This is a genomic window from Acidicapsa ligni, assembly GCF_025685655.1.
GTDB lineage: Bacteria > Acidobacteriota > Terriglobia > Terriglobales > Acidobacteriaceae > Acidicapsa > Acidicapsa ligni.
Window position 1 is genome coordinate 173,015 of the sequence record NZ_JAGSYG010000004.1, and the last position, 57,671, is coordinate 230,685.

Here is a 57,671-nt window from a genome sequence, read left to right on the forward strand (position 1 = left end):
ATCAGTCTTGCGCTCAAGAGCGGTACGCAGAAGTTTCATGGAACCCTGTGGGAACTGAATCGCAACGATATTTTCGATGCGAATAACTTCTTCAACAAGTATCAAAAGGCGAGCCCGGAAGATTATTCCCCGGTGCCTAAGCTGCGCGAAAACATCTACGGTGGTAACGTAGGCGGGCCGATTTTTATCCCGCATGTGTATAACACGCAACGACAGAAGACATTCTTTTTCTGGAACGAAGAATGGCGCAAGATCATCCAGGGCAGCCAACCTACGACGGCCAATACGATTCCGGATGCGGATCGCCCGGTTGCAGGCCAGAACCTAACGTATGTTGCACCAAAATTCGCACCGACTCAGACCATCTTTGCGCCAGCGGTCAGCGATCCAGCTTACACGGCCAAGGAAATTGCTTTGGGACTAACTCCCGGGCAGCCGATGACAACAATTCCGTATCAGCTTCTTGATCCGAATGCGATCCTCTACTTCGGTGCGTCCGATCCGGTCGTTCCCAAGGAAGGCAACACGAAGGGTCAGTCTGTCTCTTCCACCACGAACCCAATCGACGTTCGCGAAGATGTGGTTCGTATCGATCACTCGGTCAACGACAAGTGGAAGATTCTCGGCCACTATATCCATGACAGTGTTACGCAGGGATATCCAGATGCGACCCTGGGCTGGAACTATGAGTCGTATAACACTGTGACAAGTACGTTGAGCAATCCGTCGAACAGTGCAGCAATCAAGATGACCGCTACGGTTACACCGAACCTGCTGGTGGAAGCCTCGATCAACTACGACGGAAATACGATCAACATCACCAATGCACCCAACGCGCTGCAACCGGCTGGATGGAATGTCAACAAACTCTTCGCCAATGGTTCGAAGAATCTTCCCGGCGCACAGTGGGACGGCGTATACGGTACAGGCGAGCAGATGGGTTATGCTCCCTGGCACAATGCGGCGGCAGACTATGACCCCAAGGTGGATATTTCTTACACGAAGGGCAGACATGCACTCAAGTTTGGCTATGGCTACAACCGCTACACCAAGGGCCAACAGTTGCAGATTGATCCTGGTGGCGATTATCAGTTCTCTCACATTCAGAGCGGCGATGCTTTCATCTCGCAGATCCTCGGTCTGGCTTCTCAATATACTGAGGCTCAGGGAATTCCAGCACGTCACTGGGTGAACGAGACGAACTCCGTGTACGCCAGTGATAACTGGAAGGTCAGTTCGCGGCTGCAGGTACAAATCGGTTTCCGTTATGATGCTCTGCCACATGCATGGGAACGTGCGAGACAGGTGTCGAACTTTGACCCCAACACTTATCTCCCCGGCCAGGCAGCGGTATTTAACCCAGACAATTCCATCTCGGCGACGAGCCCGGGCGTATACATTCCAGCGGGAGGCACACAAGCCTTCTATCTGAATGGTATGCAGTTGACTGGACAACAAGGTTTTCCGCGAGGTCTGGTTAACAACGATTACGCGACATTCCAGCCACGTGTTGGATTCTCATACGACATGACGGGAGCCGGAAGAACGGTTCTGCGTGGCGGCTTTGGTACCTTCTACGAACGTCTGCAGGGTAACGACGTCTATGGCGCCGCGACCAATGTTCCGTTCGCTTACAACCCAACTGTCGGTCAGGTTTATTACTCTGATCCACACACGAGCTGGGCTACAGGAAATTCTCTGAGCAGCACAGACCTGCCGGTCCTGGCATCTGGTATTACCAGCCTGGCCTTGACCTATAAGGCTCCTGCAGTAGCTCAATTCAGCCTGGGTATTCAGCATCAGCTGGCTCCCTCGGTTATCTGGGTTAACCAATACGTCGGCAACCTGGCATGGCATCAGAACATTGACCGTAACATCAACACGTTCCCGCTTACGACGCCAAACAATATTCGCCTGGCATCTGTAAATGGCAGCCTTACGAATCCTGGACTAGCCAACGCCTATCGTACTTACACTGGGTACGGTGGTATTAGCCAGGAAGAAAACACTACGAACGCCAACTATCACAGCTTCCAGTCTGGTCTTCGCCTGCAAAATAAATGGGGCCTGAGTGGTGAGCTTGACTACACGTATTCTCACCAGATTGATCTTGCCAGCACCGATCTGCAGACGGCGAACAATCCCTGGAACCTGAAGTATGACAAGTCGTCAGACGCGGGAACCTCGGGCGGTTATGATCGTCGTCACATGTTCTCCGCCAACTACATTTACAAGCTTCCGTTCTTTGGAAAGAGCACGGGATTGTTGCGTACGACGCTGGGTGGATGGGAAGTTGCAGGCACGATCATTGCTGAATCCGGTGTGCCGTTTATACCGGCTACAAGCGCAACGGATACTGTTGGTCTTGGCGGTGGTTACACGGCTCGGCCAAACATTATCGGCAAGATGCATTACACAAAGAAGGTCACGCAGTGGTTCGATCCTTCGGTGTTCCAGGACGCGACGCCCGGATATGCGGGCGGACCGAATCTGGGCTTTGGTAATGCGGGCAGAGATGCGATTGTGGGACCACGACGCGTCAACTTCAACACGTCCCTTTACAAGAACTTCCCTGTGGGTGAGTGGTCGCACATTCAGCTTCGCGCTGAGTCGTTCAACACCTTTAACCACACGGAGTTTAACAACCTCAATCCGCAGCTCGGCAACGGACAGTTTGGTCAGTTGACGGGTACGTGGGATCCGCGTGTCCTGCAATTCACAGGCAAGTTCATTTTCTAACCAACCACAACCAACACTTGGGGACGCTGCAGAAGTTGTATCTGCAGCGTCCCTTCTTTTTGGAAGGCGGTATGCTGGTGGACGGGAGTTGTGGGCTGGCAATGCGGAGGCATCGGTGAAGATTGCAGGTTGGATTTGTGCCGGGTTGCTGTTGTTTGGAGCGAGCTGGTGCCGGGCGCAGCAATTGGCTGGTGTGCAATCGGCTGGTGCGCATGCGGCTAATCGCGATGCGCAGTTGGCACTGGCGCTGGAGCGGGAAGGCAAGCTATCCGAGGCAGTGGTTGCGTGGAAGAAGGTGGTTGCTGCGGAGCCGCATAATGCATCGGCGTTTGCTCAACTGGGTTTGCTGGAGGCGCGACGGGAACGCTATACGGAAGCTGTTACTTACTACAGGAAGGCGCGGGCATTGCAGCCGGGATTGCCTAATCTTGGTTTGAATCTGGGGCTGGCGTTATTCAAGTCGGAGAACTTTCATGATGCGGCGGAGGTCTTTGAAGGGGAACTGAAGAAGCAGCCGAATGGAGAGAGTACGCAGCGGTTGACGATTCTTGCGGGTATGTCGGAGTATGCGCAGCGGAACTATGCTGTGGCGGCTGGTTATCTGAAAGACGCATCGGCGCGGGATGCGCAGAATCTATCTTTGCGGTTGACGCTGGCGCATTGCTATCTGTGGACGAAGCAGTTTGATGCGACGCTGGCGGTGTATAAGGAGATTCTGGCTCTCGATCCTAACTCGGCCGAGGCGGACATGCTCGCGGGCGAGGCGATGGATGGCATGCACGAAACGGATGGCGCTGTGCAGCAGTTTCGTGCGGCGGTGAAGGCTAATCCGAAGGAGCCTAATGTGCATTTTGGGCTGGGTTATCTGCTGTGGACGCAGAAGAATTTTCCCGATGCGATTGCGGAGTTCAATGCGGAGCTTGTGAACGATCCTCAGAGCAGTGCGTCGATGATTTATCTGGGCGATACGTATGTGCGGCTGAACCAGTTTGATGAGGCAAAACGAGTGTTAGAGAAGGCGGCTACTCTGCCGGGTTCCGATCCTCTGTTGCATCTTGACCTGGGTATTGTTTATACGGAAACAGGCGACAAAGATGCTGCCGCAAAAGAACTGAGTCAGGCTGTAGTGATGGAGCCGGACAATGTGACTGCGCATTTTCGGTTGGCCAAGTTATATCAATCGATGGGGAAGAAAGAGGAGGCCAAAGTAGAGTTTGCAAAGGCCAGCTCGCTGAACAAGAAAGAGGATGCGGGTTTATATCAGCGGATCAGCAATGCCGCTGCCGGACCGGCGCGGGACTCGAAGAGCACTACGCAGGATTCGCCGGAAAAGCCTTAGGAGCCTTAGTTTCATTAGAGATGATCGACCTGCGTGGGATGGCGGCTCAGATACCAGCAGGGGACTGATCCGTTGCGAGGATAGAGGGATTGGGCGCAGGTTTCGGGCAGGGTTCCCTCGAAGTCATATTCGACTTTGTTGTCTTTCAACGGCAGGGTCAGGTACTTGTTGACCGTGATCTGGTTCGTCGGCTGGCTGCGAAGCATGAAGATGGCCCAGTCGCCGCAGTAGGTAACGACGAAAGTTGCCAGAGTTACGAGGAGTGTTCGTTGGGTCCAGCGCGCGATCCAGCGTCCGATGGGGGTGCTCATTGGCCAGTCTCCAGTTGCAGGTCTGCTTCTTTGAGGGCGACGCCGGTGAGTTGCAGGCGATGTGACTCGTGGATGTAATAGAGCAGGCGGGCTGCGGCTTGCTGGTAGCGGAGGCCTTCGCTGCGAATGTTGGAGATGCAGTTGCGTTCGGCATCGGTGCGTCCGGGGCGCGGCTGCCAGGTAATGTAGGCTCCGAGGGAGTCTGGTGAGCTTAGGCCGGGGCGCTCGCCGATCAGCACGATTACGAGCGAGGCGGACAGGGCATGGGCGATTTCGTCTCCGATGGCTACGCGGCCTTGCTCGACGATGCAGATGGGTGCGAGTTGCATGAACTCCGGCAGGTTGGGGAGCAGCTCGGCGAGTAGTGGGGTGGCATTGCGCTCGACGGCCAGCGCTGAGAGTCCGTCCACAAGGACAATCGATAGATTGTATGGGCCGGGTTCCGGATATTCGATGAGGCGTTTGCGGCTGGATTCGTCGAGCTTGCGGCCCAGATCGGGACGTTGCAGATAGGCTTGCCGGTTCGCGGCTGCGGAGTGAAGGAGCAGTGGGTCCTTACTCTGCCGTGGAAGGTCGCGTAGAGCTGTCAACAAGGTACTGGGTTGCAGGGCTGCGTGGACTGCGTCGCGGGCTCGGGCGTGGGCCAGTTGGAAGTCGAGTAGTTCGTTGATGGCGATGCTCAGGCCGGTGCGGCGAAGGCCGACGCGGGCGGGTGTGAGTGAGCGCAGGTGGGTGGCGAGCGTGGGGCTCATTTGTTGGCTCGACTTGGGGCTTATCTGCGGACTCAGGTGCGAGTTCTCGATAGCGCGTTGCTGTGGTTGGACGAGGCTGCCTTCGGAGTCTGGATCGGTGCGGGGGTTGCTCATGCCGGAAGCAGCCTTTCGAGCAGCATATCGAGTTCGTTGGTAGAGGATGCTGAGGCTTCGAGATAGAGGCGTTGGAAGCCTTCGCCTGCGAGCCATGCTTCGAACTCGGGTGCGGGGCGCAGGCCGAGAATGCGCCGGACGTAGAGTGCGTCGTGGAAGCTGGTGCTCTGGTAGTTGAGCATGACGTCGTCTGCGCCGGGTACGCCCATGATGTAGTTGATGCCGGCTGCGCCGAGGAGGGTGAGTAGCGCGTCCATGTCGTCCTGATCGGCCTCGGCGTGGTTGGTGTAACAGACGTCGCAGCCCATGGGCAGGCCGAGAAGCTTGCCGCAGAAGTGATCTTCGAGTGCGGCGCGGGTGATCTGCTTGCCGTTGTACAGGTATTCGGGGCCGATGAAGCCTACAACGGTGTTCACGAGCATGGGATCGAAGTGGCGGGCGACGGCGTAGGCGCGTGCCTCGACAGTTTGTTGATCTATTCCGTGATGCGCGTTGGCGCTGAGCGCGGAGCCCTGCCCTGTTTCAAAGTACATGACATTTTTGCCGAGTGAGCCATCGGCGCAGATGGCTCCGCGCTTGAGGGATTGCGCGGCTTCGTGACCCTCTTTGAGGAGTGCTAGATTGATGCCGAAGCTGGTGTTCGCGGCCTCTGTGCCTGCGATGGATTGGAAGAGGAGATCGAGAGGTGCGCCTTGTTCTAATGCGGCGATCTGGGTGGTGATGTGGGCGAGGACACAGCTTTGCGCGGGGATGTGGAAGCGCTCGCGTACGGTGTCGATCATGCGCAGAAGCTGGGTGACGCTGGAGGCGTTGTCGCTCACGGGATTGATGCCGATGACGGCGTCGCCGGATGAGAGCAGCAGGCCATCCAGGAGCGATGCAGCGATGCCTGTGGCGTCGTCGGTGGGGTGGTTGGGCTGAAGGCGCGTGGATAAACGGCCGGGCAGGCCGACGGTGGTGCGGAAGCGCGTAATTACGCGGATTTTGGCGGCGACGAGAATCAAATCCTGAACGCGCATGAGCTTGCTTACGGCTGCGGCCATTTCGGGCGTAATGCCGGGCGATAGTGTGGCAAGGCGTTCGCCTGTGGCGTCGTCGGAGAGGAGCCAGTCGCGGAATTCGCCTACGGTCAGGGATGCGACGGGGGCGAAGGCTGCTGCGTTGTGGCTATCGACGATGAGGCGGGTTACTTCGTCGGATTCATAGGGGACGACTTGCTCGTTGAGGAAGTGGTTCAGGGGAAGATCTGCGAGAGCGTATTGCGCGGCTATGCGCTGCTCGGCGGAGGTGGCGACCAGGCCAGCGAGGTCGTCTCCGCTGCGGTAGGGTGTAGCCTTTGCCAGCAGGTCGCGGAGGTCGTTGAACTGGTGCCGCACGCCGCCGATGGTGTAGCCATAATTCATGGAATTTAGATTAGAGCATTTTGGGTGGGGTGGGTGAAGCAGATTCCCTGCGGGAATGACAGACAGAAAGGCAAAGGCAAGAACAAAGGCTCGGTGAAGCAGATTTTCTTTGGGGAGGAGAGATAGAAAGGCAAGGCGACTACAAGAACAAAGGCTAAGACAAAAGCAGATTCCCTTCGGGAATGACAGACAGAAAGGCAAAGGCAACTACTAAGACAAAGGCAAGGGCAACTACTAAGGCAAAGGCTGGTGGGGATTTGTTGCTTCCATCTGAACCATGCATGGGATGCTTGGTTCAGATGGGCACTTTGTTGATTGAAGGCTCTTAATCTACCTGGCAGATCAGGCACTTCAGGTATTCGGTTTCAGGGAGGTTGAAGAGGACGGGGTGGTCCTGGGCGGCGCCTCGGCGTTCGAGAAGGGTGACGCGGCGATGGGCGTCGACGGCGGCATCGGCTACGGCAGCCTCAAGCTCCTGCAGGCTGATGTGGTGGGAGCAGGAGCAGGTGATCAGCAGGCCGCCGGGGCGGAGCATACGGAGTGCGCGCAGGTTGAGCTCCTTGTAGCCGCGGAGTGCGCCTTCGACGGCGCGTTTGCTCTTGGCGAAGGCGGGCGGGTCGAGGACGATCACGTCCCAGGAGCGATCGGCTTCGGAGCCGGACTTGGGCTCGGCCCAGGCGCGGAGCAGTTCGAAGGCGTCGGCTTCGAGCCAGTCTATTTCGGAAGGGATTCTGGAGCGATTGGCTTCGAGATTCTTTTCGGCGACTTCGAGTGAGGAGCGGGAGGCGTCGAGTCCGGTTACATGTTCGCAGACCTGGGCGAGATGCAGAGCGAAGCCGCCCTGATAGGTGCATACGTCGAGCGCTTTGCCGGTGGCGCCCTTGATTCTTGCCCAGGCTGCAGCGGCGGCGTAGTTTTCACGCTGGTCGAGGAAGGCTCCGGTCTTCTGGCCGGAGTTGGCATCGAACTGGAAGCTGAAGCCGTTGAGCAGGAAAGTGGTGCTGGAGGTTGGTGCGTCCGGGTTGGTGCTGAAGAGCGGCGTGGTTACGGGCGCGGATAGGCCTTCGAGCTCGCGAATGCGGGGATCGGGGCGCTCCCAGATGGTGAGTTGGCCGCCTTCGCTGAGGAGCTCTTCGCGGAGGATCTTGGTGCAGAGGGTACGCACTTCCGCGGAGTCGAGGCCTTTGGCGAGGAGCTGGAGAATTACGATGTCGGCGTACTTGTCGACGATGAGGCCGGGCAGATCGTCGGCTTCGCTGAAGACGAGGCGGCAGGCATTTGTCGCTTCTGTGAGCAGCGGCTTACGGCGGCTGATGGCGGTGCGCAGGCGGGTGGCGAGTTGGGACAGCCATTGTTCATGGTCGAGATGATCGCGTGAGACGAGGCGGAGCGAGATCTGCGAAATGGGGCTGTACAGGGCGGTGCCGAGCAGAAGGCCGCGTGTGTCCACGACAGGAACCAGTGCTGGTGGATCACCGGGGCCGGTCTCGATCTGCTCTATCTCTGAGGAATAGACCCAGAGATGGCCGCGGCGAAGCGAGTCCGAAGCGCGGCGGGAGACGACGGCGAAGGGAACGGGCAGCTTCGGCAGCGGGGTGGCTGGTTCTCTTGCCGGGACTGGAGCTGCGGTTGGACGAGGCCGGGCCTGCGCTGGACGGGATTGGGCAGGGCGGCCTTGAGTAGTGCGAGCTTGAGTAGGGCGGGGGCGCTGGTCTGGACTTGAGGAACTAGAACGAGCTGAACTGGGACGAGCTGTGTTGGGACGGCTGGAACTTGAAGGGCCAGTACTGGAGCGACTGGAAGTGGGACCGGCCGGGCTGAAACGGGGCGCGCTGGATTTTGCGGGGCCCGTTTTTGAGGCGCGTGGCTTCGCGGGGGCGGCTGAGTTTTCGAATTCAGGATCGACCGGACGAGGCTTAGAGTTAGGTCTGGAGCCGTAGGAATAGGCGGAAAAGGCCGATTTGCGGGCGGGCTTGGCCGGGGCTGCTTCGGACCGTTGTTCGGACCATTGTTCAGGTGCGGCCTGGTCGCGGCGGGCCTGACCTGCTCGTCCCTGATAGGGGCTGGAGCCGGGTCTAGGGGCGGGTCTGGAGCTAGGCCGGGCGGACTTTGCGGCTGGTTTAGGTCTGGAGGTTGAACTCTGGGGGCGGGTCGGTTTGGGCATGATTCACTCCTGATGCAAGCCCGGAGCGGAACTAGCCGCTACTGCCTACTTGAGATGGTTGCGACTGGGTGGTGGTTCGATAGTTACTTCGGAGCCGTGTTTCAGTGCAAGCTGTCTTCTGATCTTAAATCAATGTCGGCCCTATAATGGAGTATGGCGCCCCACCGACCTGGTTCTCTGACACCCACAACCAATCCTTTCCTGGCTGATCAAGTTCCGGATCAGGCCGCTGTAGCAACGTCTGTTGCGACCTCGATCAAGGATGGTCCGATTGGACAGCGGTTTGAGGGCTTGCTGCAGACGATCCGGGATAATCGGCCGAGCGAGGACCTGGCTCCGATCAGGAAGGCGTGGGAGTTTTGCATCAAGTATCACGAGGGGCAACTGCGCGCCTCGGGCGAGCCCTATATTATTCACCCGCTGGAAGTGGCGGAAGTACTGGCGGAGATGGAGCTGGATGCTACGGCGATTGCCGCTGGGTTGTTGCATGATGCGGTGGAAGATACTCCGGTAACCAGCGAAGAGATCAATACAGCGTTTGGGGACCAGGTTGCGCACATCGTGGATGGCGTGACGAAGATCGACAAGATACAGTTTGCGAATCGCGAGGATCGGCAGGCGGAGAATGTCCGCAAGATGCTGCTGGCGATGGTGAGCGATGTGCGGGTGGTCCTGATCAAGCTGGCGGATCGGCTGCACAATATGCGCACGTTGCAGCATTTGAAGCCGGAGCGGCAGGAGGCGATCGCACGCGAGACGCTGGATATCTATGCGCCGCTTGCGCATCGGCTGGGCATGGGCAAGGTGCGCGGTGAGTTGGAAGATCTCGCGTTTCGCTATACCGATCCGGTGAATTATCAGAAGGTTTCCGAGGCTGTCGAGGCGCGGCGCATCGAGGGCGAGCAGTTCCTGGCCAGTGTTGAAGATGCGATTGTGGAGCAGTTGCGCGAGCACAATATCCAGGCGCGTGTGGAGTGGCGGATCAAGCGGCTTTATTCCATCTGGCAGAAGCTGCAGAAGTCGCAGGTTTCTGTGGACCAGGTGTTCGACTTGCTGGCGATACGGATCATTACGCAGGATAAGTCGGATTGTTACGGGGTGCTGGGGCTGATCCATATGTTGTGGCGGCCGGTGCCGGGCAGAGTAAAGGACTTTATCGCGATTCCGCGCACCAATCTTTATCAATCGCTGCATACAACGGTGATGGGTGAGGGTGGGCATCAGTTCGAGGTGCAGATACGCACGGAAGAGATGCATCGCATCGCGGAAGAAGGCATTGCGGCGCATTGGAAATACAAGTCGGGCGAATCGGTGATTTCGGCGCGCGATGAGCAGAGGTTGGCGTGGGTGCGGCAGCTTGTGGATTGGCAGCGCGAGATGACCGATCCGAATGAGTTTCTGTCCAGCCTCAAGATGGACCTGTATCCCGAGGAGATTTACGCGTTCACACCCAAGGGCAAAGTGGTGATCGTGCCCGCCGATGGAACGCCGATTGACTTTGCTTACACGGTGCATACCGAGGTTGGTCACGCATGTGTGGGCGCCAAGGTGAATGGGCGCATGGTGCCGTTGCGGACCAAGCTGCGCAATGGCGACATTGTCGAAATTATCACTCAGAACGGGCATACGCCGAGCCGCGACTGGCTGACGTTTGTGAAGAGTCCGCGGGCACGCAACAAGATCAAGCACTGGCTGAATGAGAATCAGAGGCTGAGGGCGATTGAGGTTGGGCGCAAGCTGCTGGAGCGCGAGGCGCGCAAGTTCAAAGTACCGATGAGCCGTTTGGACGATACGGATATGGCTCGCGTTGCCGGTGATTATGGGCTGGCGACGGCGACCGATCTGATGGCGACGATTGGGTTTGGCAAGCACTCGGCGCGGCAGGTGTTGAACAAGCTTGCACCGGGATTTGCCGGAACTGTGCAGGGTGCAGCTGGGTCGGGTGAAGCGGATGCGGGCGAGGCGAAGTCCGCTGAAGCGGCAATGTCGGATGCGGTGAAGAAGCTGCACCTGACGGGTTCGGACTCGTTGCAGGTCGAGGGGCAGAACGATTTGCTGGTGTATCGGGCGCGCTGTTGTAATCCGATTCGTGGCGAAGAGATTATCGGTTACGTGACGCGAGGCAAGGGTGTTGCGGTTCATGCGCGGAGCTGTCCAAATGTGACGAACCTGCTCTATGAGAGCGACCGTCGCATTGAAGTGGAGTGGGCCAAGACGGACGCTGAGGCTTCGGGCAAAGTGCAGCGCTATCCGGTGAAGATTACGATCTACTGCGATGACAGGTCAGGCATGTTGAAGGAGATGACGGCGATTATTTCCAACGACGACACGAATATTCGCGCGGTGGATACGTGTGATGGCGAGAACGGCGAAGCGATTGTCGAGTTCGTTGTAGATGCTGAGGACTTGCGGCATCTCAATCGCATGGTGCTGGGCTTGCGGCGGTTGCCGGGTGTGCGTGAAGTGCAGCGTTCGCAGAAGGTTTAGTTTTGCTGCTTTGACGATGCTGCTAACCTGATTCGATGGTGGAACCTCTTCTCGATTTGAAAAACTGGAAGCCTGCGCGGCTGCCTGAGGCGGTTGTGCTCGATGGCAGATGGGTGCGGCTGGAGCCGCTGTCGGCGGATCGTCATGGACATGATCTGTGGCAGGCGGTGCAGGGGCATGATGCTGTCTGGACCTGGCTTGCGGATGGTCCTTATGCCAGCGAAGAGGACTTGGCTACGGCATTGCTGGCCAAGGAGGTCGGAGCTGCTGCGCGTTTTTTTGCCATCCTGCCGAAATCGGAAGGGCTAGCAGCGGGCCTGGCTGTGGGATATGCGAGCCTGATGCGTATCGATGCGCCGAATGGGGTGATCGAGGTCGGCAACGTGATGTTTTCTCCTGCATTGCAGCGGACTCGCGCGGCCACCGAGACGATCTACCGGATGGCGCGATACGTCTTTGACGAGCTTGGCTACAGGCGTTTTGAGTGGAAGTGCAATGCGCTGAATCTGCCTTCGGGGCGGGCGGCGGAGCGATTTGGATTTACGTTTGAGGGGATCTTTCGCCAGCACATGGTGGTTAAGGGACGCAGCAGGGATACGGCGTGGTACTCGATACTCGATTCTGAATGGCCCGCGTGCAAGCTGGCTTTCGAGGCCTGGCTGGCGGTCGAAAACTTCGATGATGCGGGGCGGCAGAGGCAGGCGCTGGATGTTTTTCGGTCTGCTTTAGGAGAAGTTTCTGCCCGGGGGAAATAAGCCTTCTACTGTCCGTCTACGCTAGTTTTCTGACGGCTTCTCAATGTGGTCGATGACGAGAATCTCCACTGGACCTTTTGCCGATTCCAATTTCAACCCCAACTGTTTCTGAAACGCGGTGAAGAGAGACCCGGAAGATTCCTCCGTCTTTTGCCTGCTGCCTTCTATCCCTTCGGCCGTGAAAGTATCGCCTGTACTCCGCGGCCACGGCCGAAATTCGCGGGCTAAACCGCTTAGGATGTCCTATTTCCGATTTCCGTTGCAGAATATTGCAATTAGCGATACATTGTATTGCGGATTGCGATACGGCTTTTCGCGGTCTGGAAAATGAGGCGGTTCGAGGGATGAAACTAGGCGAGAAAATCCGGTATCTGCGCGAGGTGGAAGGCAGCCTGCGCGGGCTTGACCGGGCCATGAATCAGCAGGAGATGCTGAAAGCGATTGAGGCCGAGACGGGGCGCAAGCTGAGTCAGAGTTATCTTTCGCAGATTGAAAGCGGAGCGAGGCCGCACCTGACCAATACGACGCGAGAGATTCTGGCGAGCTTTTTCAAGGTGCATCCGGGATATCTGGTGGATGACCCTGAGGGCTATCACCCGGAGTTACAGAGCGAAGTGCGAGGGATGCCGGATGTGGAGGTCAAGTTCGATCTCTGGCTGGTTGCTGGGGCTGAGCGATTTCGCCGCGATGCGGAATTGAAGCATGCATTGCTGACGCTGGCCCGGCATGAGCATTCGCGCGAGTGTTTGTTGCTGCTTGAAGCGGTGATGGAAACGCCTGGATTGATGCCGAGACTGATGGAGGTTTTAAGGCCAGCGGTCTCGGTAGAAAAAGTTCCCGAAGCGCCTCGGAAGAAAGCGAAGAAAGGGAAGGTCAACTAGCAATGAATCTGACGACTGTAGCAATGGCAATCACGATTGTGCAACTGAGTGCCAGTTTCTGGGAGGGATTTTACTTTGCGTGTTTTATTGCGGGATTGATGCTGAGTGTTGTTTCTCTCATCGGTGGCATGGGGCATATCAGTTGGCATTTTCACCCGCCGCGTGTTCCGCATCTGCCGTATGTTTCGCATACGCCGGGCGTGCATGGAAGTAGTGCGCAGGCGCGCGGTTCGGCAACGATTCCGTGGTGGAACGCGTTTTCGATCATGGTGTTTCTCTGCTGGTTTGGTGCGGCTGGATACCTGATGACGCGCTATGGCGGGATGATTGCGGGGATGGTTTTTGTGGTCGCAATGATCTGCGGGCTGGTGGGCGGAGGATTGGTTTTCTGGTTTCTGGCGCGGGTGTTGTTGCCGCATGAACGCGAGCTGACTTCGGATGAAACTGCCGTTGCCGGCGCGGTAGGTACGGTGAGCGCAGCTATTCGCATGGGAGGTACGGGAGAGATTTTGTACGAGCAGTTGGGTGCGCGCCGTTCTGTACCCGCTCGTTCGGACAAAGGGGAATTGATTGCGCATGGAGAAGAAGTATTTGTTGTGCGCTATGAGAAGGGCATTGCCTATGTGAGGCGATGGGAGGATCTGCAGGAGATGCAGAGATAGCAAAAAACGCAAGGGCCGCGATGTAATCAAGCAACGTAGTCTAACCCGAATTTTGTAACTCTCCCGGTTGAAAGGATCGGGAACGCAATGACGAACACAATTGTTTTGTTTGTTGGATTAGCCGTGCTGGTATTGATATTCCTGCTCGGCATGCTGGCCAAGATGTTTCGCAAAGCGGGGCCGAATGAGGCTCTGATTGTTTACGGTTTTCGCGGGCCGCGGGTGATTACCGGGCATGGCACGGTGATCTTTCCGATGGTGGAAAGCTGCCGCGAGTTATCTCTGGAGCTGATGAGTTTTGATGTGGCTCCGCAGCAGGATTTGTATACCAACCAGGGTGTTGCGGTCACTGTTGAAGCGGTGGCGCAGATCAAGGTTCGCAGCGATCAGCCTTCGATTTTGACGGCGGCGGAACAGTTTCTTACCAAGACCCCGCAGCAGCGTGAAGGATTGATTCGCCTGGTGATGGAAGGACATTTGCGCGGCATCATCGGCCAGTTGACGGTGGAACAGATTGTCAAAGAGCCGGAGATGGTGGGCGAGCGCATGCGGACTACTTGCGCTGGAGATATGAGCAAGATGGGGCTGGAGGTGGTGTCGTTCACGATCAAGGAGGTACGCGATAAGAACGAATATATCTCCAACATGGGACGGCCGGATATTGCGCGGATCAAGCGTGATGCGGATATGGCTACTGCTACTGCCGAGCGCGATACGGCTATTCAACGCGCGGTTGCATTGCGTGAGTCGGCAGTTGCCAAGGCTCAGGCAGACCAGGAGCGGGTGATTGCCGAGGCTGCTTCGCAGGCGAGGCAGGCTGAGGCTCAGCGTGACATGGATATCAAAAAATCACAGTATGCGGAGCAGAGCAGGCGTCAGCAGGCTACGGCGGATAAGGCTTATGAGATTCAGACCAACATCATGCAGCAGCAGGTGATTGCTGAGCAGGTGAAGATCGAGCAGACGGAGAAGGAGGCCCAGGTCAAGGTGCAGGAAGCGGAAATTCTGCGTCGTGAAAAGGAGTTGATTGCTACGGTGCTTAAGCCGGCTGAGATTGATCGTCAGCGCATTGAAACTTTGGCGTCGGCGGAGAAAGCTCGCTTGACGACAGAGGCTGAGGGTCGAGGTTCGGCGATTCGCGCGCAGGGTGAGGCGGAGGCTTCAATCATCTTCCAGAAGGGCGAGGCAGAGGCCAAGGCGATGAATCTCAAGGCTGAGGCTTATCAGGGCTGGAACCAGGCTGCGGTGGTCGACAAGCTGCTTACGAATCTGGCGGATGTGGTGCGTGCGATGTCTGAGCCGTTGTCGAAGGTGGACAAGATCACGGTGATCTCTACGGGCAACGACAACGCTGCAGGTGTGAACAAGATTACCGGCGACATGACGAAGATTGCCGCGCAGGTGCCTGCGATCTTTGAGGCGCTGAGTGGCATGGACATCAAGAGCCTGATGGCGAATGTGCAGACCATGCGGCAGAAGCCGGTGCAGGGCGTAGAGCCTGCTGAAGCAGAAGATAAATAACCATCTGCGACAGGCAACAGAAGGGATGAAAGGCTAACTTCCTCGAGCAGTCCTGATCTGAATACAAAAGTTCAGGTCAGGATGGCCGAGGAGAAAAGCAGGAGAGGGATATGCGCAATTCTCGATTTGCAACTGTGGTGGCGTTGGGATTGATCTTGTTGTCAACGGCTGTTGTTGGACGGGCGCAGGTGGCGGGGCAGGCTTCGACAGAGGCGGCGACAGTGCCTGCAGACGATCAGCCGAGCAAAGAGCAATTAGCAAAATTGTTTGAGTTGATGCGGGTACGCAATCAGATGACGGCAATGATGAAGGCTTTGCCGGTGATGATGCAACAGCAGATTGCCAATCAAATCAAGACGATGAAAGCCAATCTTCCCAACGGAGCAACCATAACTCCGGACCAAGAGGCCAGCATTGATAAGTTGATGGGCAAATATATGCAAAAGGCTGTGGAGCTTTATCCCGCTGAGGAGATGATCAGCGACATGTCGGCGATCTACCAGCGGCATCTGAGCCGGGAAGATGTAGATGCACTCATCGTGTTTTATAGTTCGCCTGCTGGGCAGCATTTATTGGATATGACGCCAACGATCCTGAAGGAGTACATGCCGATGGTCATGGACCGAATGGCAACCCGAAGTAAAGCTTTGACCGAGGAAATGATGAAGGAAATGAAGAGCACCGTTCCGGCAATGGCTAACGAGCCAGCTCTCAAATAACGGGGTCTTGAAGTGAGCAGTCGGGCAACAGGTAGAAAACGCAGGAAACCGAACGAGGAGGTTTGACATGTCTTTGCTGGAGAGGGTGAGCACGTTATTGCGCGCGAATCTGAATGATCTGATCGAGAAGGCGGAGAATCCAGAGAGGCTATTGAAGCAACTGGTGCTTGATATGGAAAACCAGTTACTGCAAGTAAAGACGCAGGTCGCCATTGCTATTGCCGATCAGCATCTGTTGGAGAAGAAGCGGGCTGAGCATGAGAGTGAGGCGGGTGAGTGGAAGCGCAAGGCGGAGCTTGCTGTGGCCAAGGGGCATGACGATCTTGCGCGAGGAGCGTTGGAGCGAAAACTGAGCTGCGACCGGCTGGTAAAGGGGTTTGCGGAGCAGGCAGAGGACCAGAGGCTGGAGGCTGATACTTTGCGCCAGACCTTGCGCAAGTTGGAGCAGAAGCTGAGCGAAACGCGCGCGCAGTGCGAGATTCTGATGGCGGAACATCGCCGGGCGAAGATCGTGGGCCGGGCTACGCAGGCGCGCCAGGTGGTTGGCGGTACCCAGGAGGCAGCCCTGGGGCGGATGAAGAGTCGCGTACGCCAGAGTGCTGCGGAAAATGCAGCGGCGAGCGAAATCCTGACGCCGGACACGCTTGAGGAGCGCTTTCAGAGCCTGGAACAACACGAGCAGGTTGAGATGCTGCTGGGAGAGATCAAGCATCGGGCTGCTCTGGCTTCGGAGTCGGCAAAGTAGAACGAAGCTGGCACTGCTTTGCATTCTGGATGGAGAAGCCCTGGGTTGCCAGGGTTTCTTCATCTTTTCCATCTTTTTGAAGGGTTGAAATTGGAATTTACATTCGGCTGGGCTGCTGTTCGTATGCCTGTTTCCTGATCGGGCTGGGGCGGGAAGAAGTGCGTAATTTGGTCTCAAGGGGCAATACTTAACAATTCGCAGTGACTTGGTGTGCTCCAATCGCGTCTAAAATAGAAGTGAAGACAAATTTCCAAGTGTTTTTTGATCGGTCTTAATATTTTGATGCGCTTGGCTCAGGCAATTTCTGTGGGACTTGGGTCTTGATGTCCGCAGTTTGTGGGTAGCGCGTCTTCCGCTGTATCTCTTTGATTTGCCCCTGTTTGAAATGGGATGCGTGAACTGTCAGAGTTGTTCCCTGTGTGCCGGACTTCTTATGGAAGCTTCGGAATTGGCTCTCTAAATCGAGATTTTCGGTATTTTGGAGCGTACGCATGGTCGCGCGGCAGGCGTCCCTGGAGATGGATTACCGAATGAAAGTACGTTTGTTCCTGGTTTTGGCCTGCGTTACGGCAGGCACGGTATTGGTCTGTTCTGCTGCTCCGTCAATGGCCCAGACGGTAATTCCGGTTGGAGATAAACCATTGCGGGTGAGTTCAGACCTGCCAGATGCTCCGGCTCCGCAGCAAATTTCTGATGTAACGGTGTCGGGCAACGAGGTGCTGAGCAATGCGGTGCCAGACAATGCGGTGCCAGACAATGCTGTGGCGGACAATGTGTCGTCTGTGCCGGAGCGTTCCGAGTTCTGGAGTTCCAGTTCGAGTGCTGTTTTTGTAACGGGTCAGCAGACTTTACCGGATCAGCAGCCGCCATCTACCGATCACGTAAAGACCAAGTCAGAGACGGCCGATGAGCAGTTGAAAGTGGAGAAGAAGCAGCGGATTCTTGGTTTTTTGCCGAGCTTTAATACCAGCTACAACTCGAATGCTGTTTCTCTGACGGGCAAGCAAAAGATCCGGCTGGCGTTCACTTCGGCGACTGATCCGGTGCAGTTTGCCGTGGCCGGAATCGTGTCCCTGGTGGATCAGGCGGAAGGATCCGATTACGGGTATGGCGGCGGAATCGGAGGCTATGCCAAGCGGTTTGGCGGCAATTATGCCGATAGTTTTGATGGTGCGATGCTTGGCAACGGGATTTTGCCTGCGCTTCTGCACCAGGATCCGCGGTATTTCAGGCGTGGATATGGGTCTACCAAGCGCCGCATGTTGTATGCGCTTACTTCGAGCGTGGTTTGCAGACATGACAATACGGGAAAGCTGGAGCCGAACTACTCCAACATGCTGGGCAACGTTGCTGCTGGCGGCATCTCCAACCTCTACATTCCGGCGGACGAGCGGGGTGTCGGCAGTACTTTTAAGGGAGCGGCCCTGGTAACGGCCGAGGGTGGAGTTGGTGCGATCCTTCAGGAGTTCTGGCCGGATCTTTCGCGGCGCTTCTTCCATAGAGATCCGACGAATGGGCAGGATGATGCTTTGCACACTTTGCACAAATAGAGTACCTGCTCTTTTATGCTTTGGCGTGGCGTCTGAATTCGAAGCGCCTGCCGATAATTGCTTTTGCGATCCAGCGGTCTGTGCCCGATGTAGGGCATAGACCTACACCGAAGTTGACCTCCCATTTGGGACTCAGGTTGAGGTCGATGGCGGGAGGATGGCTATAAAGAACAGAAGCAATAGGTGAAGGCAGAGGAAATTAGAGAACCTCATGCCTTCACCATACCTTAAGAGCTGGAAAGTAGTGTCAGGGCTTTGCTTTACGGATTGCCGCGGTCAATGCAGGGACAATCTCGAAGAGATCGCCGACGATGCCGTAATCGGCTACTTCGAAGATCGGCGCATTCTCGTCCTTGTTGATGGCGACGATGCACTGCGAGCCTTTCATGCCGACGAGATGCTGAATGGCGCCGGAAATTCCAATGGCCAGATAGACTTTTGGAGCTACGGTCTGGCCTGAGCTACCGACCTGGCGCTCCATCGGTAGCCAGCCGTTGTCGCAGATAGGGCGGGAGGCGGCGAGTTCTGCGCCGAGGGCAGCGGCGAGTTCTTCGACGATGGGCAGATTGGCCTGTTCTTTGATTCCGCGACCGACAGAGACAAGAATGGCAGCTGTGCTGAGATCGACGGTCTGCGCGCTGGCACGGAAGGGTTGACTTGGCTGGGTGCGGATCTGCGCGGGTTCGAGATTTGGGCGAAAAGATTCGATTGCGGCTGGAGCTGCGTCTGAGGCATCCGCGCGGAATGCACCGGCCTGCACAGAGAGAAAGCAGGGGCCGTCGCTGGTGTGCTGGTAGGATGCGTTGAGCTTGCCCTGTAGAAGCTGACGAACGAAGATTGGCGATGGCGTGCTGGGCGTGAGGCCGATTACGTCGCTGATCAGGACTTCGTTGAATCGTGTCGCGAGGGCTGGAGCAAAATCACGCACCTGGTAGGTGTGGGGCAGTACGACATACGCCGGCTTCAGGTGCTGGATGAGTTGGGTATAGGCCTCGGTAAATCCATCCGCGGTGTAGTCGCGTAGTAGTGCGTGATCCACGGTAAAGAGAGTGCGTGGTGGTTTACCGGTTATCTTGTCTACTGAGGCCAAACCGATCAGGGCTGCGTCGAGGGGAAGTCCCAGGCCAGCGGCCAGGGTATGAGCCGCAGCAAGCGCTTCCCAGGAGATGCGGCTTATTTCGCCATTTTTCGATTCGAGAATTACCAGTACGCTGCTCATAGGACGCGCACCTCAAATTGCAGCTTTTCTACGAGTGCTGCGGCTGCCTCAGCGGGGGTGCCGCTGAGGATCTGTGTGGTGCGCTGCTTGTTGGGCAGCGTGACCTGATGGAGCGTAACGACGGGCGCCGGAGTGATTCCGAGTTCTGAGGCGGCGATGCGTTTTACTTCTTTGGTCTTGGCCTTCTTGATGCCCATCAATGTTGCGTAGCGAAGTTTGGTGTTGCCGGACTGGATGGTAAGCACGGCGGGCATGGGAAGTTCGATGTGCTGGAACCAGCCGTCTTCCAGTTCGCGCAGTACTTTCAAGCCATTGCCGGTTGCCACGCCGTTGCCGGTTGCTTCGATTTTCAGGATCAGGCTGGCATGTGGCACTCCGAGCAACTCGGCGACGATAACACCGGTTTGTCCCAGTCCAAGATCGTCGGATTGCAGGCCGGTGAGAATGAGGTCGGCTGCTTCGTCTTTGATTGCCGCTGCCAGCAGGCGGGCTACGCCGAGCGCGTCGTATTGTGCGAGGTCATCGCTCTCGATGTGGATAGCGCGGTCGGCGCCTTTGGCGAGTGCTTCGCGGATGGTTTGACCTACGCGCTCTGGACCGGCGCTGATGACGATGACTTCGCCGCCATGCGCTTCTTTGAGCAGAAGCGCTTCTTCAAGGGCGTATGCATCCGATTCGTTCAAGGTGAACTCGACATCGTTCAGGTCGATCCACTTTCCCGTTGCGTCAATGCGGATTCGTGCATCGCGTTCGGGCACTTGTTTGATGGCTACGATGATCTTCATGGTCTCTCTTGATTCCTGATTGCGGCGTGTAATTACACCTGCGAATTGGATGCCTGATGTGGAGCTTCCGGTAGTTGCATGGCTGCGATTTGTGCTATGTCCAGCAGCCTCGGGGCGCTTTCGCCTGTCGTTGCCAGCGCATCTCGAAACATGGTGTTGCAGAACGGGCAGGCAGCTCCAATTGTAGTTGCTCCAGTGGAGACGAGCTCCTGTACGCGAACGCTGCTTACGCGCTGACCCTGCTCCTCGCCGAGAAAGACGAGGCCACCGCCTGCTCCGCAGCAGAAGCTGCGTTCGCGGGTGCGTTCGGGCTCGATGAGTGTTCCGGCGGAGGCGATGATGGATCGCGGCTCGTCATAGACATTGCGATAGCGGCCGAGGTAGCAGGGGTCGTGATAGACGATCTTTTCTTCAGATTTGTTGTGCGGTAACTGCGCCTGGTGGCGAGCGAGAAATTCGCTGTGATGCTCGATCTCTGGCGAGATGCCGAACTCTTTCCAGTCCTCTTGAATGGTACGCACACAGTGCGGGCAGATGGAGATGATCTTCTTCACTTTCTGCTGCTGCATGGCTTCAAGATTGCTCTCGGCGAGTTGCTGAAAGACCAGATCGTTGCCCAGGCGGCGTGCGGGATCGCCGGTGCATTTCTCTTTGCGCATGACTCCGTAGCTGGTGCCCAGGTAGCGCATGACCTGTACGAATGAGTTGATGATTTCGCGCCCCTTGGGGTCGTAACCGCCCATGCAGCCTAGCCACAGGCAATACTCCTGTGTGCCATCGAAGATGGGTAGCTCTTGTTTGGCTACGAATTTATCGCGTTCTACCGAGCTCATGCCGAGAGCGTTGGAGTTGCGCTCCATTGCGAGGAATAGCTTGGTGCCATGCGAATCTTCCCATTCGCCGGTATTCACGGCACCGCGGCGCAGACCCACGATGATGGGTACATGCTCAATGCCGACAGGGCATTGAAATTCGCAGGCGCCGCAGGTGGTGCATTGAAAGGCGGACTCCTGCGAGTTGTACTTGCCGAGCAGTAATTCTTCAGCCGTGGGACCGTATTCATTCAGGTATCCGCGCACGCCGAGGATAATTTCTTTTGGATTGAGACTCTTGCCTGTGTTGGCGGCAGGGCAGTGTTCGGTGCAGCGTCCGCACTCTACGCATGAGTAGGCCTGGAGGCTTACAAGTTGCGTGAGATCCTTGCCGGTTACGAGGCCGAAATCTTCATCGCCCGAGAGAGTTGGTATGGCACTGAAGCTGCCTCGCGAAAGAAAGATCGTGAGTGGGCTGAGGATCAAATGCAGATGCTTGGTGTGTGGGACCAGGGGCAGGAAGACGAGCAGAGAAAGCGTATGCGTCCACCACAGTGCGCGGGCGGCGATGCTGCCGTCTGCCACAAAGAACGATGCCAGATAGGTGGCCATGAGCGCGAAGATGAGCCCGGCGATGACGCCTGATTCCCAGGAGATATTGTGCCCGGCACGCGACAGCCAGACTGGCTGCAGGATGAATCGACGAATGAATAATCCGGATATAGAGATGGCGCAGGCTATCGCGAATGCTGCTGCGAACCAGAAATAGAAGCGTCCGAAGATGCCTGCAGGATCGAGAAATCCTATGCCCAGGCCTACTGCAAGATGATTGAGGGTTACGAGCGCGAAGGCCAGGAAACTCCAGAAGACGAAGGCGTGCGCTATGCCGGGTAGAGGCCGTTCGCGAATGACCTTGGCCTGACAGAGCACTTCCCAGAAGAAATCCCAGATACGTTTGCCAATGGGGAAGAGATGAAATCCGGGGTCGCGGCGCGAGTGCCAGATCTTGTCTACGACGACTCCAAATCGCTTCCAGAAAAGAGCGGCCGAGGCGAATACGAACAGGATCAACAGCAGTTTTTCGGGAAGGGAAAAGTGGGATGGCTCTGCGAGTATGCCGAGACCGGAAACGCCGGAGAGGAGGGACATTGGGCTTGCGGGCAGCAGGTGCATCATCTATTCGTCTTCCTCTCGCCTACCTTTGTACTCGATTCGGGCAGGCTTTGGCACCTGTTCGTTTTCTCGATGATGCGACAGGCCTTAAGCTCCCTTGGTCAACTCGCTGGTGAGATGCTCATGATGTTGCGCGGCAAAGGAGTCGACACTTTGTAACCCAAGCAGGTAACCGCCAAAGGCGAGTGCTCCGAGCGCGAAGAAAATTGCGGCAACGCCCCAATAGCCGATGCCGAAGTAGCTGCAGAGCAGCCATGCTCCTACGCCCAGTGCGAAGGCTCCGATCATTACGCCGAAGCTGATGAGACTGCTGAGGCCGGAGACATTCTGCCGACGTACTTTGCCTGCCTGCAGCACCTTGGGTGCTGTGATGGAACGCATGTTGCCGATGATCATGTTGAGGAAGATGGCGAAAAACATCCAGGCCACGGTGGCTACTGTGATCTCCAATGAAGGCGGTTTATTGGCCAGTGAAGCGCTGATGTAGATAAGCAAAATCTCTATGGCAAGCAGGCAGCCGGTCAGAATGTTCTTGGCGAGAATCACATTCCGCATGCGGACCGGTGCGATGAAATAAAACTGGACTCCGGCGGCATCACTGCCAAGGCAGTTATAGATAAAAGAGACAAAGACCAGCAGAGTGTAGGCACAACCATAGGTGAACAAATACGTGCTTACGGAATTGCGATGCATGCCAATCTGACCCATGGCGGAGGTTCGCGCGGTGAAGATGAATACCATGAAAGGCGGAACAACCAGGCTGTATAGCTGGGCTCCGCTGCGCATGAGATAGCGGAGCTCTTTCACGATGCATGCGGACACAGCATCCGGGAGTAGACCGCGCCTGCGTGGAGTATCTGCATGGTCTCTTGCTCTGCTAGGCGACTCTTTACGGGGAGTTACTGCGACTTTGGCAGATGCGGGTACTTCGCTGAGATTTTCTCCAAGATATTCGGCATGGAGACGTATGTGCAGGATGAAGAGAAATGTTGCGACATAGAGGCCAACGGCCAGTAATGTAGCAATGGCAATGAGGGGCAATCCGCCATGCATGCGCTCGATGGCTAACGATGCCAGCCCCGGTGGCAGACACCAATTGATCGCTATAAGCGCATGTCCGATCTGCAACAGCAGAGGACTGGGGTGACCGTGATGGCCGTCAAGCCGTTGCGCAAACTGCACGACAACTTGTATGCCAAGCGAAGCCAGAAGGATGAGGACTGTGAGGATTTCCCTGGTGCGTCGCTGCGCAAGCCAGCGCTCGATCCAGGAATAGACCATGCGGGAAAAGAAGATGTTGCAAATGGCGTAGAAAAACAAAACAAGCGCAGACCAGGGTGCGAGAATCGGCGCGGCAACGGCTATGCCGATTGTCATTGCAATCAGGCAGGTAATGCCTGCGAGCGTAGGCGGATCTAATAGTCCGAATGAAAGGCGTATCAGAAGATAATCGCGGTAGCGAATCGGATAGCGAATCAGCGTGGAGAGATCGAAGGATGGTCCTGTTGCTGAGGTGCTGACGCCGATGAACTGCCAGAGAGCGAAGATGATCCATAGCAGAATCGCCAGGTCGCTGTACATGCCGGTGCTGACGAGATACCACGAGCCGAGACCTGCTCCAATAGCGGGCCCGAAGACCATCAACGCGAGTATCGGATAGGAAAGAATCTTGACGACAAGCTCGCCGGTCGCGCCTTTGCCGCGCAGGGAGTTGATGAAGATACGCCAGCGAAGCCACGCGATTGTGCGAAACTGTTCGCGGGCTAATCCAGACTCTGTGAGTATTGCAGGAGTGTTTATCCCAGCCATGAAAGCTCCTGCTCTGAGTGCAGCGGGTCCGCGCCTGCTTCATTGCCGATTACGCGAATGAATATTTCTTCAAGCGTGAGCCGAGTAGTTGTTCCGTCGGCATCGTCAGCCTGGGTGTGGACGCCTGCGCGCAGCTCTTCCAGAGATCCGTTGGCTATCAACTGACCGTGATTGATGATCGCTACATGGGTGCAGAGCCGCTCGACAATTTCAAGCACGTGCGAAGTTAGAAAGATGGTTGCTCCGCGGGTGATCATGCCTTGCAACATCTGTTTAAGCGTGCCGGCGGCGATGGCGTCCACGCCTTCAAAGGGTTCATCCAGAAATAAGATCTTGGGTCCATGAATCACGGCGGCGGCCAGTGCCAGCTTCTTTTGCATGCCGTGGGAAAAATCGGTGATCAGCTTTTTGTTCTCACCTGCCAGGTTCATGAACTCCAGCAACTCTTCGGTGCGCTGCAAGGTCGTGGCTCGATCGAGCCCGTACATCTGCCCCACAAATCGCAGATATTCGGATGCTGTGAGGCGTCCAAAGAGAGCCATGCCTTCAGGCACTACGCCGATCTGCCGCTTGACCTCGAGCCCATGTGTGGCGAAATCCAATCCAAGTACCTGGATGCTGCCGGAGGTGGGCGTCAGCAGGCCTGTAAGCATTTTGATCGTGGTAGATTTGCCTGCGCCGTTGGGGCCGAGGAAGCCATAGAACTGGCCGGGAGCTACGGTGAGGTCGACATTCTGCACGGCAACAAAGTCGCCGAACCGGCGGGTGAGTCCAGTGGTGGTGATCGCAGCACTCATAACTGAAACGAGGATACTGCAAAATCAGCGAGGAGACTGTAATAACGAGATTTTTTTGATACTCCTATAGGCAATCGATTGTTGATGGCGGCCGCCTTAGTCTCGTGAACAGCCCCTGGTGATTTAAAGTGTCTTGGTAATCGAGTGGAGGAATTTTGAATGCGTAGATTTGTATTTCTGTTTGTATTACTGACTGTGGCCTGTGGTTTTCAAATCCCAAGTAGGGCTGAGTCTCGATTTGTTCATCAAGATGGAAAGTTCCTGGTGGATGGGGCGGGACACAAGGTTCAGTTGCGGGGCACGAACCTGGGAAACTGGCTCGTGACTGAGGGCTACATGTTTCGCTTCGAAGGCGGGCCGCAGTCAACCCGCGAGATTGAAGCGATGGTGAATGAGCTGATCGGTCCAACAGCGGCTACGAAGTTCTGGCATGACTATCGGGATGCATATGTTACTCGCAAGGATATCGATTTCATTGCTAAACAGGGTTTCAACACGATACGTATCCCGTTCCACTATCGCTATTTTGTGCCGGGGGATGATGAGGGCTTTGCGCTTATCGATCGCGTGGTCGAATGGGCCAAGGCGGATGGGCTGTATGTTGTGCTTGATATGCATGCTGCGCCTGGAGGACAGACGGGCGCTAACATCGACGATAGCTGGGGTTATCCGTGGCTCTATGAGGATGAAGATAGCCAGCTCCTGGCCGCTGATATATGGAAGAGAATCGCCGAGCATTATCGCAATAATGCTACCGTGATTGGCTACGATTTATTGAACGAACCGATCCCTCACTATCCGAAGCTGGCGCAGTACAACTCCAAGCTGGAGCCGGTCTACAAGAAGCTTGCCGCAGCAGTTCGCTCAGTGGATAAGAACCACGTGCTCATTCTCGGCGGTGCGCAGTGGGATGGTAACTTCAGCGTGTTTGGGCCACCGTTCGACAAGAACATGATGTACACATTTCATAAATACTGGATGCCTCCAACAGAGGATGCAGTGAAGCCGTATGTCGAATTTCGCGATAAATATAACGTTCCGATCTGGATGGGTGAGTCGGGCGAAAACACGGATGAGTGGATCACGAAGTTCCGTATGGTTTTAGATCAGGATCAGATCAGTTGGACGTTCTGGCCTTACAAGAAAATGGAGGCGAACTCAGCGCTGGTCAGCTTCAACAAGCCTGAGCATTGGGATGAGATCGTCACCTATGCCGCTCGCCATGCAGGTATGGGAGATACGGAAAAATCTGTTGCTGCCAGGCCATCGCTTGAAGACTCTCGCGCTGCTTTTCAGGACCTGCTGGTGAAGGTTCGTTTTGAAAACGCTAAAGTCAATGATGGTTATTTGAAGGCTTTGGGTGCGGAGGTCAAGTAAAATCGACTTCATTACACTTTGAGAAGCCCGAGGGCCAGTCATGATCGTTAATCTCGCAGAGCGAGCGCACAACCATAACTGGCGTCTCGATCCTATTACCCGGTCCCTGTTGGATACGGATTTTTATAAGCTACTGATGCTTCAATTTATCTGGAAGCATTTTCCTAAAGTCGAGGTCACTTTTACGCTCGTCAATCGCACGAAACAAGTGCGATTGGCTGAGCGTATCAGTGTTGACGAAGTACGTCAGCAGTTGGACCACGTGCGTAAACTGCGTTTTCACAGGTCGGAACTGATCTGGCTTGCGGGCAATACGTTCTATGGCAAGCGTGGCATCTTCGAGCCGGATTTTCTGGAGTGGCTGGAGCGCGATTTTCAGTTGCCCGATTATCATTTGTCGGTCGTTGATGGCGAGTTGAGTCTCACGTTTCACGGCACCTGGACACAGACGACACTCTGGGAAGTCTATGCGCTTTCTATCCTCAGTGAGTTGAAGACTCGGGCGAGCCTGCGTGAGATGAGCGAGTTCTCGCTGGATATTTTGTATGCGCGCGCAAAGGCAAATCTATGGAGCAAGATCGAGCGTCTGCGAGGCGTGCCGGGGCTTAGAGTGGCGGATTTTGGCACGCGCCGTCGGCACAGCTTTCTATGGCAGGAATATGTTGTGAAAGCGATGCGAGATACGCTTGGTGATAGCTTTACCGGCTCGTCGAATACTTATCTTGCATACAAGCATGATCTCGAAGCAATCGGTACGAATGCCCATGAATTGCCGATGGCTTTAGCTGCGATGGCTGCTGATGATGAAGAGCTTAAACACTCGCAGTATCATGTGCTGCAGTTATGGCAGAACACGTATCAGCGCGAATTGCTGATCATGTTGCCCGATACATTCGGCACTACGCAGTTCCTCGCAGATGCTCCGGATTGGGTCGCGGATTGGACGGGGCAGCGTATGGACAGCAAGAATCCTTTCGTCGCGGGCGGCGAGTACATCGAGTGGATCAAGTCGCGCGGCCGCGATGCTGAAAACAAATTGATCATTGCTTCGGATGGGTTAGACGTTGCTCAGATCCTTGGTCTGCATGCGTATTTCTCCGGAGAAATTTTAGGTAATGCGACGCCGCAGGATTTTCGCAACGCTACGGATTTTTTGGATGCGAACAAGTGGAATCCGCAGCGGCGAATTCGTTTCAGCTCTGGCTGGGGAACACTGCTGACGAATGATTTTCGCGGCTGCGATCCATCGGGTGGAAATGGTTTTGATCCGATCAGCCTGGTGTGCAAGCTCTCCGAAGCAAATGGCCGGCCTGCAGTGAAGCTCTCCGATAACTATGCGAAGGCAATGGGGCCGTCAGAAGAAGTGGCCCGCTATCGCAGGGTATTTGGTTCGGCAGGGCTGACGAATGTACCGGCTATCGTGTGAGCTTTTGTAACCGTGTGGTCGAGACTGGCTGACGACAGCGGTATGGGGTTCGCGGATGCCTGCTACTCATGGGATATTTCGTGTATCTCTGCTATATATCCACCCGGAAACAGAACGATCGCCGAATGACGGTGATCTGAACTGTAAGGCGCGACAAGGATCGTTACGCCGAAGGTCTTCGCTTTGGCGAGTGTTGCGTCGAGGCTATCGACTTCATACCCGGTATTTTCCAGGCCATAGGGATAAGAAGGTTTGCTGTTGCTTACGTAAACGACCATCTTGCCAAAGGCGGATTCGAGATGAATTCTACGAATCGAGTTTGCTGGCTGTCCTATTTCAATTCCGGGTGCTTGCGCTTCGTCGGAGATGATCTTGCCTTGAGAAAACTGAAGAAATGATTTCAGAAAAGCTTCAACACGATCCGGCGAAACGTAGACTCGATTTTCAGGTACATGGATAAAGGGCGAATAGTGCGGCGGTGTCGTGTGCCAATACAGTTGCATGTTGACGCCGCCGGGCCACTGGATAATTGTGTCAAGCCCGATGGCATCAGGGAAGGTTCCGACAATTACGTTTGCGCCAGCCGAACGCGCGGCGGAGATGGCTGTATCCATATTCGTAACGAGATAGCCATTCCTCTCCGTCCCGAAGGGGGCAGGAATGGGTGTGAGAAATCCGAACAAAGAGACTGTTCCTACAGGGGTCTGCATCAGTTGAGAGGTAGTCTTGCTCGGCGTTGGAGTCACGGTAACGATGACCTGTTTGGTACTGGTGCCGCCAAATGTACCGAGGAAGCTTTTGACGAATGCGTCCACGTCTTGCGGTTTCACGTAGACGTGCGTCGAGTCATACTGTGGCGCCACAGCGACGGATGGTAAGCTGACCGTGCTCTGGGCGACGGCAGCTCCGCTAGTCCAACTCAACAAGAGTGTTGCAACAGCGATAATTCTCTGAAGGGAAGTCATCTTAGCCTCTCTGCAACAAAGTACTACGATTCGATGAATGCGAGTAGATCGAGGTTGATGGCATCTGCTACTTCACTGCTTTTGATCGTTAGAGGAATCTGCAGGTGTAGGACGTGTTGGGCGCAGTGATGATCGCATAATAGGCATCCAGGGGCAGAGTTAGACTTAGATCGAGCGGGTAGACCGCGAGTGGAAAATCATATGTTTTCAAGCAGGATATTCAGGAATAATAATCGCAGGGCGAATGCGACGCGGTAATCCGAATCAGAACGAAAGTCGAGAGGCAACGACAATGCCGGAATATAAGAAGAACCTTGAAGCCATCTCTTCACTCACACCGGAACAGTATCGGGTAACGCAGGAGAGTGAGACGGAGCCTCCTTTTCAAAACTCATATTGGGATAACGACGAGCCGGGCCTTTACGTGGATATCGTATCGGGAGAGCCTCTGTTCACCTCAGCCGATAAATTCGACAGCGGCTGTGGTTGGCCAAGCTTTACGAAGCCAGTTGATTCGGAATCTATCTCTGAGACTATCGATGATAGTCACGGAATGATCCGAACAGAGGTTCGATCCAATCAGGGTGACAGCCATCTTGGCCATGTCTTTGACGATGGCCCGCAAGAGGCTGGCGGCCTTCGTTACTGCATCAATTCTGCGTCGCTGCGCTTCATTCCTCTGGATGAGCTCGAAGAAGAAGGTTACGGAGCCTATCGTAAACTAATCGAAAGTAGTGAAAAGGAGTAAGGGCATGATTACAGAGCGAGCGATTTTAGCCGGTGGTTGCTTTTGGGGTATGCAGGACTTGTTCCGCAGCTTTCCTGGAGTAATTTCTACCCGCGTTGGATATGCGGGCGGGGATGTAGCCAATGCAACCTATCGAAACCATGGCTCCCATGCCGAGGCCATAGAGATTGTGTTCGATCCGCAACAGGTAAGTTATCGAAGGCTTCTCGAGTTTTTCTTTCAGCTCCATGATCCCACTACGCTGAATCGTCAGGGCAACGACATTGGGACGAGCTATCGTTCCGCCATTTTTTACATCACAGACGAACAGAAACAGACTGCAGAAGAGACCATCGCAGACATCAACGCTTCTGGAATCTGGCCGGGCAAAGTAGTGACAGAAGTGAAGGCCGCTGGTGCGTTTTGGGAGGCCGAGCCAGAGCATCAGGATTATCTGGAACGCTATCCGAGTGGCTACACATGTCATTTTGTGAGACCCAACTGGAAGATTTCGAAATGAATGGCTGAGGGTTGAATGCCTTCTCCCGGGTGTTATCAGAACGGTGCCTTCACTCCATTAGAGACGTGTGGCGAGAAGCCCGTTTTGCCGGGCGAAGCGCAGCGTATTCCGTCTTCAAGAGAAGACGGTTTCAGGTGCGTCGTGCCCCTGACCATGATGTGCCGCTAAGGACCGGGAGATTTGCCGTGATCTACATTCGGCATTGACCTTTGTTGGCCGCTTGTCGATAGGCCGTTAATGGGGATAGTCCTTCGTGAGTGAGATCCATCTCTGTCCGTTCACAGAAGATCTACGAGTCACTGCCTTCTTGATCACGGTCGACACCATTGCATGCATGTCTTTATATTCGCCTCCAGTGGAACTCAAGGGCTAACATTTGACATATGACCGGCGTCCCTGGATATGACATGATGGGAGCGGCCGTTGGTACTGGAATCTTGCTCGTTCAGCTTAAACGTTTGACTCCAGAATTCGACGGGATGTTCGCAGGCTCTTGATCAAGGTAGATATTGAGAATATCGACGTCGCAATCCGTGAAGGAATCAAACGGGATTCATTCTTGGCCGAGTGCAGTTGAGGTCCGCCAACAACTGGAGCGACTTCTCGCGCACCCGTTGTTTACGAACAGCAAACGCTACCCGGTACTGCTTGCGTACACGGTCGAGCAGGCTTTGCTTGGCAATGCTGGTGATTTAAAAGAACGCACAATCGGCGTCGAGGCATTTGGACGCGAACCGAGTTATGACGTAAATCTGGATCCTGTGGTTCGCACGACGGCTGCCGAGGTACGAAAAAGGCTGATTCAGTACTATTACAGCCCCGAACATGCAGGGGAACTGATCATCGAATTACCGGTTGGCTCCTACGCTCCCGCTTTTCGAGAACCAGCAATCCAACTCTCTGCCAAAGTAGATCCAGAGGTGATTGCGGAGCATCTTGAGCCATCTCCTCGCGATCCGGTAGCGTCGGAGGATTCGCGGGCAGATGTTGTAAGAGCACCCACGCGTCTCATCCACTACCGCTGGATTTCCATCGTTGCCGCTCTCCTTTTCGCTGTGCTTCTTGGCATCGGCATCGGTCGCGTGCGATTCCCAGGTCAGGCCGCAAGCTCCAGCGGACCCTCAAATATGGCGCGCTTTTGGGAGCCGATCACCGCAACCTCAAGCCGTGTTACGTACTGCCTCGGGGTACCAACGGACTCTGTCGATCTCCAAAGCAAGACGATCCCCGCAATCCCTGCCGGGGAGAGCGGCAATCTGAATGTTTACGATGTCATCACACTTGCTCGTTCCATTGCGCCTCTTGTGCCTAAAAATGGAGAATTTCGCGTCCTGGCAGCTTCCGATACAGGCTTCGCTCAATTACGGGAAGGCCCATTTGTTTTGATTGGCGCTTTCGACAATCCGTGGGCAATGCGCATCACTCAGGATTTGCCGATTGGGTTCGAGTATGACAATCATGTTCGCAAGGTGGTGAATCGCAAAAGTAGCCCCAAGGGAATTTGGGCTCTTGAATGGCAGGTTCCGAACAAAAGCCTGGCTCGAGACTATGCCGTCGTTGCCAGAATTCATGACAAGGTCACCGGGCAACCAGCCATCATTCTGGCGGGCATCCTGGGCGAAGGAACAGAAGCCGCGAGCGAGGTCGTGTCTAATCCTGCATACTTGGATGCGGTATTGCAAAAGGCGCCGAAAAACTGGGACCAGCTCAATCTGGAAGCGGTGATCGAAGCAAACGTGATTGAGGGCCATCCAGGTCCGCCTACCGTAGTTGCCGTGGAGACGTGGTAGCCCGTATCACATTAAAAACCTGTATCATACATTCCTTAAACTACGTTATTTTGACGCCCTTATCTTATTGAAAATAATAGCTTATACGTCTCTGCGCGCTATTTGATGCACGATGCGGCTTACGTACGGTATCGAGAATCTCCTAATCTGCACACGTTCGAGAGCCCTTAAGGGAATCCAGCAGATTCCTGTCGTAAACAAGGAGACTTTCCGTGAAATACATCCTTGGATTCGCCCTTTTATCTGTCCTCATTTCGGTCCCCTCGATGGCGGTCGAGGCCTTTCAGACGTTTTATCTTGCCACCGCGGTTCGAGCAGGAAAAATTGAGTTGCCCCGAGGAATCTGTGAAATGACCTGGAAGACTGTTGCTGGATCGCAGGTGAAATTGACCATCAAAATGGAGGACGAGAGGACGGTTACGGTTCCCGCGCGCATGGTCGAGGGGATGCAGCATGAGACAGGGGTTGTCACCTCAGTTGTAAACGGGATCACATACCTGGATGAATTTCACACCAAAAACGCCAAATTCATTATTCGAAACAAGGTACATGGCTCAAAATGAGCCGATCTGGCTCAATTCTTGTAAATCACATTTGGAGACCAATGCTCAATCGCAAGAGTAGTTTTCACTTCGTTCTCTCAGTCATCGCAGCTCTCGGAGTCATCGCGACTGCGTCCGTGGGAGTTGCCCAAAGCACTGACCGCCCGTGGATGAATTCCAACCTCTCCTCAGGGGAGCGTGCGGATCTCGTTCTGAAGCAAATGACTCTCGATGAGAAGCTGGCTTTGCTGCACGGGAACGGTATGGCTCACGCGGAACAGTGGCAGATGCCAATGACCCGGCTTGCCGACGGTGGCGCGGGATACGTTGAGGGCGTCAAGCGCCTCGGAATCCCTCCGCTCGTAATCTCTGACGCGGGCTATGGAGTGAGGGACAGTGGGGCGAATGGTCGATATTCGACCGCGATGCCTTCAAGTCTTGGCGCCACTGCGAGCTGGGATCCGGATTCCGCCTGCGATTTTGGCACAGTCATTGGCCAGGAGCTTCGAGCGCAGGGATTCAACATGACGTTGGGTGGCGGAGTCGATCTGGCCCGCGAGCCGCGCAATGGCCGCAGCTTCGAGTATGCGGGCGAAGATCCACTCCTTGCGGGCACTGTTGTCGGCACTCTCATGAAGTGCGAACAGGCGCAGCATGTGGTTGGCGACATCAAGCATTACGTGATGAACGACCAGGAGACGGGCCGCTTCTTTGTGAATGCCGTCATTTCGAAGCGGGCGATGCAGGAATCGGATTTGCTCGCGTTTCACATCGCTATTTCCATCGCAAATCCGGCTGCTGTGATGTGTTCTTACAACCGGATCAACGGCGATTTTGGTTGTGAAAACTCCTACACACTGCAGGATGTGCTCAAAAAGGATTGGGGTTTCAAAGGATTTGTAATTTCCGACTGGGGTGGAACTCACAGTACGGAGAAGGCGTCCGCTGCGGGACTTGACCAGGAACAGCCGATGGCTGACTTCTTCGGCCCAAAGCTTAAAGAAGCAGTGGAATCGGGAAAAGTGCCTCTGTCGGAGATTGACGACCATGCACGCAGAGTTCTATATGCTGAATTTTTGTCGGGAGTTATCGACGACCCGCCACAGAAGGGTGTGGTGGATGTAAAGAGAGGATTTAGGGTATCGCAGCAAGTGGAGGAGAAGAGCATCGTTCTGTTGAAGAACAGTCCAACGTTGCTTCCCATCAATCCATCAAAGGTTCACAGTATCGCGATTATTGGCGGGCATGCCGACATAGGAATGTTGTCGGGCGGTGGATCTGCGCAGGTGGACCCACCGGGCGGCAATGCGATTATGCCTCCAGGCAAGGGCGCAACGGTCTGGCAGAAACCTGTCTGGTTCCCGACCTCTCCGCTGACGGCTCTCAGGGAGAAGCTGCCGAACATGAAGATCGACTTCGATCCGGGAACGGATGCGAAGTCTGCAGCAAGCGTGGCCAAGGGCGCAGATGTCGCGATTGTCTTTGCTTCGCAGTGGCTGGCAGAAGATATGGACTTGCCAAGCCTCTCGCTTTCTGACAATCAGGACGCATTGATCGCACAGGTTGCATCGGCTAATCCTCATACGATTGTCGTGCTTGAAACCGGCACGGCTGTCACCATGCCCTGGATCGACAAAGTGGCAGGCGTAGTTGAGGCCTGGTACGCCGGCAGTTCGGGAGACAAGGCATTGGCGAACGTACTTGTAGGCGATGTCAATCCCAGCGGCAAACTTCCGATGACTTTTCCGAAAAGCGAAGCGGATCTTCCGCATCCGGAGCGCCCGACGATTCCCGCCGAGAGTCAGACGCACACTGGAGATATCGCAGACAATGGGGCCCCGACAGCGAACGCATCAGCCCATGCTGGTTACGCTGTTCATTACGATGAGGGCTCAGCAGTTGGCTACAAGTGGTATGAGGCACAGAATAAGAAGCCGCTATTCGCTTTTGGCTTTGGTTTGTCTTACACGACATACGCATACTCTGGCCTGGTTGTTGATCCAGCAACGAAGACTGCGCGCTTCACGGTCAAGAACACTGGGAAACGTTCCGGCAGTGAGATTGCAGAGGTGTACGTCAGACTTCCGAAAGACGTAGCCGAATCTTTCAAGCGTCTGGCCGGATGGAAGCGCGTCACGCTCGCGCCGGGTGAATCGCAAACGATTACGGTTGCCATCGATGACAGGGTGTTGAAAACCTTCGACGAAAAGAGCAATGCGTGGAACCTGCCAGCGGGCGAGTATCAAGTGCTGGTCGGGAACTCTTCGGACAACACGCAGTTAACTACGGCTCTTCTGGTTCGCTAAAGCATTTTCGGTTTGTGGATTTTGCACATCGCTTGGGGCCTCTCCGGCCCCGAGTGTTTACTACTTGCTGTCGCTGCAAACGACTTTGGCTGCGGCCTCGAAACAGAAAATCCGGAGATATAGAAAATGAGTGTTGCAGCCAGTGTCGACCGCACAAGCAGCGGGAAAGAGCACTTTGAAGTGCTGGACGGCTTGCGAGGAAGCGCGGCCTTCCTGATTGTGATCTTCCATTTCTTCAACTACGCCTTTGGATTTCACGGCCCCTGGGCGCTGGTCAAACACGCATATCTTGCTGTCGATTTCTTCTTCGCGTTGTCGGGATTCGTGGTGGGGTATGCCTACGACGACCGCTGGCAAAAGATGACTACTCTGCAATTCTTTCGTATTCGGCTGATCCGTTTACATCCGCTGGTACTGCTGGGGGCCACTCTGGGTCTGCTCTTTTATTTGTTCGATCCATTTGGGAAAGGGATGAACCATACACCTCCCATGACTCTATTACTCACTTACATTCTGTCCATGCTGTTGCTGCCGTCTCTTCCAACGGGCGGCCGGCAAAATGAAACACAAGCACTCAATGGCCCAGCCTGGTCGCTGATGCAGGAGTATTTGGGCAACATTGCCTATGCGCTGATTCTGCGTCGGCTGCGCACGGCAGCTCTGGCCATCATCGTTCTCGTGACAGGAGCGGCATTGTTCTGGGTAGCGAACGACAAAGGGTCGCTTGATGGCGGTTGGGGATACACGGAGATCTGGATGGCGCCGCTCCGCTTGACGGCTTCGTTTGTTATGGGACTCTTGCTCTATCGAATTCATGATCGTGTGCGTTTGCCTAAGATCGGGCTCCTGCTGCTCTCGATTGTTCTTGTGATTGCTTTCCAGATGCCGGTCTTTGAGAAGGCCGGTGGTCTCTCAATGAATGGGCTTTACGATGCTGGCTGCGTGCTCTTGCTCTTTCCACTGATCATTCTCTGCGGGGCACATTCCAATGCCGGTGCAGGAATGATCAACCTGTGCAAGTTCAGTGGGCGGATCTCGTACCCGCTCTATATCACGCACATCGGGTGGGTATACCTTTTGACGAATTATTCCTCGGCCTATCACCCAAGCGTTGCCTTTAGAGTTGGCTGGATCTTAGTCTTGCTGCCGACAGTGACGCTCGCTGCGTGGTTTGCGCTGAAATTCTACGACGAACCCATTCGCGCGTGGCTGACGCGGCGCTACGGAATCAAGCGTGCGGCGTTGCAATAGTCTGCGAGGCTAGAGAAGCCATGTAAGTATCGATAGCCCGGCTTCTCGTCGCTTACACGGGGCTCGACGGTTCGATACGAATTCGCCGATTCTTTGTGAGTGCGAAGCGGGTAGGCTTGGCTCTGTTGAGGATGTCACACTGTGGATTTCATTTCTTAGCTGCAAAGAATATAGCTTTCCTGCCGAAGAGCACATCGCATATTGTAAAGGGAATGAATGGTCATCACCTTGAAGACGGGCAACGGAGCAATGGAATTTTTCGCAAATTGCTTTACGTTGGGGGCGCGTTGCTTGTTTTGTTCTGCCTCTCGGCTATGCCTCTGCCAGGCCCTCTCAGTCGTGCCCGTGAGAGTTGGTGGCAGCATGCGGCGGAACGACGCGCGAAGGTGGAATCCTACGAGGCGCATGGCTGGCCGGATGACAATTCACACGCTGCCTCGGCTGACAGTGTCGTGATCGACGAAAAGAACGGGACTTCCAACTTTTCACCTACGCAGTGCGATTCCGGACAGCGGCGCATGTTCTATGGGGTTATCGTGACGGATCCAGGGCAGCCCGAGCTTAGTGCGCGCATTGTGCTCCCGGAAAGCGGAGACCCCCATGTGGCGTTGCAGAGGCGAGGAAAGCAAGACCTGGTTTTTAAGCGACAGAGCTGCTCTGTTTGGGACGTTTCGATCGAACAGACGAACTCCTTCTATAACCAGGTCCAGAATCTCCAGGGACACGCTTACTTCGATTGCACCAAAGACGCAGTTCATGTGACGGGGCATGTCGAGTTACGCGCATGTCATTGAAGAACGCAATTCGTCCGCTCTTTCCAAGGCCCAGTAGGAAAGCAAACAGTAGAGCAAATTTTAAACTTGATAATCGGACCCATAACCATATGCGTGCTATTTGCCTGCTTCTGCTTACAGCAACCTCGGTGGTTTTCGCTCAGCAACCACAGATTGTGCCGACGTCAGAGCGTGCCACTTATAGCAATGATGCACTCGGCTTCAGCGTCAGCTACCCCACATTGCTCTCGCAGAAAGACAACGAAGATCTGATCACAGCGATGCGTCGGTTCGGCAGCACGATCGACCCTGAGTTCATGTCCGAAGAGAAGCAGAATGCATTGCCCCCCGCATGTGTTCACACACTCTTCCACGTCAGCACACCGGACAACACAAGTATCCCCCTGGTCCTTCGGCGAGGCGCTGAGAAAACTCCTACTTCGGTACACATGGAACTGATCGTCTCCGAGTTTGACCGCAAGTGCCTTACAGACCAGTTTGGCTCCGCGCCCACTGATCCGAAAGAGAAGAAGGAAATGGAGGAACTGCTGGAGACGATTGGTCCCGCGATGCTGCTGGATCAACTCGTACAAGGCTACGGCTTCGATCCACTGGAAGTGATGAAGCAGTCAAAACCTGGATATACGCGGATGGAGAACTTCAATGCCGTCATGTACATGTTGGCGGAACACAAAGCCTATGGATGGATTGGACAGGTAACGCCCAATCAGTCCTACGACGAGGCCAAGGGAGAGAAGCCACCTAAAGTGAAGTGGTGGGATGATATCCGCACCATCACCGCACTGGATACGGTCGTGCAGCTTGGCGACAAGCTAATTATGATTCAGAGCTTCAGCGGTCCCGTTGCAGCTTTGGGAGCATCGCGTGACGTCAGCGTTCGCTTCGGCTCCGGAACTGAGACACCGATCTATAGCTTCCCTATACAAAGCCTTGATCTGAAAACAGGGCAGGGGATCGATCTGGATACCAATCGATAGCTACCGCCTGCGCATACTAATCGCAGCGGCGCGCCATTTGGGAGTAGCACAATGGTATTTATCGACCACTCGCGCTGCTGTCAGCATTTCGCTTTGCGCGACGTGCGCTTGCGGCCGGTTCCAGGTAGATGTGGTCATTCTCTGCAACTCACCGGAGATTGTTCGGAAGCATTATGCGAAGTACTCTCCTACCATCAGAACCACATCGACGATCTAATGGAGCGGCTGCATTCGCGCGCAACGCGCGATGGACGACGCAATGTTCCCATTCTCGCTAAATTCGCGGATGATAATGACGCGCACTTCTTCGACTGCTTGGATGCGAGCGAAAGGCTGACACTCCGTTAGCTCCTTGCGAAGGTCGCAGAGTGTCACAGCTTCAATAATGAGCCTAACGACTAAGAGGAAATTTCATGAGTAAAGCAATCGACAATCTCACTGAAGCGATGCAACGTGGTGCCGCGATCCGTCCCCGCGTCGGGGGCTTTCCATACCTGGCCGCAGCTCTCCGGCAAGCCGGCGTGACAAGGAACGTATGGTCTCTGCCATCATGCCAAAGTATTTTCATTACACATGAAGGCCCTGTTGCCATGCAGGGAGTGCCCTTGGTCACTGGCGCGGTCGATATCCCGGTATTTAATCAAGATGCTCTGATTAAAGCGCTTCGCATCGACCAAGCTGGAGACAGTACATTCCCTGAGTTTCTGGATGCCACATGGCAGGCAGGGGTCGTTGGCTATGAAGTGGATTTCGGCGGACGAACGGTTGCGTACAAAGGCTGCGACGGCGAAGAGTACATAGAAGCATATCCAGAAGTGAAGATCGGTTAGGGGTGCCTCGCCGATTTGGCATGTTTGGGCACAAACGAAAAGACGGCCTGTAAACCACACATTATAAGACTAGATATTTGGTGCCGGGAGGGAGGCGAACCCCACGACCTTGCGGTCGGTGGATTTTGAGTCCTTCATGTAGATCAGTAACCAACTTATTTACATATACTTACATGGACAGAATGAGTAAGTGTGTAAGCAACTGTGTAAATTGTCACATTTTTTCGGTGCCGCTCCCTCCGTCGGCTTGCTGTCACGAAGTCGATCCACGCCAAGGGACCCGATATAACACTTTCTGTTATATTTGAGGGCATGACTGGTGAAGACCTTAAATCGGTTCGCACCGCTTCGAACTGGACTCAGTCCGAAGCGGCCTTTCGCCTGGGCGTCACCCAAGCCTACCTTTCCATGGTCGAACGCGGTAGCAGACCGGTTTCGAATGCCCTGGCTTCAAAAGTGGTCCGTGTCTTCCCGTTACCTGCGACGGCCCGCCCCATAAAACATCGTGCGGTCAGGAGGGGAGGCGAAGAATTCTTCAAACGCGCTTTGGGCGAGCTCGGATACCCGGGATTTGCTTATTTGGAAAGTCAGCAATTGGTGAATCCAGCTAAGTTGCTTCTCCTCGCACTCGATAGCGAAGATCTCGATGCCCGGGTGACAGAAGCCCTGCCGTGGCTTCCCATGCACTTCCCTGATATGAACTGGGGCTGGCTTACCTCCGAGAGCAAGTCTCGAGATCGGCAGAATCGTCTTGCATACGTTGCTCTGCTGGCAAGCGACGTTGCGCAAAAACGCGGAGAATTTGAACTCGCGGAGAAACTGCGCTTTCATGCGGCGTCGCTGGAACGTTCTCGTCTGGCAAACGAAGACACGCTCGCCCATAGTTCACTGTCTGAGGCTGAACGCAAATGGCTGCGCACCCATCGACCTCCGTCAGCAGCTCACTGGAATTTGCTGACCGACCTGAAAGCCGAGGATCTTCAGCATGTCTTCTGAGTCACTACCTCCCGAACCATGGCGCTCATTCCTGCGTGACCTCGACGAAGCCTTGCAATCTCCTGCGCGTCTGGACTGCATCGGTGGGTTTGTTGTCACGCAGCTTTACGGACTGGATCGACCGACGGCGGATGTGGACGTGATTGAACTCGCACCGAAAGAGGCATCTGAAACGCTGATGGAGATCGCCTTGCAAGGAGGTCCTCTCCATCGAAAGCATCGAATCTACCTTGATCGCGTAGGCGTAGCTGCAATCCCTGAGAACTATGAAGAGCGGCTCACTGAAATGTTTCCTGAGGCATTTCGGCATCTTCGGCTGATGGCTCTCGATCCGTACGATATTGCTTTATCGAAGCTCGAACGGAACAGCCAGAAAGACCGTGATGACGTTAGACATCTCAGCCGCACGGTTCCTTTCAACATGGCTACGCTCCAGCAACGTTATGAGACTGAGCTGCGTTGGCAACTTGGAAGACCGGACCGTGAAGATCTGACAATGAAGCTGTGGATGGAGATGCTCTCGGAGTAGTGCATACATAAATGCGGCCAGGATCGCCAGAGCTATTCTTCTAATCTTTCTTCGCCTCATCCCAACTGAGTGGCCAGTTATGGGGAATCCCCAGGATTTCAGCACTTGTCCGTCCGGCGTGTTCTTCAAGCTGGCCAGTCACCTCAGAGAGAACCCAGCAAGAAAGATTTCCTTGGAAGTCGAAAGGCCGCTCCGGTGCGAAATGTGAGTACACCTCCAAACGATGCGCACCCATGCTCCGAGGATTGATAGCCCAGCCGCCAATAATTGCACTGACATTGGTCCTCCGTGCTTTGCCGTCAAGAAGCCATAGACCATCGTTCTTCCTGAATGGCTCTTGATGATGCACGGCGTCGTTAGTAAACCAAACATTGACGGCGGACGTGCCGAAGAGTGCGTCTGTCCAGTCGGTTCGGTCGCAACTCACACCGATGTGGTTTATCGCAAGGATGAACGGAAGTCCGACATCACCATACTTACGAGCCTTCTCAGCAACAGCACGCCGTAGTTCTCCTCTAGTATCGAGCCACTTCGTCTCTAAACCGGATGTCCCAACGGCACGGCCTGGTTTACCTCTGTGGCCCACACTCTTAGGGATGACAAGTAAGCGAAGAAACCAGCCGCTTTCTTCCCATTCGAACTGCATCGACTTTCTTCTTTCAAGTTGGAACGACTCCATCGGTATGTCCGGGTCGAGCGTCGTCAGCCACTCGTCCACATTTCTAGTGAGACGGCGAAAGGATGGTCTCAGTGAAGCTGTGCGGACCTCATCAATCTGAAGAAAAAAGTTAGGAGAGTTCACGCGGTCAAGCGCATCGTGAAGCTCGGCTTTTCGGCGCTTTGCTGAAGTTTACTCATCAGTTTCTACTCCTGCCAAACGGGCCTCGACGACGGCGACGGGTTGCCCATCTCTGAGGAGAAGAAAGTCTGGCCTGGCGTCTGAACCAGCTATGGCAGAGTGGACTTCAATACCGTACCCAATCCGAAGGAAGAGTTCGTGCAGGTAAAGTTCCCAGAACGCACCCGAGTGCTGATTGGGATTCTTATTACGAAAGCGGCGTGCCAAATCCTCGCGATGGGCGACTGGGTAGCGACCATACCAGCCTTCAAGGAGCGTCCGTGCAGCCACCACAGGCACGTCGGCGTGGGAGTTCATGTAATCGAAGTCCGTCTCCGCATGCCCCCTAAAGCCGAGACGAGTCGGTTGAGGATTCGTGAATAAGGTTGTGAATGTGTCTTCACGCTTCATCGGCGAAGTTTTCGTTATCCCTTCTAACAGTTCTGGAACTCCGCTTCGGGGCTCTGAGCCTAGCCACGATTCCGGCATCTTGCAACTTGCGGCCTAGTTCGTCATCTTTCGCCAACAGTGCCAAGTCATTTTCGAGTCGCAGCGCTTGCATGACTCGCGCGTAAACTCCCAGAGCAACGGCTGAGTCGCCCTTTTCCACCTTGGACAACGTGCGCCTAGTGATCCCTGCGCGTTGTGCGACCGTCTCTGCCGAGAGCTTTCTGCGCAATCGAGCAAGTTTCAGCAAAGCTCCAAAATCGTCTAATAGCCGGGCGACTCTCGGCACAAGCGATGGCGTCGATCTCCCCATAATGAGATTTATCTTAGCCAAATCGTTGCGACATTGGGCTAGATATCGCCCGTCTCGATGAAGGCCGGTAAAGTAACGAATCTGACTGTCGGCGTAGAGTAGCACCAGAACCAACGCCAAAATCCTGTCTGAAGGGTCGGCGGAGTTTCAATCCGCCGAGCCATACTCGATCGCAAAGTGTCTGACTTCGAGGGTCTGTTCTTTGAACCCTTTGCCTTTCGCTCGCTAGAAGTCGATTATGCGAATCTGACCAGCGGGATGCTTCGGCTCATAGCGCTCATTCAGGTATGCGGCATTCACGAAATGCATGCCTTCGCGCTCCAACTCTCCGGCCCCACCATGAATGTGCCCAAATAGATGCACCTTTGGCTTCTTGCTCCGGACGGCATCGAGCAGCTCGGCGCATCCGAGATGCGCCTCATGCGGCGCGATTTGATCAAGGACTCCTAGCGGCGGCCCGTGTGTGATCAGCACATCGAGATGTTCGGGAATGCTGTTCCAATATCTCGTCGCAGCAGTTCCGCGAGGGTACATGAAGGCCCAATTTAGGAATTCTGGAGTGTACGGGGAACCCCAGAGACGGACTCCCTCAATCGTGATCTCCGAGTTCTCTAAATAGTCGGCATTCGTGAGCAGGCCTTTAGCCGTTCCGGGATCGGACTGGAAATATTTGTCGTGGTTTCCGGCGCACACCACGCGATGCTTGAACGACTGCTGTCCCAGCCAACGATTGAACGAGATGATCTCACGCAAGTCTGTCCCAGAGTTCATGAAGTCGCCTGCATGGACGAGTACATCCCCCTCGGGCATCTCTTCGATCTTGTCGTGTAGTCCGTGTGTGTCGGAGATCAGTACGAATCGCATCGCTTAGCTATTTCTGTAAACCAGCTTTGTGCAAGAGTTCATCGATCAGAGCACGGTATTTGTCGACTTTCTCAGCAATATATTCACGACGGCACAAGTAGGTGAGTTTGTGCGCGGAAAAATTACCAAGCTCGCGGAAGGCATCTATGTCAGCACGTGAGCTGCGCGAGAGATTGAGTGTCGAGTTGTTTCTTGCGTCGGCAACGATACGCTCCAGCATGTAGTAAGTACCGGCGGTTGGGTCTTTGATCGCGGCGGCCACACCGAGCTTTTCGTATGCCAAGATCAGCAGAACCTCTTCAAGACGTCGCATGAGAACAGCGCATCCATCGAAGATGTTGTTTTCATAGGACGCATTGATCTGTTTTGCAATCGACTGAATGTAGCCATGAGTCTTCTCATACAGGATGGGCGGCAGGATGCTTCCGTTATCGATAATTTCCTGAGACTTCTGCGATAGCTGGGGGAATTTGGTTTCAAGCTGCTTGATGTAATCATGCTTCAGCATGAAAGTGCCGGTCGCCGCGCCGCGGATCGTCTTGGCACTCGCCTTCAGCCTATCGTTGAGACGACTTTTGTTCGGGATGCTGAAGTTGTGTCCATCGATCCATTGAACGTAATTGTCGGCGTTGAAATCACTAAATCCATTTTTCTTGAAGTGAAAAAACGAAAATAGACACGCCCGGTCAATTTCGTTCTGCTTAGATAGCTCAGCGGCCTCGATGAAATTCTCGATTGTCATACGGAGGCCGATACTTTCGCTTCAGCGATGAGTGCGGCCATTTGTCTTTTCCCAGATTCGAGCAAATGCCACGTCTCAGGTGATTTCATCGCATCGCTATTGACCGCCCCGGTCTTTCCTTTCTCTTTCGCAAGATCACGGGATACATTGTGAGACAGGATCGTTTTGAAACTTTTGAAGTGCTTATTAAACGTAGCCGCGATGATAGGAGCCGTCATCTCTGTGGCAATACCATCGTTGGTAAGCATGAAGAGGAGCCACATGGCCTTCTGTGTCGTGTACCACTCCTGCTTGGGGAAGCCATATTTCTCAGCGTCGTGTTTGAAATCAATCGCTTCGACTTTTGGTGCTGCTGGCTTGCGCTTTAGAGGGGATGGGCGGCGGTTTTTTGTATCTGTCGCGTTGGAGGCCTCAGCTTCTATTAGCCTCGATGGGGCAGCAGGCGTCTGAGGTGGCGCTCCATTAACAGTCGCAGCGCCTTGCGTAAGGGAAGCGATGGTTCCTATTAGATTCTGAACCTGATTCTGGAGGTTGGCGACCTTGCAGCTGACGTCGTCGCTCTCGCCCTTGATCTTGAGTTTTAGTCCGGTGATTTCAAATTCGATATCGAGCTTTGGCATAGGGAGGTAGGAAGCGGTTCATGATCAGAATGCGGAGATGGTAGCATTCTCCGACTCGTCAGTCACTCTTATTTGCGCTCGTTCAGCAACTGATTCCCGCGCTAAGCGAGTGTGACGTGGAGGATCAAAGGCCGGCCCCATATCTGGAGCCGGCCTTTCATTGCAAGGGGCGGTCATGCCGCCTTGTGATCCGTGACAATCATGCGCCACTTAACAGGCCCCTTACCGAAGCCATGAACGTGGTGGTTCTGAGGAGGCAGTGGCTTGTCATGGGTATGAACGACCTCATGACCACACACTTCGCAACGGTAGATTCCAGACCACGGTGTTCGATCACCAGGCTGAAACAGAGTGTCGAACGCTGGATTTGCGCGTGCTACATCGACGAATTGCGGGTAAAGATACAGTGCCATGGCGATACGACCTTTCGGAAAATTCTTCGCAGTTGGCTTACACTGTGTGAGCGAGATGGTGTCAGCACCATCTCACGGCCACCCCCGTTGATCTGGGGATGGAGCACGGAGTGGGCACCTAATCCCGATTCGCATCGCCCTCCAAGGTTCGCGAATCGGGATTGTCCGTTTAACGCCTCTAGCCCTCGGCGCAGACTAGAGACTCCGGCGTCTCGTCTTCTTCATGGCCTTCTCCATAGAAATCCATACTTGTGACATTCCACTCCGGGACACCCGAAGCTAAATTCATTCCGCATCACCGCCACCTGACATCATTTGCTTGACCTTACGGATTCCAGCTTCCGTTACCTTATAAAGCTTTCGGGCCTGACGAGTGTTACCACTCTTCCTAAGCTGAAGTACGAACGCAGGCTTCTGAGAAATAAGCGCACTAAGAGCTGAAGTGATATTGGAAGAAGCATGTCCCAGGTGCTTGAGTTCTGTATTCGCGCTTTGCGCGTCAAAGGTCGGCGCACCCTTGCAGACCTGAAGCCAATAGCCCGCTATGAGCGCTCGCATCACATCAGTCCCAGGACGAGCAGCATCAACGAGCGACGCGAAATCTTCAAAGTCAGAGGTAAGCCGAAGAGGTTCCTCAGTCTCTGGCACGGCCTGCGTAGCGACAGAGGTCTTCGCTGCAGTCTTGACGAACCCACTGATATCGAACCTTTCGACGACGTAGCGAATCACTCGGCCCTGCACTTCCCGATCCAGTCCTCCTATGATCTTGGCCACCTCACTAATCGCGGTGATTTCCTTGTCAAAATCAGTTATTGGGTTTTGTCCAGTGTCAGCCATAAGCGCAGCACCTCCATGGAAGACAACTCTACACTCGATCCAGATATTAACGCAATCACTAATTTCTATGGCCACCTTTATCTTACATATAGGCTCCCCCGCAAGCACCTCGATAGGTTTGGCCATATCTAGCAAAAACCCCATACTTCATTAGGCTTAGAAGCTCAAGCTACTTGAAAACGTCCAGGACCGCAGAAGCATTGAAAACACATGGCCACACTCATGTCTGAATATAATACTCATATATTTTTTTAGATGCTTTATTTTCAAGATCTTACAACATACTTTACGAGGTCATTTTATTGACTGTCACATGATGCCTATTAGTACAGCCGTTCGGCCCGGCGAGGCGTGACGGAGTTCCAACCGCATACCTCCGACTTCGTTCGACCGAACAGGAGAAGATTGCTGACTGGGGTTCCGCCGGGTTCGTGTAGAGCAAATCCTGCTATTTTCTTGCAATTCTGCGTGTCTGGAGATGTCCGCAGGCGATTAAGTCAGAAGGGACATGCGGGCGAAACGGTAAGCAGATTCCCTTCCCGCTTCGCCCAATCGGGCTATGAACTTCGACTGAAGGGCGTCCACTCCGCTCTTCGGTTGTCATCCTCATGCCAGTTTCGTCTCAATGGCTGCGGATTGCGCCTATAAATTACTCATTTTGAACAATTTACTGTGTTCATCTTCAAGACTATCGATGGAATCGATCGACACGAGTTTTGCTATTCGTCCCGGCGAAGCGTAACGGAGTTCCAACCGCATGCCTCAGACTTCGCTCTGCCGGTTAGGAGAAGCTTTTGACCGGAGGTTCTATCCGCGCAGGGATGGGGCCACTCGCTGCTTACGACTACCGCGTGGTGGAAAGCTAGGTATAAGTGGAATAGAGACGGGCGAGGTTGATTGTGCTTCGCTTGACTGTAGCGGCAAAGAGGCCGATCTGCGGGCGTCACGAGGGCGCCCATCACCGCGCGCACCCGGTGCTACGCTTGCCACATGAGTAACGACAGTTTTCAGCAGGTAACAATCGCCCGCCAAGAGCATCCGAACTCTCACGGCGAAGAGATGTACCGTATCCAGGTCGAAGGCACCCCAGAGAATCTTTGGACCGAGCCGGGCTGGTATGAAACCCTCGATGAGGCCTTTGCGGCCTTTGACTTCCCGCTCCGGACGGACCTGCAAGCAACGATCAGAGAGGCCTTCAAGGATTCCGACAGGGTAACGTTTAGCCTGAAGAATGCCTTCTAGACCAAAGTCGCGATCTCAACCGGCCAGAGCGCACAGTCGATGAGTAGCAACCTAAGCAGGGACCAGCACCGTGGTAATTATTGGAGGCATTCTTCTGATGGCTTGCAACACACTTCAGTAAGCAAGCGGTCTTCAGAGCCAGCGCGGTAGCGTCTAGTCTGACAATGAGCTTTGGATGGAAATGCTTTCGATTTCACGATGGGCTAAAAGTGGTGGCCGAGGTCGGACTTGAACCGACACGAAGTTGCCTTCGGCAGATTTTGAGTCTGCTGTGTCTGCCAATTTCACCACTCGGCCATACCAAGATTGTACCGCAGAACGCGGACCCGGTACGTCCTCGGATCGTGGCCTCTACCGTGCAGCCGGCGAGCGGAGGCCGGAAAGCAGCCGGAAACGGGTGCAAGGAGAAACCGAGCGGGTTTCTCCCTGCCGCGCGATGAGCGCGCAAACACGGTGAGGCCGCAGCTTCGCAACCTCACCGATGTGCCCTGTTCAGCCTCGAATGCACTTGTCCGTTATGGCCTCTTCGTAGCCTGCAAGCGCAGGTCCTTCTTCATGCCGCCTCCTCCACCAGTTCTGCGACTTCGGTGGTGGCCGTCTCCTCCTCCGAGACGGGCGGCTCCAATGCGGCAAGAATGACACTGGAGGTCTGCTGGATAACCTCCAAGCTTTCGGCCAGCAAGGATGCGTTGCCGTGGTAAAGCTGGATATAGTCCGCACTCGCCGAACCCGTCACTAATCCAACGGCATTGCCGACAACGAATGCGACGGCCTCGGCCTCCGTCTCGCGTACCGTCTTGGTGGTCGCGGTGCGGCGTTCGCTTTTATGAAGGAGTTCATGCGCCGTTTCATGTACCAGCGTGGCGAAGGTTTCGGCCTTCGACTGTCCGGGAAGGATGGCGATGCGTCCGCCGTAGCTCATGCCAAGAGCGGGAGCAATCTTCTCGTTGTAGACAAGCTGAATGCCCTTGGTCTGTAGGAACGCCGCCAAACGGTCGATGTTCTCGCCGGGGTTGCCAGAGACTTCGTGCATCGCGGGCAGGTCTACGCCATCAGTCTGCGAAACGTCGAAGACGTAAGCGTTGCGGAACCCCAACAGAATTCGCTCATTCTGCTTGGTGATGTCTTTTTGCGCTTCGGTGTCCTTCTTGCGGCGAGAGCCAACGATGGGAGCAAGGATGCGGATTCCTTTCTGTCCGGCTTTCACAGAGCGGCCAAGGTTCTTCCACGTCCAGAATCCGGCTACGCGGGTTGCGGTGGGCATCTGCCGCGCAATCTCTAAGACGTTGCCGAAGGAATACCCATGGAAACGGCTCATGGCAGTGAGGTAGTTGGTAAGGGCTTCGGAGTGTCCGGCCTCCAACTGCTCAATCAATAGCTTGATGTTGACGGCGATTAGTTCCTGTTTGTTGGTGGGCTTCTTGCTGTCGATAGTGGCGATGTTGTTGGTTGTGGCGATGGTCTTCATGATGTTGGCTCCTCGGGTTTGGCTTTTGCACTTCCGCGTTGAAACGCGGCATGTACATGCCGAACGCCACCTGGCGAAGGAGGGGGTAGCAAACGGAAAGGTCTTCGAGCGGAGCTTTTTGGGGGGACCGCGCGCAGCGTGGGGGAGCCAAAACCCGCAGGGCGAATGGCCTTGCAGAGCGCGGGGGGCAGAGCCCACTAGGAAGGTCTGGTTTCCTTATTCGTGCGTGTCAGCGCACAGGAGTTGTAGGGAGGGCGTTGCGGGATGGAAACTCCCGCAGAGGTGGAAGCGGAGAACGCGGAACGCGGTCGCAGCGCGGAGGAGGCCTCCTCCCCACGTACACGCACCTATCGGAGCAGACTACATACTGATTCCATGCCCATAGCTGTGTTCATACTTCGGTGCAATTTCCTGCTGCTGAACCGACTTGGCAATCCCCGGTGCATGGGCGCTCTGGTGGGAAACATCATGGCCCAACGCCAGTGGAAGTTTTTCTCGGTCGTTGGTGAAAAGCTGAGCATCGTGGGCTCCGCGCGAAATAGCAACATAGGCCATACGATTGTTGAGCAAATCCTTAGCACCTAATTCTGTATCCACATGCACAAGGACACGCTCTGCTGTTTGTCCTTGGCTGGAGTGACTGGTGACGGCATACCCATGATCGAGGTGCGGATGCTGATTCACGTCCATTTGTATCTGCCGGCCATCCTCCATCTTCAAGCCAATGCGCTTCTCGTCCCCGATGCTGACGATCGTTCCGAGTTCACGGTTGGCAACGCCCAACTCCCGTGCCGGTGCAGTGACCTGCACACGATCTCCGATAGAGAAAGCTCGCTCCTCTTCGCGGTAGACCGAGACGCCCTGTTGACGGCGCGGATCGTAGGTCTGCTCTGAGCCATCCTTCCGCTCGACCGTGAGCCGGTTGCTCGAAGCATCGACGGCAGACACTCGGGCGTACTCGCCTTTACCAATGCCCGTCTCTTTCGACGCGCGGCTGTACCGCAATATATCGCCAACCTCATAGCGTGCGGCCCACATGCGATCTGCGCCGGTCAGGTCTTGCCGTGGCACAAGCACCTGCATCCGATGCTCTTCTTTGCTAACAACACCTCTGTCTTGTAATTCAGCACGAATGGCTTGATTGATCTCAATCCGAGAACGGTTGTCCGGCGAGACGGCCAGCGTGTTCTCCGGTGACTTCGCATATTCGCGCGCAATTGCCGCGAAGCGTTCGGCGGGGTCTTTTACTTCATGCACCCGGCCCTGCCGTTCCAATCCCACGATGGCCTCTCCGACCTGACCTAGGGCAAGCTGCTCAACCACCTGCTTTAACTCCGGGTCTTTCTGACGCACGATTTCGTCGAGCTTGATCGTCTTCATACCCGCGTCCTGAAGCTGCGCGAAGATGCGGCCTGCCTCGATGGACTCATGTTGACGCGTATCACCCACCAGTAGGACACGGTCGTTCGGATGGAGTCGGGACAGAAACTCGTGCATCTGCTTCGTCGAAGCCAGAGATGACTCGTCCAGCACATACAGGCGTTTCTCTCCGGTATCGGGCTTCTGTCCGCGTGCAAGGTGCATCTGCAAGGTCGAAGTCTCGATCCCTGCTTCACCCAACTTTTGCGCTGCTCGTGATGTGGGCGCAAAGCCCTCCACCTTATATCCGTCAGCTTCCGCACCTTCGCGCACGACAGCCAGCGTTGTCGTTTTGCCTCCGCCTGCGATTCCATCCAATCCGACGATCTTCTCCCGCGCGAGAAAGACCGCATCGACCGCCTCACGTTGGGCTACATTCAACTCCGGGTGACGATCTTCGGTCGCAATGCGTATGCCCGGTCCCACCAGCATCGGATCTTCAAACCCGCGCTTGTTCCCGTCCTGCATAAGCTGGACCGTCTCGCGTTCCAAGCGCAGCATCGCGGAGGTCGTGATCTGAGGCCCACGCACGGAGGTTGGTGCTCCACGAAACTCCCCTGCCTGCAGACGCCGGTCGAACTCCTGCCGGACCTGGCTATAGGTCGTTTCCCCCATCCCGCGCTTGAGGGCGCTTTCGAGGATGGTGCGACGGTCTTCGACGGCGGAGCGCTCGAAGAGATGATCGCGGGCATACGTCACCGCCCGCTGCGCCGCTTTATCTGGCTCCTGCACCTGTTGCTGTCCGCGTTCTCTGGCCTGCGCAACAACATGATCGGCCTGATGACCATACTGCGCGGCCAGATCGCGATGCTGCTTTAATACTTCCTCCGGCGAGAGCAGTTCCTTCCGGTCACGCGTGAAATGCGCCGCCACCTAAGCGGCTCCCGCTCCATCGAGTCCCTGCGACCGAAGATGGTCTTTGATTTGTTCGCGGCGCGGGCTGGAAGCTTCGAGATATTCCTGCGTGTAGCCCTTGATCTCCGGCTGCCTATACTTGCCCGATTCAATCTCATAACCTAGGCCTTGCAATCGCGAAGCCAGTTCCGCACGGTAGATCGATGTGGCATAGTGCTGCGAGGCGTATAGCTCGTGCGATTGCACGGAGCGCGTCTGTCCGTTATCGCGTTCGGTGACATTGAAGATGACAGCATGAGTATGAAGTTGCGGTGCAGCGTAGCCCTCGACGGGTCGTGCGGTATCGTGCTCGAACGTCGCAGCTACGAACTTGCCTGTTGTCTCCGGGGCATGAACGTTGCCGATCCGTGCTTGCGTGTAGTGTTCCAACTCACCCAATGCCACTCGAACGCTCTCGCGGTGAGCCTCTCGAACCCGATCATCACCGCCCACAAGTGCCGTCAACGAAACTGATTTTGGAGCCGAGAACGTTGCGTCCCATCCGGCGCGGTGCTCGACGCTGGTGACTGCCTTGCCGTTTTTGCCTTCGTAGGTGCGCGAGACCTGGTGCCTCACCATCTGCGCTTGGGTGAGCGGGTGCTGGCCTTCCGTCAGCCGTGCAAAGTGCTCATCACCTACAGCACCGCAGAGGCCCCACTCTGCTGCAAGCTGACCATGCCATTCGCTATGGCCTTCCTGGTTACGGCTCCAGTAGTTCTGCCGCTCCGACGCAAACTCCCGCTCATGGTACGAACGTACCTGGCCCGCTGACAACGGCTTGGAGAGCGTCAGCATACAGAGATTCTAACAACAAGCAAAGAAAGCTACAGGGAGCACTTACGAAAGTTGGCAAATGCTTGCGATGAGCTGACTCTATCTGGATTATCAGCTTAGAATGGAGCGCATGATTCAGGGGCCAGACCTACTACACAGAGAAAATCGGGAGCCCAATGAGCAAGAGTCGACCGTTCTCCATATATCTTCTCAAATCCGAATACCACGCCAGCAACAGTCTAGTCGAAGACCATAAGCTAACCGAGGTATCCACCAACACGATGCCCGAAGGGGCTTCTCTCTTCATTCTCGATGGGAGCCCAAGCGACCCGTGGTGGAGGTCCTATTTCGGAGTTCAGATGGTTTTGAAGCAGGTGAGCAAGAGCGCCCTGCTTTTTCTGCCGGTGGATGACCGATGCTTTGCATTATCGTTTGGCCATGCCCATCACAGCCTACGTGACGAAAGTTTCGAGTATGACTTTGGGCTACGTGTGACTCTGAATTGCGTCGACCCGAAAGAGCTGAAGAGTACAGACACGCTTGATCCGGGCGCGGCACTTCGCCGAAGAACCCAATTGCCGATAGGGTCCGATCTCACATATTTCGACTTCGACGGTAACAGTGCAATCCTAAAAGCCTGACTGGCAAGGTGCTTCCCGAGTTCCGAGAGCTCTTTGCTAACGTCACCGGTTCTAGCAGTCTCACTATCCGGTCAAATGTGGGCGCGAACGGGTTGCTGGCGCTATGCCGGAGACTTCTCGGGTTTTACAACAGCCAAAACTATCGGACAACGTTCCCAGACATTGAAAACATAGTGCCGCTGAAAGACCCTGCTGTCATTGACAGACTCAGAGAGAAACTCATCGAAGGCATTCGCGTTAAGAGTGATGGGCTCTTTCTGACAGTACCCGACATGGTCGATTACAGAGATCAAGGGTATATAGCCTCATTTTCGGGTGCGGGCAGCAGCCTCAACCATGAGGACATTTTCATGACGAAATTCTATGAATATCTTGAGGCCCACGAACAGGCCTTGGAAAATCTCAGCTATGTCCAACTTTGCGGATACGGACTCGTTCTGGCTGACGAAGAAGGAAACATTCGCAAGCGTTACAACCTCGTTAACTGTCTGATCTTCGATACGGAACTAGACAATCAAACTCAAACATTTCATCTAACCGAGGGTAAGTGGTACAGAGTCGAAAATTCATATATCACTAAACTTTCAGAAGCTCTGGATCCGCTATGGACGGATATCTCCTTACCTCATTTTGTCCACACCAGCGAAGGACATTACAACGAGGCGATCGCTGCCGACAACGAAGCCTTCATTTGTCTCGACATGCAAAGCATCGGACCGCCGGGGCAGACGCGAATAGAGCCCTGTGATCTCTATTCCGTCGATGGGGAGTTTGCGGTGTTCCATCACATCAAGAGGTCTACAGTTTCCGCTCAGCTAAGCCATCTTTTCAATCAAGGAAATAACTCCATAGAGCTCATTAAATTGGAGGAGACTTGCCTCACCTCTCTGAGAGAACTCATCACAGAGAGGACGACAGCGGCCACCCTAGACGCGTTTCTTAGACCCCTCGCAGGAAAACGCTACAGAGTTGTCTTCGGCATCGTGACCCATAAAGATAGCGCCAGAAGATCTGAAAATCTCCCGCTGTTTTCGCGCGTGAGCCTTATGCGGATCGCCCGTTCGCTTCGCCTTAAAGACACTCAATGCAGGTTCGGTTTCATTGACGACCGCTCGGAAAAGAAGGACGGTGTGCCAAAAAAACGCAAGACAAAGGCAGATGCCACGCTGGCGTAGGAGTGCTCACATAAGAACAAAACAGCCAAGCTTAGATGTGTTTCTCTTCATTCAATCCCTTTACTCTCATCCCAACTGAACCCTTTCCGCTTCACCTCGGGCCTTTCCTCCAGCGGCAAAACTCCCTGCACGGGCTTCTTGGTTTCGGCAGCCTTGGCAGGAACCGATGTCTTCACGGCGTCTGTTTTGCGGGGCGGCGGCTGTTCTCTGGTCCGTTCCAGAAACTCCGGCTGCCTGTTCTGTTTCTTCGCCAGCCGAAACCTCGCTGGTACGACATGATTCTCCAGCTTGATAAAGCCTGTGAGCGGTCCGAGCCCACCTATCTCGGAGGCCATGATGAGCGGCTTGGTGGCAATCTCCATAGCGAAGCTCTTTTTCGAGCGAAGCAAACCCGTGCTGCGAGATTCCTTAAGACGTTCCACTTCGATTTCGCCGATGGCCTCGGAGATCCACTTCGCCGCGCGGGGTTCCGAAGTCTTCAAAAATATCTTGGTCGCAGGCTGGGACAGCATCGCTTCGGCATCCTGGCCGTAGCGCTTCTCCATCTGGCTACGTCCCTGCAAGCCCATCACGACGGGATTGCCATACTTACGATTTTCAGTCACAGCAGTATGAAGCTGAGGGAGTTTATTGAGGCTCGCCAACTCGTCCAGCACGAACCATACCGGCTTCACCGCTGGGTCTTCGCAATATCCCATCATGCGCAGGATAAAGAGGTCGAGCCATGCCGAATGCAGCGGCAGGACCTTCTGCCGATAGGCAGGAGAAGAGGTCAGAAATACCCAGCGTTTGCGTTCGGTGTACCACTCGGAGGTCGCGAAATTTCTTGGTGGATACTCCCACTCCGGCAATAGTTCCAGGCTGTCGGCCACCATATTCAGGCTGGACAGCACACCGGCACGTTGGGCTGGTGCACCGGGATGGAGCAGGGCCGCGAGTGGCGTTCCTTTCACTACTTCATCGATGCTCTGCGGATCGGCCATCATCCGCAGGATGTCTCGGGGTTGAGGCCCTTTTCGCAGCAAGTATGCAAGCACTCGGCGAGGGGCATCGGTGAAAAAGGCTTTCTCGTACTCTTTGTCCGGCAACATCGCGGAGGCGATGGTGGTGGCTGTCTCGGGCCGGTCGATCTCATCACCCAACGCCCAGTAAGGGCAGCGCTGATCGAGCGGATTCAGGATCAGGTCACCTCTCCTAGGGCTGTAGAATTCGCCGAGGAAATCCATTGCCGGGTCATAGACGATAGCGCTCTCGCCCCTGTCTTCGACCTGACGCAGGAGCTGGCGAATGGCCGAACTTTTACCCGAGCCCGTGTCACCCATGAGCAGGACATGGCTGGACTCCAGCCGTCGCGGGATATGAAAGCTGCGGGCGGGCAGGAACCGCCCGAGCGTTCCCTCGCGCTCCATCTGGAAGCGGATACCGCCATCGCTGGAACCGCGCAGTGCGATGAGAAGTTCAGGGCCTTTGGTAGGCCGTCCATGACGCTGCTCGTGCTTGCGGCTGACGCGAAGTTTATGGCCAAAGAAGAGCCACAGCAGGTGCAGGGAGAGCACCAACGCCGTCAGATAAAGCATTGGTCGGAGGAAGATCAGCCATGCAGGATCGCCGTCGTAGATTGTGTCCCTCAGGTAGGCTTGCAACTCCTTCGCACGGACTTTCCCTGAAGGTTTAATCTCGACTCCACGCCAGCCTTCTGATATTGCTTTTGAACTCAGTGCGAGAGGCTGTTTCGGGTTCGGCCCTTTTACCGCATCCTCGGGCAAAAGCGGTTCCGCTTTCCGCCCCGCAGCCGTCTTCTCGGCATAGCGAACGGTGGTCATCGCGCCGGGGTAGCCGCCCAGCGTAGAACATGTGGCGTAGGTTCCGAGGTAGAAAGTCTGGACGGGATTCATGGTCCAGCCGAGCCACAGCGAGGCCGGAAGAATCACCAGAAACGGCCCCAGGACGAAGAACAAAATCAGCCACAGGAGCCATCTTCCCCGGCTGGGAAAACGCATCGCTCCGACGCTCATTTCTGCCCTCCGGTTCCGCCCTCTCCGGCAATGAACTCAGTGAGCAATTTGCGGGCGTCGGCCAGCTTCCTCGCCTCTGCTTTGTCCCGGATTTTGATGACAGATTCTGGCAGCAGATACGTGCCTTCGCTCTGCGCCGAGGCCGACGCATGGAAGAGATTCAGGAGCATGAAACGGAGCGCCGAAATCTCCGCCAGCAACAACTCCGTGGGGTCGACAGGGCGCTCTCGGGCGGCGTTCAGGGCAAGCTCCCGCAGCCATACCGCGAGCGTCTTGCCGTTCTTCTCGGCAGCCGCTTCAACCTCCCGAAGCTCTTCCGGAGTGATCCTTGTCGCGATGGTTTTGGTGCGGAAGCCGGGCTTTTCCTGAGCGCTTTCCGAAGCGCTGGAAGCCGCCGGAGAACCGTTGACGAGAGGGCTCATGGGGAACCTCGCCTTACAAATAGCTTGCTCCCAGTCAGCTTCCTGCGTCAATTGGCTGATTTTGGCTGAAGTGCGCAAGCCCCGCGAAATCAATCTGTTTACGCTGACGTGCGATCTGCGTTTACATCGCGCGATCTGGAGCAACCGCACAATCAGCGTAACGATTCGTGCAAACAGCGATGCTACAGATTCTAAAAGCGTTCACCCACGTAAACAGAATGCTCGCTGCGCGGTTGCTCCACAGTTCCCAGTTGGGGGTGATGTGTCAGCCTCAACCCGATGCCGCAGGCATCGCACGGATTTCTGCAAACAAATATGCGGCGGGTTATGAGAGCATCGGGCCGCTGGTGATCCATCCGGACGAGACACATTCGACTCGTGGTGGCCGAATCGCATCACTCACAAAGGACGACCTCAGGCCTTTCCAGGACTCAGATCGACTGACAGCGGCAACTCTCCCGTGACCAAACCACGCAGAATACCGTATGAGTCGAGATGAAAAATTGCGCGGAACTGATCGCCCTCAGCTTTCAGGATTCCCGAATATAAGGGCTTGTAGTCAAGCAGTCCGCGAAAATCGCGAGCGCGGATTAGTTCCAGAATACGGGCGTCTACCGCCATGTAAGCCTGGACGTTTTCGTCATCTCGAGCATCCAGTGATAGCGGGATTGGAAGTATGCTCCGTTCCCAAAACGATCCCAAAAAACGTTGGCGTTTGCCATCGTAAATTGTTGTCAGTTGAGCCCTCCAAAAGCGTCGGCTTGGACGAGCATCGGTGCCGAATAAATCATCTAGGGTTTGGGAATGATTCTGCATGAGTTGCGGATCATCGGCAACTTGCATAAGAAGCTCCGATCCCTCCCGCTTGCCGACCGCATCATCGAACCTGCGAGCATAGAACCGTATGACTTGTCGGGTCGCTTCGTCGAAGTGGTCTCTTGCACCACGTTCTGGATCAGTAATCTCGATATCAAAGATCCTTTGCCGGTCTACGGTCCACAAAGAACTAATGAGTCCGATGGCCCGATCATATCGTTTCGGTTCTGCGAGTGCTTGGATTTTGGCTGCTATGGAGACCCTTTGTCTACTTGAAGACGCGTTGTTGAAAGTACCCTTTGCTTCGATGCGAACTAGTCTTCCGCCGGACGGGCCGTATGCTTCGAAATCGAAACGACTTGCCACTTTAAATAGCGTACGCGCGTCTATGACCTGAGCCACTCGCAACATCTCGAGTCCCAAGCCTACACCGAAGATCTCAGAGCAGAGACGCTTCACATCTGGGTCGCCGGGGTCTTCAACGTACAGTAGGTCGCCATCAACATATGGATTGACCATCGCGCCAATCGCCCATGCCAACGCCATCGCCCGCTGTCTAGGAGTACCCCCCGTAATGGCTTGGCTGTTAACGCGATCAGCGAAGTGTCTGCCCGCTTGCGTCATCACGTCTTCTAAGTAGAGCTCAACTCCGTTTGCGACGATATCGGTGACCCACTGTGGTGTCTTACCCGTACAACTGCTGGCAGCACCTGTTCGGATGAGAAGTCGAAATGATTCTTGGGGGATGCTGCTGACGTTGATCTCATATGTCATGGATGTTGGGAACTGCCGCTTTCCGAATGACTGCACTATGACTGCCCACGATCACGCATGGTGAAGAAAGTTGACTTCATCAGGATAACGTTTGTTCTACTCACCAGTCACTGGCCATTCCCGGAAAGAGTGGAATATCGATAAGGTCGCCATAAACTCAATGTCGAAGTCAGTTCAGATGAAATGGAAAAGGTGCAGGCTCTAGAAAAGACATACAGACTTAGCGTACTTAGCACTTGCGTTACAAACAGACGGGAGACACGGTTTACAACGAGGTGGAACGGCGACCGCTGCCGAACATTGGGTGTCCGACGCGAACGCGGCGCGGAAGGTTACCAGACTCGACGAGCTCACCGGCTAGACAGGTTCGCACATTGCGTAAGCTGGTCTTCGAGACACTTGAGCCGAAAGGTGGCTAATATCATTCGAATCCCAATCGAGAACGACAGTGGATCAACCCCCTATTCGGGGTCATCCAAAAGCAAGAACTCAAATTTCTCGGCAATCATCTGCTTTCGAGCAGAGATGAACGCTTCGTAATTTTCAAGCTTCCATAAGCTCTTCTTTGTTGGAATGCAATGAAGTGCGAGGTATGTGGCATCCTTATTAGCAAACCACTCGGAGGGTGGAATGTCGCGCTTTTGACTGGCTCCATTTTCGTTAGCGGTGAGCAGCATGCAGTTCGCGAGCTGATTGATTTCCCCGGAAGAGTATTTTTGGATTTTGCGTCCCGATGCGGATTTGTTCGCCTTTTCGGCTCTGAGAAGACTTTGCGGGAAAATGTGGTCGACCTGCGGAAGGTGCCCATCCAGGGCGGGGCGGTAGTTTGTGTCATACCAGAGATTGAACAGCAGATGTATCTGTCCGCTTTGGTAACCCATGCCCCAAAGTGACGCCTGAGAGATACGAAGATCCCTCCTGTTCTCTTCGATCGTCCTGAATATTCCCCTCTTTTCAAACGCTTGATCCACCTTGATCTTCGATGTGAGCTTGTCGATCAAGGTGTCAGGCCGGCCCGAAAATGCGCCAGTTAGAAGGACACGAAGAAGGTAATCCCTGATAGGACCGATATTTTTCCATTCCTTACCGTAATGGTAGTGGAAATAGACGAGTGGAATGAGTGCGTTATATGAGGTAAGCGCCTTGTCGGAGCGTATGAATGTTTTCTCGACGATTTGGTCCCGCACAAA

49 protein-coding genes, 1 tRNA gene and 1 pseudogene (2 of these 51 running past the window's edge) are annotated in these 57,671 nt (G+C 54.9%); 25 read left to right on the forward strand and 26 right to left on the reverse strand.

Going from position 1 to position 57,671, the window contains the following annotated elements; genetic code table 11:
* Both OHL19_RS14965 and OHL19_RS14970 read left to right on the forward strand, forming a co-directional pair.
* Positions 1 to 2,739, forward strand: partial view of a TonB-dependent receptor gene (locus OHL19_RS14965; protein WP_263358524.1) — the 3' portion only. The gene continues 720 nt to the left of window position 1, outside the view; 2,739 of the gene's 3,459 nt are visible here — the last part of the coding sequence; the start codon falls outside the window, past its left edge; its stop codon occupies positions 2,737 to 2,739.
* Positions 2,740 to 2,854: 115 nt separating this feature from the next.
* Entirely contained in the window at positions 2,855 to 4,078 is a 1,224-nt protein-coding gene (locus OHL19_RS14970) for a tetratricopeptide repeat protein (RefSeq protein ID WP_263358525.1), read from the forward strand.
* Between the two features lie 14 nt (positions 4,079 to 4,092).
* On the opposite strand, the gene OHL19_RS14975 is transcribed toward OHL19_RS14970, so the two are convergent.
* From OHL19_RS14975 to OHL19_RS14990, 4 genes are all read right to left on the reverse strand, one after another.
* Positions 4,093 to 4,389, reverse strand: coding sequence for a hypothetical protein (locus OHL19_RS14975; protein WP_263358526.1), 297 nt, complete (start codon positions 4,387 to 4,389; stop codon positions 4,093 to 4,095).
* Positions 4,386 to 5,255: an ethanolamine ammonia-lyase subunit EutC gene (gene eutC, locus OHL19_RS14980; protein ID WP_263358527.1), complete on the reverse strand. Its 870-nt coding sequence runs from the start codon at positions 5,253 to 5,255 to the stop codon at positions 4,386 to 4,388. Before eutC ends, OHL19_RS14975 begins: the two co-directional genes overlap by 4 nt.
* Positions 5,252 to 6,658 (reverse strand): ethanolamine ammonia-lyase subunit EutB, encoded by a 1,407-nt coding sequence (locus tag OHL19_RS14985; protein ID WP_263358528.1) that lies wholly within the window; start codon positions 6,656 to 6,658, stop codon positions 5,252 to 5,254. Before OHL19_RS14985 ends, eutC begins: the two co-directional genes overlap by 4 nt.
* A 325-nt stretch (positions 6,659 to 6,983) precedes the next feature.
* Complete coding sequence (locus tag OHL19_RS14990) at positions 6,984 to 8,822, reverse strand: class I SAM-dependent rRNA methyltransferase (protein ID WP_263358529.1); 1,839 nt, start codon at positions 8,820 to 8,822, stop codon at positions 6,984 to 6,986.
* Between the two features lie 153 nt (positions 8,823 to 8,975).
* Between OHL19_RS14990 and OHL19_RS14995 the strand changes: the two genes are divergently transcribed.
* Both OHL19_RS14995 and OHL19_RS15000 read left to right on the forward strand, forming a co-directional pair.
* Positions 8,976 to 11,309, forward strand: a complete 2,334-nt coding sequence (locus tag OHL19_RS14995) for a RelA/SpoT family protein (protein WP_263358530.1) — start codon at positions 8,976 to 8,978, stop codon at positions 11,307 to 11,309.
* A 56-nt stretch (positions 11,310 to 11,365) separates the two neighbouring features.
* On the forward strand, positions 11,366 to 12,064 hold the full coding sequence (locus OHL19_RS15000; RefSeq protein WP_263358531.1) for a GNAT family N-acetyltransferase: 699 nt from the start codon (positions 11,366 to 11,368) through the stop codon (positions 12,062 to 12,064).
* A gap of 21 nt (positions 12,065 to 12,085) precedes the next feature.
* Here OHL19_RS15000 and OHL19_RS15005 read toward each other — a convergent pair whose 3' ends face one another.
* Positions 12,086 to 12,304, reverse strand: coding sequence for a TIGR03435 family protein (locus tag OHL19_RS15005; protein WP_317890585.1), 219 nt, complete (start codon positions 12,302 to 12,304; stop codon positions 12,086 to 12,088).
* Between the two features lie 104 nt (positions 12,305 to 12,408).
* Between OHL19_RS15005 and OHL19_RS15010 the strand changes: the two genes are divergently transcribed.
* The 6 genes from OHL19_RS15010 to OHL19_RS15035 all read left to right on the forward strand — a co-directional run bounded on the left by OHL19_RS15010 (position 12,409) and on the right by OHL19_RS15035 (position 18,142).
* Complete coding sequence (locus tag OHL19_RS15010) at positions 12,409 to 12,945, forward strand: helix-turn-helix domain-containing protein (RefSeq protein WP_263358532.1); 537 nt, start codon at positions 12,409 to 12,411, stop codon at positions 12,943 to 12,945.
* A gap of 2 nt (positions 12,946 to 12,947) precedes the next feature.
* Positions 12,948 to 13,607 (forward strand): NfeD family protein, encoded by a 660-nt coding sequence (locus tag OHL19_RS15015; protein ID WP_263358533.1) that lies wholly within the window; start codon positions 12,948 to 12,950, stop codon positions 13,605 to 13,607.
* Between the two features lie 87 nt (positions 13,608 to 13,694).
* The gene (locus OHL19_RS15020) at positions 13,695 to 15,128 is read left to right on the forward strand and encodes a flotillin family protein (protein WP_263358534.1); all 1,434 of its coding nucleotides are present in this window, start codon (positions 13,695 to 13,697) and stop codon (positions 15,126 to 15,128) included.
* A gap of 110 nt (positions 15,129 to 15,238) precedes the next feature.
* The gene (locus OHL19_RS15025; RefSeq protein ID WP_263358535.1) at positions 15,239 to 15,847 is read left to right on the forward strand and encodes a DUF2059 domain-containing protein; all 609 of its coding nucleotides are present in this window, start codon (positions 15,239 to 15,241) and stop codon (positions 15,845 to 15,847) included.
* A 67-nt stretch (positions 15,848 to 15,914) separates the two neighbouring features.
* Positions 15,915 to 16,592: a PspA/IM30 family protein gene (locus OHL19_RS15030; RefSeq protein ID WP_263358536.1), complete on the forward strand. Its 678-nt coding sequence runs from the start codon at positions 15,915 to 15,917 to the stop codon at positions 16,590 to 16,592.
* A gap of 530 nt (positions 16,593 to 17,122) precedes the next feature.
* Positions 17,123 to 18,142 carry a hypothetical protein gene (locus tag OHL19_RS15035; RefSeq protein WP_263358537.1) on the forward strand — a complete coding sequence of 340 codons (1,020 nt, stop codon included), beginning with the start codon at positions 17,123 to 17,125 and terminating at the stop codon, positions 18,140 to 18,142.
* A gap of 247 nt (positions 18,143 to 18,389) precedes the next feature.
* On the opposite strand, the gene OHL19_RS15040 is transcribed toward OHL19_RS15035, so the two are convergent.
* The 5 genes from OHL19_RS15040 to OHL19_RS15060 form a co-directional block, all read right to left on the reverse strand.
* The gene (locus tag OHL19_RS15040) at positions 18,390 to 19,361 is read right to left on the reverse strand and encodes an electron transfer flavoprotein subunit alpha/FixB family protein (protein ID WP_263358538.1); all 972 of its coding nucleotides are present in this window, start codon (positions 19,359 to 19,361) and stop codon (positions 18,390 to 18,392) included.
* Positions 19,358 to 20,146: an electron transfer flavoprotein subunit beta/FixA family protein gene (locus OHL19_RS15045; RefSeq protein WP_263358539.1), complete on the reverse strand. Its 789-nt coding sequence runs from the start codon at positions 20,144 to 20,146 to the stop codon at positions 19,358 to 19,360. The genes OHL19_RS15040 and OHL19_RS15045 overlap by 4 nt, the downstream gene beginning before the upstream one ends.
* 32 nt (positions 20,147 to 20,178) lie before the next feature.
* Entirely contained in the window at positions 20,179 to 22,134 is a 1,956-nt protein-coding gene (locus OHL19_RS15050; RefSeq protein ID WP_263358540.1) for a (Fe-S)-binding protein, read from the reverse strand.
* An 84-nt stretch (positions 22,135 to 22,218) separates the two neighbouring features.
* Positions 22,219 to 23,940 (reverse strand): hypothetical protein, encoded by a 1,722-nt coding sequence (locus OHL19_RS15055; RefSeq protein ID WP_263358541.1) that lies wholly within the window; start codon positions 23,938 to 23,940, stop codon positions 22,219 to 22,221.
* Complete coding sequence (locus tag OHL19_RS15060) at positions 23,928 to 24,737, reverse strand: ABC transporter ATP-binding protein (RefSeq protein WP_263358542.1); 810 nt, start codon at positions 24,735 to 24,737, stop codon at positions 23,928 to 23,930. The genes OHL19_RS15055 and OHL19_RS15060 overlap by 13 nt, the downstream gene beginning before the upstream one ends.
* Before the next feature lie 159 nt (positions 24,738 to 24,896).
* On the opposite strand from OHL19_RS15060, the gene OHL19_RS15065 reads away from it, so the two are divergent.
* Both OHL19_RS15065 and OHL19_RS15070 read left to right on the forward strand, forming a co-directional pair.
* Entirely contained in the window at positions 24,897 to 26,114 is a 1,218-nt protein-coding gene (locus OHL19_RS15065) for a glycoside hydrolase family 5 protein (RefSeq protein ID WP_263358543.1), read from the forward strand.
* 40 nt (positions 26,115 to 26,154) lie between these two features.
* Positions 26,155 to 27,540, forward strand: coding sequence for a nicotinate phosphoribosyltransferase (locus tag OHL19_RS15070; RefSeq protein WP_263358544.1), 1,386 nt, complete (start codon positions 26,155 to 26,157; stop codon positions 27,538 to 27,540).
* Between the two features lie 62 nt (positions 27,541 to 27,602).
* On the opposite strand, the gene OHL19_RS15075 is transcribed toward OHL19_RS15070, so the two are convergent.
* Entirely contained in the window at positions 27,603 to 28,505 is a 903-nt protein-coding gene (locus OHL19_RS15075; protein WP_263358545.1) for a glyoxalase, read from the reverse strand.
* 292 nt (positions 28,506 to 28,797) lie between these two features.
* On the opposite strand from OHL19_RS15075, the gene msrB reads away from it, so the two are divergent.
* The 11 genes from msrB to OHL19_RS15130 all read left to right on the forward strand — a co-directional run bounded on the left by msrB (position 28,798) and on the right by OHL19_RS15130 (position 39,767).
* Positions 28,798 to 29,253: a peptide-methionine (R)-S-oxide reductase MsrB gene (gene msrB / locus OHL19_RS15080; RefSeq protein ID WP_263358546.1), complete on the forward strand. Its 456-nt coding sequence runs from the start codon at positions 28,798 to 28,800 to the stop codon at positions 29,251 to 29,253.
* Positions 29,254 to 29,257: 4 nt separating this feature from the next.
* On the forward strand, positions 29,258 to 29,752 hold the full coding sequence (msrA, locus tag OHL19_RS15085; protein WP_263358547.1) for a peptide-methionine (S)-S-oxide reductase MsrA: 495 nt from the start codon (positions 29,258 to 29,260) through the stop codon (positions 29,750 to 29,752).
* Positions 29,753 to 30,366: 614 nt separating this feature from the next.
* Complete coding sequence (locus OHL19_RS15090; protein ID WP_263358548.1) at positions 30,367 to 31,542, forward strand: hypothetical protein; 1,176 nt, start codon at positions 30,367 to 30,369, stop codon at positions 31,540 to 31,542.
* A 212-nt stretch (positions 31,543 to 31,754) separates the two neighbouring features.
* Positions 31,755 to 32,105, forward strand: a complete 351-nt coding sequence (locus OHL19_RS15095) for a hypothetical protein (protein ID WP_263358549.1) — start codon at positions 31,755 to 31,757, stop codon at positions 32,103 to 32,105.
* Between the two features lie 41 nt (positions 32,106 to 32,146).
* A complete protein-coding gene (locus OHL19_RS15100) occupies positions 32,147 to 34,390 on the forward strand; it encodes a glycoside hydrolase family 3 C-terminal domain-containing protein (RefSeq protein ID WP_263358550.1) in 2,244 nt (747 codons plus the stop codon).
* Positions 34,391 to 34,516: 126 nt separating this feature from the next.
* A complete protein-coding gene (locus OHL19_RS15105) occupies positions 34,517 to 35,641 on the forward strand; it encodes an acyltransferase family protein (RefSeq protein WP_263358551.1) in 1,125 nt (374 codons plus the stop codon).
* Between the two features lie 212 nt (positions 35,642 to 35,853).
* Positions 35,854 to 36,435 (forward strand): hypothetical protein, encoded by a 582-nt coding sequence (locus OHL19_RS15110; protein WP_263358552.1) that lies wholly within the window; start codon positions 35,854 to 35,856, stop codon positions 36,433 to 36,435.
* Between the two features lie 89 nt (positions 36,436 to 36,524).
* On the forward strand, positions 36,525 to 37,412 hold the full coding sequence (locus tag OHL19_RS15115) for a hypothetical protein (protein WP_263358553.1): 888 nt from the start codon (positions 36,525 to 36,527) through the stop codon (positions 37,410 to 37,412).
* Positions 37,413 to 37,825: 413 nt separating this feature from the next.
* On the forward strand, positions 37,826 to 38,242 hold the full coding sequence (locus OHL19_RS15120; protein ID WP_263358554.1) for a DUF1398 domain-containing protein: 417 nt from the start codon (positions 37,826 to 37,828) through the stop codon (positions 38,240 to 38,242).
* Between the two features lie 312 nt (positions 38,243 to 38,554).
* Positions 38,555 to 39,238, forward strand: a complete 684-nt coding sequence (locus OHL19_RS15125) for a helix-turn-helix domain-containing protein (protein WP_263358555.1) — start codon at positions 38,555 to 38,557, stop codon at positions 39,236 to 39,238.
* The gene (locus OHL19_RS15130) at positions 39,228 to 39,767 is read left to right on the forward strand and encodes a DUF6036 family nucleotidyltransferase (protein ID WP_263358556.1); all 540 of its coding nucleotides are present in this window, start codon (positions 39,228 to 39,230) and stop codon (positions 39,765 to 39,767) included. The genes OHL19_RS15125 and OHL19_RS15130 overlap by 11 nt, the downstream gene beginning before the upstream one ends.
* 40 nt (positions 39,768 to 39,807) lie before the next feature.
* Here OHL19_RS15130 and OHL19_RS15135 read toward each other — a convergent pair whose 3' ends face one another.
* The 7 genes from OHL19_RS15135 to OHL19_RS15160 form a co-directional block, all read right to left on the reverse strand.
* Positions 39,808 to 40,413, reverse strand: a complete 606-nt coding sequence (locus tag OHL19_RS15135; protein WP_263358557.1) for a hypothetical protein — start codon at positions 40,411 to 40,413, stop codon at positions 39,808 to 39,810.
* Between the two features lie 204 nt (positions 40,414 to 40,617).
* Positions 40,618 to 41,016, reverse strand: coding sequence for a hypothetical protein (locus OHL19_RS15140; protein ID WP_263358558.1), 399 nt, complete (start codon positions 41,014 to 41,016; stop codon positions 40,618 to 40,620).
* Complete coding sequence (locus OHL19_RS23115; RefSeq protein ID WP_396126782.1) at positions 41,006 to 41,365, reverse strand: helix-turn-helix domain-containing protein; 360 nt, start codon at positions 41,363 to 41,365, stop codon at positions 41,006 to 41,008. Before OHL19_RS23115 ends, OHL19_RS15140 begins: the two co-directional genes overlap by 11 nt.
* A gap of 225 nt (positions 41,366 to 41,590) precedes the next feature.
* A complete protein-coding gene (locus OHL19_RS15145) occupies positions 41,591 to 42,229 on the reverse strand; it encodes a metallophosphatase domain-containing protein (protein WP_263358559.1) in 639 nt (212 codons plus the stop codon).
* A 7-nt stretch (positions 42,230 to 42,236) separates the two neighbouring features.
* Positions 42,237 to 42,971, reverse strand: coding sequence for a hypothetical protein (locus OHL19_RS15150; RefSeq protein ID WP_263358560.1), 735 nt, complete (start codon positions 42,969 to 42,971; stop codon positions 42,237 to 42,239).
* Entirely contained in the window at positions 42,968 to 43,591 is a 624-nt protein-coding gene (locus OHL19_RS15155; RefSeq protein WP_263358561.1) for a hypothetical protein, read from the reverse strand. The genes OHL19_RS15150 and OHL19_RS15155 overlap by 4 nt, the downstream gene beginning before the upstream one ends.
* 698 nt (positions 43,592 to 44,289) lie before the next feature.
* Positions 44,290 to 44,841, reverse strand: coding sequence for a hypothetical protein (locus OHL19_RS15160; protein WP_263358562.1), 552 nt, complete (start codon positions 44,839 to 44,841; stop codon positions 44,290 to 44,292).
* A gap of 990 nt (positions 44,842 to 45,831) precedes the next feature.
* Between OHL19_RS15160 and OHL19_RS15165 the strand changes: the two genes are divergently transcribed.
* A complete protein-coding gene (locus OHL19_RS15165; protein WP_263358563.1) occupies positions 45,832 to 46,083 on the forward strand; it encodes a hypothetical protein in 252 nt (83 codons plus the stop codon).
* 210 nt (positions 46,084 to 46,293) lie between these two features.
* Here the strand turns inward: OHL19_RS15165 and OHL19_RS15170 are convergent.
* From OHL19_RS15170 to mobF, 4 genes are all read right to left on the reverse strand, one after another.
* Positions 46,294 to 46,380 (reverse strand) — tRNA-Leu (locus OHL19_RS15170).
* A gap of 256 nt (positions 46,381 to 46,636) precedes the next feature.
* Positions 46,637 to 47,551 (reverse strand): ArdC family protein, encoded by a 915-nt coding sequence (locus OHL19_RS15175; protein WP_263358564.1) that lies wholly within the window; start codon positions 47,549 to 47,551, stop codon positions 46,637 to 46,639.
* Positions 47,552 to 47,911: 360 nt separating this feature from the next.
* On the reverse strand, positions 47,912 to 49,843 hold the full coding sequence (locus OHL19_RS15180; RefSeq protein WP_263358565.1) for an ATP-dependent DNA helicase: 1,932 nt from the start codon (positions 49,841 to 49,843) through the stop codon (positions 47,912 to 47,914).
* Entirely contained in the window at positions 49,844 to 50,659 is an 816-nt protein-coding gene (mobF, locus tag OHL19_RS15185; protein ID WP_263358566.1) for a MobF family relaxase, read from the reverse strand.
* 155 nt (positions 50,660 to 50,814) lie between these two features.
* Between mobF and OHL19_RS15190 the strand changes: the two are divergent.
* Positions 50,815 to 52,454 (forward strand): annotated as a pseudogene (locus tag OHL19_RS15190) (DUF6119 family protein).
* A gap of 47 nt (positions 52,455 to 52,501) precedes the next feature.
* Here the strand turns inward: OHL19_RS15190 and OHL19_RS15195 are convergent.
* The 4 genes from OHL19_RS15195 to OHL19_RS15210 form a co-directional block, all read right to left on the reverse strand.
* Positions 52,502 to 54,469, reverse strand: coding sequence for a type IV secretion system DNA-binding domain-containing protein (locus tag OHL19_RS15195; protein ID WP_263358567.1), 1,968 nt, complete (start codon positions 54,467 to 54,469; stop codon positions 52,502 to 52,504).
* Positions 54,466 to 54,891 carry a plasmid mobilization protein gene (locus tag OHL19_RS15200; protein WP_263358568.1) on the reverse strand — a complete coding sequence of 142 codons (426 nt, stop codon included), beginning with the start codon at positions 54,889 to 54,891 and terminating at the stop codon, positions 54,466 to 54,468. Before OHL19_RS15200 ends, OHL19_RS15195 begins: the two co-directional genes overlap by 4 nt.
* A 414-nt stretch (positions 54,892 to 55,305) precedes the next feature.
* The gene (locus OHL19_RS15205; protein ID WP_263358569.1) at positions 55,306 to 56,481 is read right to left on the reverse strand and encodes a hypothetical protein; all 1,176 of its coding nucleotides are present in this window, start codon (positions 56,479 to 56,481) and stop codon (positions 55,306 to 55,308) included.
* A gap of 461 nt (positions 56,482 to 56,942) precedes the next feature.
* Positions 56,943 to 57,671: the end of a DUF262 domain-containing HNH endonuclease family protein gene (locus OHL19_RS15210; RefSeq protein WP_263358570.1), read on the reverse strand. Its footprint extends 942 nt past the window's final position; the window shows 729 of its 1,671 coding nt (coding positions 943-1,671); its start codon lies beyond the right edge, outside the window; the stop codon is at positions 56,943 to 56,945.

Excerpts from the sequence above, each read along its gene's own strand:
- OHL19_RS14975 (WP_263358526.1), bottom strand. The coding sequence starts at position 4,389 with ATGAGCACCCCCATCGGACGCTGGATCGCGCGCTGGACCCAACGAACA.
- eutC (WP_263358527.1), bottom strand. The coding sequence starts at position 5,255 with ATGAGCAACCCCCGCACCGATCCAGACTCCGAAGGCAGCCTCGTCCAA.
- OHL19_RS14985 (WP_263358528.1), bottom strand. The coding sequence starts at position 6,658 with ATGAATTATGGCTACACCATCGGCGGCGTGCGGCACCAGTTCAACGAC.
- OHL19_RS14990 (WP_263358529.1), bottom strand. The coding sequence starts at position 8,822 with ATGCCCAAACCGACCCGCCCCCAGAGTTCAACCTCCAGACCTAAACCA.
- OHL19_RS14995 (WP_263358530.1), top strand. The coding sequence starts at position 8,976 with ATGGCGCCCCACCGACCTGGTTCTCTGACACCCACAACCAATCCTTTC.
- OHL19_RS15010 (WP_263358532.1), top strand. The coding sequence starts at position 12,409 with ATGAAACTAGGCGAGAAAATCCGGTATCTGCGCGAGGTGGAAGGCAGC.
- OHL19_RS15015 (WP_263358533.1), top strand. The coding sequence starts at position 12,948 with ATGAATCTGACGACTGTAGCAATGGCAATCACGATTGTGCAACTGAGT.
- OHL19_RS15020 (WP_263358534.1), top strand. The coding sequence starts at position 13,695 with ATGACGAACACAATTGTTTTGTTTGTTGGATTAGCCGTGCTGGTATTG.
- OHL19_RS15025 (WP_263358535.1), top strand. The coding sequence starts at position 15,239 with ATGCGCAATTCTCGATTTGCAACTGTGGTGGCGTTGGGATTGATCTTG.
- OHL19_RS15030 (WP_263358536.1), top strand. The coding sequence starts at position 15,915 with ATGTCTTTGCTGGAGAGGGTGAGCACGTTATTGCGCGCGAATCTGAAT.
- OHL19_RS15035 (WP_263358537.1), top strand. The coding sequence starts at position 17,123 with ATGAAAGTACGTTTGTTCCTGGTTTTGGCCTGCGTTACGGCAGGCACG.
- OHL19_RS15040 (WP_263358538.1), bottom strand. The coding sequence starts at position 19,361 with ATGAGCAGCGTACTGGTAATTCTCGAATCGAAAAATGGCGAAATAAGC.
- OHL19_RS15045 (WP_263358539.1), bottom strand. The coding sequence starts at position 20,146 with ATGAAGATCATCGTAGCCATCAAACAAGTGCCCGAACGCGATGCACGA.
- OHL19_RS15050 (WP_263358540.1), bottom strand. The coding sequence starts at position 22,134 with ATGATGCACCTGCTGCCCGCAAGCCCAATGTCCCTCCTCTCCGGCGTT.
- OHL19_RS15055 (WP_263358541.1), bottom strand. The coding sequence starts at position 23,940 with ATGGCTGGGATAAACACTCCTGCAATACTCACAGAGTCTGGATTAGCC.
- OHL19_RS15060 (WP_263358542.1), bottom strand. The coding sequence starts at position 24,737 with ATGAGTGCTGCGATCACCACCACTGGACTCACCCGCCGGTTCGGCGAC.
- OHL19_RS15065 (WP_263358543.1), top strand. The coding sequence starts at position 24,897 with ATGCGTAGATTTGTATTTCTGTTTGTATTACTGACTGTGGCCTGTGGT.
- OHL19_RS15070 (WP_263358544.1), top strand. The coding sequence starts at position 26,155 with ATGATCGTTAATCTCGCAGAGCGAGCGCACAACCATAACTGGCGTCTC.
- OHL19_RS15075 (WP_263358545.1), bottom strand. The coding sequence starts at position 28,505 with ATGACTTCCCTTCAGAGAATTATCGCTGTTGCAACACTCTTGTTGAGT.
- msrB (WP_263358546.1), top strand. The coding sequence starts at position 28,798 with ATGCCGGAATATAAGAAGAACCTTGAAGCCATCTCTTCACTCACACCG.
- msrA (WP_263358547.1), top strand. The coding sequence starts at position 29,258 with ATGATTACAGAGCGAGCGATTTTAGCCGGTGGTTGCTTTTGGGGTATG.
- OHL19_RS15100 (WP_263358550.1), top strand. The coding sequence starts at position 32,147 with ATGCTCAATCGCAAGAGTAGTTTTCACTTCGTTCTCTCAGTCATCGCA.
- OHL19_RS15105 (WP_263358551.1), top strand. The coding sequence starts at position 34,517 with ATGAGTGTTGCAGCCAGTGTCGACCGCACAAGCAGCGGGAAAGAGCAC.
- OHL19_RS15110 (WP_263358552.1), top strand. The coding sequence starts at position 35,854 with ATGAATGGTCATCACCTTGAAGACGGGCAACGGAGCAATGGAATTTTT.
- OHL19_RS15115 (WP_263358553.1), top strand. The coding sequence starts at position 36,525 with ATGCGTGCTATTTGCCTGCTTCTGCTTACAGCAACCTCGGTGGTTTTC.
- OHL19_RS15120 (WP_263358554.1), top strand. The coding sequence starts at position 37,826 with ATGAGTAAAGCAATCGACAATCTCACTGAAGCGATGCAACGTGGTGCC.
- OHL19_RS15125 (WP_263358555.1), top strand. The coding sequence starts at position 38,555 with ATGACTGGTGAAGACCTTAAATCGGTTCGCACCGCTTCGAACTGGACT.
- OHL19_RS15130 (WP_263358556.1), top strand. The coding sequence starts at position 39,228 with ATGTCTTCTGAGTCACTACCTCCCGAACCATGGCGCTCATTCCTGCGT.
- OHL19_RS15135 (WP_263358557.1), bottom strand. The coding sequence starts at position 40,413 with ATGCAGTTCGAATGGGAAGAAAGCGGCTGGTTTCTTCGCTTACTTGTC.
- OHL19_RS15140 (WP_263358558.1), bottom strand. The coding sequence starts at position 41,016 with ATGAAGCGTGAAGACACATTCACAACCTTATTCACGAATCCTCAACCG.
- OHL19_RS23115 (WP_396126782.1), bottom strand. The coding sequence starts at position 41,365 with ATGGGGAGATCGACGCCATCGCTTGTGCCGAGAGTCGCCCGGCTATTA.
- OHL19_RS15145 (WP_263358559.1), bottom strand. The coding sequence starts at position 42,229 with ATGCGATTCGTACTGATCTCCGACACACACGGACTACACGACAAGATC.
- OHL19_RS15150 (WP_263358560.1), bottom strand. The coding sequence starts at position 42,971 with ATGACAATCGAGAATTTCATCGAGGCCGCTGAGCTATCTAAGCAGAAC.
- OHL19_RS15155 (WP_263358561.1), bottom strand. The coding sequence starts at position 43,591 with ATGCCAAAGCTCGATATCGAATTTGAAATCACCGGACTAAAACTCAAG.
- OHL19_RS15160 (WP_263358562.1), bottom strand. The coding sequence starts at position 44,841 with ATGGCTGACACTGGACAAAACCCAATAACTGATTTTGACAAGGAAATC.
- OHL19_RS15165 (WP_263358563.1), top strand. The coding sequence starts at position 45,832 with ATGAGTAACGACAGTTTTCAGCAGGTAACAATCGCCCGCCAAGAGCAT.
- OHL19_RS15175 (WP_263358564.1), bottom strand. The coding sequence starts at position 47,551 with ATGAAGACCATCGCCACAACCAACAACATCGCCACTATCGACAGCAAG.
- mobF (WP_263358566.1), bottom strand. The coding sequence starts at position 50,659 with ATGCTGACGCTCTCCAAGCCGTTGTCAGCGGGCCAGGTACGTTCGTAC.
- OHL19_RS15195 (WP_263358567.1), bottom strand. The coding sequence starts at position 54,469 with ATGAGCGTCGGAGCGATGCGTTTTCCCAGCCGGGGAAGATGGCTCCTG.
- OHL19_RS15200 (WP_263358568.1), bottom strand. The coding sequence starts at position 54,891 with ATGAGCCCTCTCGTCAACGGTTCTCCGGCGGCTTCCAGCGCTTCGGAA.
- OHL19_RS15205 (WP_263358569.1), bottom strand. The coding sequence starts at position 56,481 with ATGACATATGAGATCAACGTCAGCAGCATCCCCCAAGAATCATTTCGA.